The organism is Halomonas jincaotanensis, assembly GCF_018448785.1.
GTDB lineage: Bacteria > Pseudomonadota > Gammaproteobacteria > Pseudomonadales > Halomonadaceae > Halomonas > Halomonas jincaotanensis.
Map to the genome: position 1 here is coordinate 169,448 of NZ_JAHCLU010000006.1, position 55,075 is coordinate 224,522.

A 55,075-nucleotide genomic window follows, 5' to 3' on the forward strand; every position below is an offset into this window, starting at 1 on the left:
TGGCGTGGGCTTTCGCGTGGTGCCGGGCATCACCTCCGCCCAGGGCTGTGCCGCCTATGGCGGTTTCCCGCTGACGCATCGCGATCATGCCCAGAGCGTCACCTTCGTTACCGGTCACTGCAAGGGCGACGGCGACCTGGCTCTCAACTGGGCCGCCCTGGCGAGCCCTCACCAGACCGCGGTGTTCTACATGGGGCTGGCCAACGCCGCGCTGATCAGCCGGCAGCTACAGGACCACGGCCTGCCGGCCGAGCATCCGGTGGCGCTGGTGGAGCGTGGCACCACGCCCGAGCAGCGCCAGGTAATGACTTGTCTCGGTGAGCTGGCCGAGACCATTGCACGGGAAGGGCTCAAGCCGCCGACCCTGATCGTGGTGGGCGAGGTGGTACGCTTGGCCGACTCCCTGGCCCAGCCCGCCCCCAAGCTGGCAACCTTCGCCGAAGGCGAGACCCTGGCGCTGGCGCGGGAGCGAGTTGCCCTGTGAAGCGCGTCATTGCTTTTCCCAGATCCCTACTATCCCTGCAGGCACTGGCCGCGACGCTGCTGATCACGGCCATGGCGCCGGCCGGTGGCGACGATACCCGAGCGCTCTACCAGACCCACTGCGCTTCCTGTCACGGTGAGGATCGTCTGGGCGGCATCGGCCCGGCGCTGCTACCGGGAAACCTCTCGCGGCTCAAGCCTGAGGCTGCGGAGGCGGTGATCCGCGACGGGCGCGCGGCCAGCCAGATGCCGGGTTTCGCGCCCCAGCTCGATGAGGACGAGATCGCCTCGCTGGCCGAGTGGATCTACCGCGAGCCGGAGGTCGAGCCCGTCTGGGGGACGAAGGAGATCCTGGCCAGCCAGATCGTGCGACACCCCGCGGGCAGTCTGCCCGCTGCACCACGCTTCGACGCCGACCCGCTCAACCTCTTCATCGTGGTGGAGACCGGCGATCACCACGCCACCCTGCTCGACGGCGACAGCTTCGAGCCGATCCACCGCTTCGAGACCCGCTACGCCCTGCACGGTGGGCCCAAGTACACGCCTGACGGGCGCCATGTCTTCTTTGGCTCCCGGGACGGCTGGATCACCAAGTACGATATCTACAATATGGAGGTCGTGGCCGAGGTGCGTGCCGGCATCAACATGCGCAACATCGCCGTCTCCGGCGACGGCCGCTATGTGATGGCCGCTAATTACCTGCCTCACAGCCTGGTGCTGTTCGATGCCCACAACCTCGATCTGATGAAGGTCTATCCGGCGGTGGGCGAGGACGGTGCGAGCTCGCGGGTCAGCGCCGTCTATGCCGCACCGCCGCGGGGCAGCTTCATCGCTGCGCTTAAGGATATCGAGGAGGTGTGGGAGATCCCCTGGCCGCTGCCCACCGAGCCGGTGGTCTCCACCGGCCATATGGCGACACCCCTGGCGCCAACACGCAGCCACGATACCCCCAGCTTCCGGGTGCGGCGCATCCCGGTGCCGGACTACCTCGACGATTTCTTCTTCGACATGGAGTACGCCCACGTGATCGGCGCCTCCCGAGGTGGGGAGAGTGACGGCCAAGGCGGCATGGTGGTCAACCTGGACAGCGGCGACAAGGTCGCCGACCTGCCGCTGGAAGGCATGCCCCACCTCGGCTCCGGCATCACCTGGGAGCACGAGGGACGCCGCGTCATGGCCACGCCCCATCTGACTCGGGCGGCGGTGTCGATCATCGATATGAAGGACTGGACGGTAGTCAAGACCCTGGAGACCGACGGTCCCGGCTTCTTCATGCGCAGCCACGCCAACTCACCCTACGTCTGGGTGGATGTGTTCTTCGGCCCCCATCGCGACCGGGTCCACGTCATCGACAAGGCCAGCCTGGAGATCGTCGAGACGCTGATTCCCGAGCCCGGCAAGACCGCTGCCCACGTGGAGTTCGACCGCGACGGCGAGAAGCTGCTGCTCAGCCTCTGGGAAGAAGACGGCGCTGTGATCGTCTATGACGCCAAGACACTCGAGGAAGAAAAACGCATTCCCATGAGCAAGCCGTCGGGCAAGTACAACGTCTGGAACAAGACGCGCTATGAGGAGGGTACCAGTCACTAGCACGAGGGCCGTCACGCAAGCTGGCGGCCCGAATGACTGTAGGGAGACTGTAGGGATAAGTTTCTGCGCGAGAATCCACCCAGCTCACATTTATCTGGCTTACCTAATAAGTAAGGGGGAGAAGCCTCCAGCGCCTTGGGTATCGACAGGGTGGAGTGAATCCTGACCAACAGGAGTCAGCCCGAGTGGCTGGGATCAAAGTATGCCCAGGACTCTGCCAAGATGATCAGCCCGTCTCAGCATCAAGGAAGAGGACCCAGCCCCCACTCTGCCGGGACATCCGAAGTTTCCAGGCCCTCGAAGCGGTCGGTCACGTAGGTGCTGTGACACGCCACACAGGATTCGGTCATGCGCCCGAAGAGCTCCACCTGTCGGGGCGTGTCTTCCGCACGGCCAGCCTCGGCCAGTGATGCCGAGAGCTCGTGCAAATACGCATCCATCTGCAGGAACTCCGCTGGCACGGCGGTTTTCAAATCTTGACGATCTTCATCGGTCATGGACTGATCCAGGATGAAACTGTCGTGAATCGACTGCCCCTTCTCGGCGACCGTGGTGTGCCGCCCCTGCACGATGGCGCTAAAGACCTCTTGCATTGCCAGCTCGATCTGAATCATTTCCTCCATCAGCAAGCCCTGCAGCTTGGGCGTCAACCCAGGCCTGACGGGCTCCGCGGCCAGGCTGACAGCACTGACGCCCAGCGCCACCAGCGTGCCGAGGGTAATGGCAGCACGTCGGCCACGACCGCAATGGGTAGGTGTTGAACGTATCAAAATCGTATACAACATGACTGATCTCCCTTTTTGGTTCGTGTTCATGGCTCGGGCTTGGCCAACGTAGTTGCCACCAGTGGGGTCGCCTTGATACAGATTAGTCCAGATAGTCGCACCAGTAATCGGTAGTTGGGGAGTTCGTCGCCGGCCGCGATAAGCCACTGGCGGCCATTTCTGCCAGACGGGCGGCCCGGCCGGTCTGATACAGGCGATGCTGTTGTCGCGGGGAAGCTGAGCACTATTCAATCACCGATATTTTTGGAGAAGCGACATGGCTTTTCGACAGGTAAAGGATCTACTCGAATGGATTCACGATTTTCATGCTCGGCTGTCAGATCAATACACGACCCTGGCGGACCAGCAGCCGGACGAGCGTATGAAAATGGCACTCATATTCCTGGCTGGTCGCGAGCAGCGCATGCGCGACGCCATGGCCCGCTATCTCGAGGATGCCGACGAGGGATTGCTCACCACCTGGTTAATCGACCACCAGAATTTCGCGCATCCAAGCTTGCTGGAGCGCGTGCCCCTTTGTACGGGTTGTCACGATGTGCACGATATCCTGGCCAACGTCATGACCGCTCATCAACTTCTCAAGGATATGTACCTGCTGCGCGCCGAGTTGGCTGAGATGCCAGAGGAAGCTGAGCTCTTTCAGCAGTTAGCGACGCATCAGGATGCAGAAGCGCGCTTGCAGAGCCGAGATATCGCCCGGCTCGAGATCTACTGACTCTCTGATGACCTTGCGGAGGTGTCGTCGGTCGAGCATGAAGGCTGTGACATAAGAAGTATTCTTGATACTTGTCATGGAAGGAGCAACGAGAGTGGCGCACAATGGCCATATCCAAGCGTTCCAGTCGGGTATAGCGCCATGCCGTCATCTTCTTCCTCTTTCGTCCGCCTCTCCACCCTTACACGCTTGCCGGTGGCGCGTCTGGCCTTTCGCCCCTTCTTCCTGTTGGCTGCGCTGTTCGGCGTGCTCTCCCTGGGGGTGTGGTTCGCCTTCTGGCACGGCCTCATCCTGCTGCGTCCCTACGGTGGTCTGATGTTCTGGCATCAGCACGAGATGCTGTTCGGCTTCGCCGCCGCCGTGGTAGCGGGGTTTCTGCTCACCGCGGTGCAGAACTGGACCGGGCTGCCCAGCCTCAAGGGAGGATCGCTGCTGGCGCTGGTCGGGTTATGGTTGGCGGGGCGCCTGCTGATGGCCTTTCCCCTGGGCCTGCCGACCTGGCTGCCGGTGCTGGTCGACCTTGCTTTCCTGCCGGTAGTGGCGGGGGTCATGGCCATGCTGGTGATCGAGGCGAAGCGCTGGCGCAACCTGATCTTCCTGCCGGCCCTGGGTCTGCTGGCCATCGCCAACCTGGTCATGCACCTGGGGGTATCGAGCGGCGACGCCGAGTTGATCCGTCAGGCTTCCTATCTGGCGGTATTGCTGATCGCGCTGCTGATGGTGGTAGTCGGCGGCCGGGTGATCGCCATGTTCACCGCCAATCGCCTGGGGTTGACCCGCAAGCCCCCTATCCCGGCGCTGGAGTACGCGAGCCTCGGCAGCGTCGTGCTGGTGGTGTTGTGCCAGTTACTGGTGACGTTCGGGGTGTCGCTGCCCGGCGAACTGCTGACGACCCTGATGGGCCTGGCCGCCGTGGCCAATACCGTGCGCTTGTCGCGCTGGGGCGGGCTTTATAGCTGGCGCGAGCCGCTGCTCTGGGGCTTGCATGCGAGTTATGCCTTCATTCCGGTGGGCCTGGCCATGTGGGCCCTGGCGATGCTGGGCCTGTTCCGGGCCGAACTGGCGGTGCATGCCCTGACGATCGGCGGCATGAGCACCATGATGCTGGCGATGATGGCACGAGTCTCGCTGGGTCATACCGGGCGTGCGATCCGTACCTTGCCGGGTATCGGCGTGGCCCTCGGGCTGGTACTGGCGTCGGCCTTGCTGCGTGCTCCGTTGCTTGCCCTGTTACCGCAGCTGACTCACTGGACGTACAGCCTGACTATCGTTCTCTGGTGCCTGGCGTACCTGATCTTCCTGTTTCACTATACCGGGCCGTTACTGAGCCCACGCCCCGATGGCCAGGATGGATAGCCGTGCGCTACGTTTCTGCCCGAAGCCAAGGAGCAAGCCGTGCTGGAGTACTACCTGCCGATCAAGCACCTGCATGTCGCCGCCGCCATTCTGAGCATCCTCTTTTTCGTGCTGAGGGCCTGGTGGTCGGTGCGCGAGGCGCCGGTGCTGCAGCGGCGTTGGGTGAAGGTGGCACCCCACCTGATCGACACCCTCCTGCTGGTGCTGGGCGTCGTGTTGATGTTGATGCTCTCTTTCTGGCCCCACCAGCATCCGTGGCTGGGCGCCAAGCTGGTGGCCCTGTTGTTCTACATTGGCTTGGGCACCGTGGCGATCAAGCGCGGGCGCACGCCGACGACGAGAGCCATTGCCGCCCTGGCCGCGGTGGCTATCTTTATCTACATGCTGGGCACGGCGATCCGCCACAGCCCGCTTTCCTGGTTGGCCTAAGCTATGTGGCATGACGCATCTGCGTTGACCTTGAGAGACCGCCCTGAGTTTCGCGGTGCGACACTCTGTCCACTCCGACTTGATCTTCGTCAAGACATGAGTGATGAGAGTTCTGCTAGCATAAAGAGGCATAATATATACATCTTACTAATAAGGTTTTTCGGCATCGGCCGAAAATCAGACTAGAAGAGCAAGGGGGATGGCTCATGGCTGATGGTCTCAACAAGTCGGCGGCCCGCAATATCTTCTATGGCGGGTCGCTGTTCTTTTTTCTGCTGTTCGCCGCGCTGACGGCCCACAGTCACTGGTACATGGTTAACACCTCCACCGATAGCGAGGGGCTCACCGACTCTGTCAAGCACGGCAAGGAAGTGTGGGAAAAGAACATGTGCATCAATTGCCACACCATCTTGGGCGAGGGAGCTTACTTCGCCCCCGAGCTGGGCAATGTCTGGGAACGCTACGGCGGTCATGCCAATCCCGAGGCCGCACGCGCCGGTCTCGAGGCTTGGATCCGTGCCCAGCCACTGGGGTCCGAGGGACGCCGCCAGATGCCAGCCTACGACCTCAGCGACGCAGACATGCAAGCGCTGATCGACTTTCTCGAGTGGACCGACGGTATCGACGCCCAGGATTGGCCGCCGCACCCCTCCGGCTGAGCCGATGATTACCGTGAGCCTCGGTGGATGAATCAAGGAGAACGACAACGATGAAATACGAAACCCAGAAGGTCGCCCTGCCATTCTTCATGGTGGCCATGGCGCTATTCACGCTGCAGGTCGTCTTCGGGCTGCTGGCTGCCACCGTCTACGTCTGGCCTAACTTCATGGCCGAGATCATGCCTTTCCACATCATGCGCGTCAGCCATACCAACCTGCTGATCGTCTGGCTGCTGATCGGCTTCATGGGCTCCACCTACTATTTGATGCCGGAAGAGGCCGAGCGCGAGACTCACAGTCCTACCATCGCCTATATCCAGTTGGCGATCTTCGCCTTCGCCGGCGCCGCGGCGCTGGTCGGCTATCAGTTCGGTATCCACGAGGGGCGCGAGTTTCTGGAGCAGCCGTTCTGGGTCAAGGTGCTGATTACCATCTCCTTCCTGATGTTCCTGTTCAATACCAGCATGACCCTGCTCAAGGGTCGCAGGACCGCCATCAACCTGGTACTGATGCTGGGCCTGTGGCTGGCCGCGGTATTCTGGCTGTTCGCCTTCTATAACCCCTCCAACCTGGCGGTGGATAAGCTCTACTGGTGGTGGGTCGTGCACCTCTGGGTCGAGGGGGTCTGGGAGCTGATCATGGCCTCGCTGCTCGCCTATCTGCTGATCAAGATGACCGGTGTCGACCGCGAGGTGATCGAGAAGTGGCTCTACGTCATCGTCGGCCTGGCGCTGTTCTCGGGCCTGCTGGGCACCGGCCACCATTACTATTGGATCGGCGCGCCGAGCTATTGGCAGCCCATCGGCAGCATCTTCTCCACTCTAGAGGTGATCCCCTTCTTCGCCATGGTGGTGTTCGCCTTCACCATGTTCTGGAAGGGTAGCCGTAACCACCCCAACAAGGCCGCCATGCTGTGGTCCCTGGGTTGCCCGACCGTGGCCTTCTTCGGCGCCGGGGTATGGGGCTTCATGCACACCCTGCACTGGGTCAACTACTATAGCCACGGCACCCAGGTCACTGCCGCTCATGGCCACCTGGCCTTCTACGGGGCCTACGTGATGCTGCTCCTCGGTATCATCACCTTCGCCATGCCAGCGCTGCGCCGCGTCCAGCCCTACAACCAGATACTGAACATGTGGGGCTTCTGGATCATGACCAGCGCCATGTGCTTCATGACCTTTACGCTGACCTTCGCCGGCGTCGTCCAGACCCACCTGCAGCGTGTGCTGGGCATGAACTTCATGGAGGTGCAGAGCCAGCTCGGTCTTTTCTATGCGATGCGCCTGGGCGCCGGTATCGCGGTGGCCATCGGCGCAGCAATGCTGCTGTATGCCTTCTTTGGTCCGGCCCGCCAGCAGGTGCCGGCCGGTGGCACCCAATTGACCGCAGGCCCCGGACACGCCTGACCACCCGAGGGCCCCGACCGGGGGCCTCTTCCGTTCACCCTGACGAGAGTGACATTCATGCCCCTTTCCTCCGTGGTTGCCAACGCCAGCGAGCAAGAGACTCCCTACTACGAGAGCGTCGGCAACGAGTGCGCCATGTTCGAACAGGCGTTCCAGCAACGCTTGCCGCTGCTGCTCAAGGGGCCGACCGGCTGCGGCAAGACCCGCTTTGTCAGCCATATGGCGGCGAAACTCGGCAAGCCGCTGTTCACCGTTTCCTGCCACGATGACCTGACCGCCGCCGACCTCACCGGGCGCTACCTGCTGCAGGGCGGCGAGACCCGCTGGGTCGACGGCCCTCTGACCCGCGCTGTGCGCGAGGGCGGTATCTGCTACCTCGACGAGGTAGTAGAGGCGCGCAAGGACGTCACCGTGGTGATGCACCCGCTCACCGACGACCGGCGGCTGCTGCCGCTTGAGCGCACCGGTGAGCTGCTCGAGGCACCCGACGACTTCATGTTGGTGGTCTCGTATAACCCCGGCTACCAGCACATCCTCAAGTCCCTGAAGCCCAGTACACGTCAGCGCTTCGTGGCGATGTCCTTCGACTTCCCACCCCCCAGGGTGGAGCGCGAGATCGTGGCCCGCGAGAGCGGCTTGCCGGCCGACCAGTGTGCTGCCCTGGTCAACCTGGCGGCCAGCCTGCGCGACATGAAGGGCCAGGACCTGGAGGAAGGCGTCTCCACCCGCCTACTGGTCTACTGCGCCACCCTGGTCCAGGCCGGCATGCCGATTCTGGAAGCCGCTCGCGCGACGCTGGTAGAACCGCTCTCCGACGACGCGGATGTCCAGGAAGGACTCATGGAAGCCATTCGCGCCACCTTCGGCTGAGGTATCTCCCATGTCCATGCTCGATTTCCTCGAGGTCGAGGAGTTCGTCGGCCGCCACTGGCATCGCTGGGCTTCCGGCGCGGCGAGCTATCCGGACCATCCCGAGGCGGCGGTCAGCCTCGAGAGCCTGCGCCCCATGCTCGGCGTCTTCTTCCGCGCCGGCGGCGGCGAGGCGGGGGTCGAGGTGGCCGCCATCGCCCGGCGCGGTTCCGCCCATCGGCTGAGCCTGCGCCAGCGCCTGGGACTCGACGAGGAGGACCTCGACCTGGCCCGCCGCGACGAGGAGAACCTGCTGCTGCCGCCGCGGCTGGCGCTCTTTCCCGAGGCCGCCCTCAACCACGATCTCTATCTCTGGCTCACCGCCTTCCTGGCCGAGGCCCGGCCGGTGACGCGGCCCACGGACCCGCTGCAGGCCGATCTACAGCGCCTGCGTGAGGCACGTCGCACTGTAGGGGCCGCCCTGGCACGCTTCCTGGGGATGTCGGACCGCTACGTTCGCCTGTGCGGCGAGCTGCTGACCATTCGTCCCCGGCGCAAGCACCTGCCGCCCATGGAGGCGGCCCTGGAAACGGCCCTGTGCGCCGAGCTGGGCGCCCCCGATCCTGCCGAGCGATGGGGTCAGGCCATGCAGCGGGCCATCCGCGAGGCCACCTTCTCCCTGGACGACTTCCGCGCGCCGCGCGGCTATCGCCCACCGCTGCCGGTGCCGCTATGGGGACAGGCCGTGACCCTGGGCACCCGCGACGGCGCTCGCGAGGAGAGCGTGGACGACGAGGAAATGGCCAGCGCCGCCGCCTCGGTCGATGAGGACCAAGGCAAGCGCAAGGCCGACCGTCGCGAGCAGGACCAGGCCGACCGTGACGACCCGCTGATGCTCAACAATATGGAGAAGATGCTCTCCTGGGCCGAGATGGTGAACCTCAATCGCCATGTGGAAGACGAGGAAGAGGAGGACGCCAGGAAGGCCGCCGACCAGATCGACGAGATCGTGCTGTCGCCCAACCGTGAGAAGGCGGCCTCCCGTCTAAAGCTCGACCTCGACCTGGCCCCGGACGAGGCCACCGGCGGCCGGTTGAAGGGGCGCCATACCTACCCCGAGTGGAACCATCGCAAGCAGGTCTACCTGCCCGACCACTGCGTGGTGCTAAGCGACGTGCAGAGCGAGGAGGGGGAGCACTGGGCGCCCGACGAGGTGACGCGCCGACGCATCCGCCGGGTGCGCCGCGAGTTCGAGGCGCTGCGCCCGCGTCGCGAGATCCTGCGTGGCCAGATGGACGGGGGTGAGCTCGACATGGACGCGGTAATCCGTTCCCACTGCGACCTGGCCGCCACCGGCGAGTCCAGCGACCGGCTCTACCTGGCCAGCCGTACCCAGGCCCGCGACCTGGCGGTGTCGATCCTGGTGGACGTGTCGTTATCCACCGAGGCGTGGCTGGAGGATCGCCGGGTACTGGACGTCGCCAAGGAGGCGCTGCTGGTACTCGGCCATGGCCTGGCCGGTTGCGGCGACGACTACGCGATCCACAGCTTCACCTCCCAGCGGCGACACAAGGTGTGGGTCAATACCCTGAAGGACTTCGATGAACCCATGGGGGAGCGGGTCTCGCGGCGCATCGCCGCGCTCAAGCCGGGCAGCTATACCCGCATGGGGCCGGCGATTCGTCACCTGACCGGGCAGCTCGCCGAGCGGCCCAATCGCCATCGGTTGTTGCTGCTGCTCACCGATGGCAAGCCCAACGACAACGACTACTACGAGGGGCGCTACGGCATCGAGGACACCCGCAAGGCGGTACTCGAAGCACGTCGCAAGGAAGTGAAAGTGTTCGGTGTGACCATCGACCGCGAGGCGGGGCGCTACATCCCGCACCTTTTCGGCCGTGGCGGCTACGCCATCGTGCAGCGCCCCGAACACCTCTCCCTGGCGCTGCCGGGGATCTATCGCCAGATTATCGCTAGCTGAGCCATTGCGCATCAAGGAGGTATTGCACCATGTCCCCCCGCTCACGACTCCTGCTGGCCGTGGTGGCCTGGTGCCTGGCCGCCGTAGCGCTGATGCTGCCGCTAGCGTGGCTGATCAACAACCGCGACTGGGGCGTGGCGCTGATGCTGCTGGTGCCGTTCGCGGTGTATGGGCTGCTGCGCCTGGGTCGCCTCCTGGAAGGCTGGGCACGGGCAACGTCGCCGCCATCGGAACAGTGAGGCATCAAGCCTGTCTCAGCTCAGCCGCGCCGCCAGGTAACCGCCGGCGATCAGCGTCAGTGTCAGCAGTACCAACCCCACAAACGCGCCCTTCCAGGCCGGTGTGGCGGCGCGCAGGTTGAGATAGACCATCAGCAGCCGTTGGGCCTTGAAGCCGGTGGCGGCGATCACCAGGCCCGCCGACCACAGCGGCAACGCTTGCCAGTCGTCGGCATCGAGGCGCGCCGAGACCATCGACAGTACCGTCAGGGCCATCAGCAGGGCCCAGGTGGTCAGCAGGCGGCGGGTACCGGGCAGCGTCGTCATGGCATCTCCGATTCAGTGCCGTAGGGAGCCCTCAGCGCAACAGATAGTGAGCCTTCAGCGCAATAAATAGAGCAGCGGATAAAGCAGGATCCAGATCAGGTCGACCATGTGCCAGAAGGCGGCGGCGGTCTCCACGTTCTCGGTGGAAGTGCGCCAGGTCACCAGGGCCAGCAGCGCCAGGCCGAACAGCACATGGGCGAAATGAAAGGCAGTGAGCCCATAATAGAAGCCGAAGAAGGCGTTGGTCTCCGGGGTGATGCCGGCTTCGAACTTGCCGGCATACTCGACCCCCTTGATCACGCCGAACAGCACGCCCAACGCCATGGAAGCTCCCAGCCACTGGCGGGCACGGCGGATCCGCTCGGCGCTCACGGCCTCGACGGCGAGCGCGACGCAGAGCCCGCTGGTCAGCAGCACCAAGGTGTTGAGCCCGCCCATCAGCGGGTCGAGCTCGCGCTGGGAGGCGTCGAACAGCGCCGTCGACGCCACCCGTTCCACGGCGTACAGGGCAAAAAAGGCGCTGAAGACCAGCATCTCGCTTAAGATCAGCACCCACATCAGTGGGTTTCCGGGCAGCGCCGAGAGGGGCCCCCAGCCGGGATTGGGCAGATCGCGGGATGTCATTCGTCCAGCAGGGTCACCCGGGCTCCACCGAAGGCCAGGCTGCGCGGGTTGGTTACCGGCTGGTTGGAGGTCAGTCGGGTGATGCCCACGCCACAGCGACCCACCATCCAGATCAGACAGGCGGTGAAGTAGATATAGCCCAGCGCCCAGGGCGCCATGGGCGGTACGCCCACCAACCCCAGCAGCTGCCAGATAACGACGAAGAGGCCGCCACCCAGCACACCCAGCCAGAAGGTGCGGATCTGGAATTGCAGGTGGCTCTGCACCCAAGGCTCGGCGCGGCGGTGCTTGAGGTGGGCGATCAGCACGCCGACGGGGGCGGTGACCACGGCGAGCACGCTGCCCAGGAAGAGCATGTAGACGATGATGGCCGCACCGCGCCCGCTGGCGGCCTTGTCTAGTTGATCGGGAAACTGTTGGACCAGGGTGTTGGACATGGAAGTCACCTCGCATCCTTATGTCTGACGGGCACCTGAAACGTGGCCCGGTTATTTGATGCATTTCAGATGACACTATAGCGCGAGGTTGCACAGTTTTTCATGGTCTGGATCAAGACACGGCCGCTTTGCCGAGAGGCGTCTGGCCGCAAGTGAGCAACAATAAGAGCGGTTCCACTGCCTCTACTGCAGCGACATGATGTCTGCGTGCAGGCGGGCCAGGCGCCCTAGCAGCCGATTGCGTGGTCCAGGGGGAACGCCTTGATCGATCAGCGTCTGCTGCATGTGCTCGACCAAGGCGTTGAAGTGGGCGTCGGTGATGCCCATGTGCTGGTGGGCGCGATCCATGGGCGGTCCGCTGTAGACACAGGGACCGTCGCTGAGGTGACAGATCTGCTCTTCCAGCGAGGCGACGAAGCGGTCGATATTGGAGTTGGCGAAGAACACGACGACCTCGTCATCGCCTGCCAGACGATAGGTAAAATCCTCGACGATCGCCGCTACGCCCGCCTCGCCGCCCAATTGGGCGTACAGGGTCGGCGTTGGAGGAGTCGGCCGCTGCATGCAGCCGCTCAGCAGCAGGGCCAACAAGGCGATAACGATAAGGCGATGGACGAGGCTCATGAAGGACTCCTGTCTAGAAGGCGACCTGCAGCGACAGGTAGCCGCCGCGCTGCTGGTCCAGGCCGGCGATCGAGCCCAGGTCGAGCCAGGCACCGGTCAGCGACACATGCTTGTTGAAGAAATAGGCGCTGTAGAGATCCTGCCAGTCATCCTCGCGGGCGAAGTCGAGGTTGTCGGGCTTTTGTCGATACTCCACGCCCACCACCCAGTTCGGAGTCAGAAAGAGGCCCACGGAACCTTCGGCGACCAGCGAGCGGCTCGATTCCCGGTCGCCACCGAAGCCCAGCAGGCCGCCCTGGTTGGCCCGAGTCGAGCGCAGCGTGAGGTTGACCAGCAGGTTGCGGCCGGCCACGGCGTCGAACAGCAGCTTGCTGCCACTCAAGTAGATGTCGTTGCCCTGGGTCGACTCGGCGCCTACCGCGCGGGCCAGGCTGCCGTCATCCAGGCGCTTGTGCTGCACGCCAAGGCTCCAGACGCCCCAGGGATGATAGAGCACGTCGCCGAGTAGACGCAGCTTGAGGCCGTGGATGTCCTGTTGCAGCTCGCCGCCCAGGGTGTCCAGGCCCAGCCGTTGTCGGGCAAACGACACCTCGAGCCGGTCCTGCCAGTTGAGTGCGACCCCACTGGCCGTGAGCCGGTAGTCGTCGAGTCGTGCCTCGCTGCGGCTCGCGGTGATGGCCCATTCGCCCTCGCTGGCGGTGCCGGCCAGCACTCCCCATGGTGAGAGACCACCACCGGCGGCACCCTCGATCTGCGTCACGCCACCGGTACCCAGCAGTCGACTGCCGGCCCAGGCGGGGGAGGCGGCGATGGTCGCCCAGAGCAGCAGGCCTATCCACAATGCCATCCATAACCCTATCTTTCCCATAGCCTTCCACAACCCTATCTTCCCCATAGAGAGCGGGATGAAGAGAGGGGAGGTGAGCCGCGATGGGTGGGTCATGGGATCTGCTCCTCGGATGGGGAGGCCTGATGGTGGATGGCCCAGTCGACGATACGCTCGGCCGCCAGCGGCCTCGAGATCAGATAGCCTTGGAGAGTGTCGCAGCCGAGACGTTCGAGCAGCGACCGGGCGGCGGCGGTTTCCACGCCCTCGGCGACGATCTCGAGGCCCAGGTTGTGGCCGAGCTCGATGGTCGAGCGCACGATGATCTCGTCGTCGGCGCTTTCCTCGAGCTTGAGGATGAACGACTTGTCGATCTTGAGCTCCTGGACCGGCAGGCGTTTGAGCTGAGCCAGCGACGAGTAGCCGGTGCCGAAGTCGTCCACGGCGATACGCAGCCCGGCCCGGCGCAGCTCGTCGAGCTGCCGGCTGGCGTGTTCGGGGTCCTGCATGATGGCGCTTTCGGTGATTTCGAGTCGCAGGCGCTCAGGCCCGATGGCGTATTCTGCCAGGCAAGCGCACAGCCGTGCGGGCAGGCTGATATCGGCGACGTCCTTGGCCGAGAGATTGACGGCGGCCACCAGTGAACAGCCTTGTTGGTCCCAGGTGCGGAGCTGGCGGCAGACGGTGTCCAGCATCCAATGGGTCAGGCGGTGAATATGCCCCGATTGCTCGGCGAGTGAAATGAACTCGTCCGGCGGAATGAAGCCCAGAGTCGGGTGATGCCAGCGCATCAGTGCCTCGACGCCGGAAAGACGCCCGGTGCGGGCATCGAGCTGGGGTTGATAGACCAGGGTCAGCTGGCCGTGTGTGACGGCTTCCTGCAGGTCGCGTACCAGGGTCAGCTGACGCAGGTGCAGCTCGTCCTGCCCTTCCTGGTAGCCCTGATGCCATCGCCGGGCACGTCGGGCCATGTCGAGAGCGATTTCGGCACGCCGCAGTAACAACGTGGCATTGTCCCCGTGCACGGGATAGCGCACCTCGCCGATGGCGAGCGTCAGGCGAATCGGCGTGCCTTCCAGATCGATCGGCTGGGCCAGGCGCTCCTGCAGTGCCGCCAGCCAGTCGGGCTCGGCCTCGGGCGCTGCCAGGCGCAGCAGAAATTCGTCGCCGCTGAGGCGGTAGGCGTCGATCTGCGGCGGGGGCAGGCGGTCGAGGCGGTCGGCGAGGACCTTCAATACCTGATCACCGATGGCGTAGCCGAAGGTGTCGTTGATGGTGCGAAAATCGGTGATCGAGAGGCGCAGCAGGGTAAAAGCCTCGCCCTGGGCGATGGCGGCATCGATGTCCTGCAATGCCGAATGGCGGTTGGCCAGGTTGGTGAGCTGATCATGGCGCGACTGATGGCGCAGCGTGGTTTCGCGTCTGGCGATGTCCTCCTGCATGGTCAGCAGGGTATCGGCCAGCAGTCCGATCTCGCCTTTCGGCGATACCTTGATGTCGCGCAGATGCTCGCCGTGACCGATGCGGCGGGCGGCGTCGGCGAGAACGGCCAGCGGTCGCCCCATGCTGCGCGCGCTCAGCGCGGCGATCACGGCGGTCAACAGCAGCGTCAGGGTGAAGATGATCAGCAGCTGCCAGCGCAGCTCCGCATAGACGGCGAGCAGGTCGCTGCGCCGCTGCTGCGCCACCGCGTAGGCCTGTCCTTCACTGCCGGTGTAAAGCGGTTGGGTACGGGTCAGATAACGGTCGTCGGCGACCAGTGCCTCGTGCGCTTGCTCGTCGACGAAGCGGGTTTCCAAACGGGTCAGGGCGCCGATCTCGTCGGCGAGTTCGGCGTCGAGCAGAAACCCCATGCCGACCCAGCCGATCAGGCCCGGGGCGCGCACCGGCATCAGCACGAACTGATAGGGGCGCCCCTGGTGCATGACCACCTCGACGGCCTCGCCATCCTGGCGTGCCTGTTGCCAGAGCTCGGGAAAGGGCAGGGCGATGTCGGGTGAATGGTGGCTGCTGGCCAGCAGCCGGCCCTCGGGGTTGCCGAGCAGCACCATATCGGCATTGGCACGGTCGCCGTGATTGGCGAGCACACTGACCAAGGTATCGGTGTCCTGGGTGGCGACGGCGCTCTTGAAGCCGAAGTCCTCGGCGAGTATCGCGACGTTGTCGCGTAGCCGCCGGCCGCGTTCTTCAAGCAACTGAAGCGTGACATCCAGCCCCACGCCGAGTTCGCGCTCGCCGCGTGCCAGCGTGTCCTGCTGAAGCGTTCGCAGCGTGGCCCCGGCGGCCACCAGCTGCGCGACGACGGCCACGGCCAGCATCACCAGCAGAAGGCGGCGGCGAAACGACATTCACGACCCCTCGCGGTCTTGCAGTGCCTGCCTGAAACGCTCCTGCAGTGCCGAGGGCTCTGCGCGTACCGGCAGGCTGGCCTCGAGGTCGAGGGCCACGGTACGGGTTTCACCCCGGCTGATCTGTCCTTCCCACCACTGCTGATGCGTGTCCTCCAGACGAGGATGCCAGATGCGCAACGCATGGCGACCCGCCGGAAGACCGGGTAGGGCAACACGGCCGTCGGCGCCGGTCCTGGCGATGCGGGGGGCGTTGCTGACCACGATGAAGGCCCGCATGTGGTCGTGGATATTGCAGCCCAGCACCACCACGCCCGCCTGGTCGAAGGTCACCGGTGGCGGGGTTTCCTGTAGATAGAGTTCCAGGTCGAAGACCTTGGCCGGCGAAAAGGAAAAGACGTGATGGCGGGTGGTGTCGCGGTTGGGGAAGCTGACGCGGCTATCCACGGCCACCACCGAGACACGCGGGACGAAGGCGGCGTCGCGCTGCATGACCTCGCCCGCGTCACCGGCGGCCGAGGGAGTGCCGGGATGCAACACCTCGACCACGGCATCTGCCAGCGGCTCGCCGGTGCTGGCATCGGTTACCTGCAGCTGGGCGCCGCTCGCAGGAGACGCCAAGACGAGACTCAGGCACAGCCAGGCCAGGCCTCTGAGGAGGAGGGTATCGTGTCTCATCTAGATATCATCATAAGTGCCAGTCATCGTGGATGGTTAGAGTCATCCAGCCGATGCTAGCACGCCTCAACGTTGACGGGTTTCACAACATGGGTTTAGAGAGTTAGAGAGATGGTGGGACGCCGCGTGCTAGTTAACGCGATAGACGCACTTTCCCGCCACGAAAGTCTGTTGTGGCTGGAAGTCGCCATCGAGCAGCGTGATATCGGCATCGAAACCGACGGCCAGGCGGCCCTTGCCGGCGTGCAACCCCAATACGCGGGCGACATTGCCGGCAATCAGGCCGAGTGCCTGTTCGAGGGGTAGGACCTTCTCGTGTACGAGGCGTTGCCAGTCGGCGATCAGGGCGGTATTGCGGGCCACCCGCATGCCCAGATAGGTGCCCTTGGCGTCGAACTCGGGGAGGCTGCCGTTGCAGTCAGAACTCATGGTGATGCGCTCGGCGGGCACGCCGCGTGCGAGCAGGAACGACACCGCCTCGAAGGCGGAAATGTCCTCCTCGCCGACCTCGTCGAAGGCCGTGACGTCGACGCAGGCGTCGAACCTAAGCGCGTAGTCGGCGGCTTCCTCGAGGAGCGCGCGATGGCGATTGACGTGAGTGGGAATGACCTGGTCAGCGGGGATCTCGGTCTCAGCGAGCAACCGGCGCAGCGGCTCCAGGCCGCGTTTGCCATCGCCTAGGTGGAAGTGACAGATACCAAGCTTGCCGGCCAGCATGGCACCGACTCGTACCTCACTGACCAGTCGCTCGATCTCGTCCTGGCGCGGCTGGCTGGAGCGATGATCCGAGATCGCCAGCTCGCCCAGCCCGAGCACCTCGGGAATCCAGGCCAGGTCGCGCTGCACGTCGCCGGTAAGCGTCGGTGGCGGGAAGCGATAGGCGCCGGTGTACATGTAGGCGGCGATGCCCTCGGCACGCAGCCCGCGCACCTTGGCGAGAAGGTCCGCCGGGGAACGGCTGATGCTGTCGGTGCCCAGCACCCCCACCACCGTGGCGATGCCCATCGAGGCGATCTCCTCTGCGGTAATCTCCGGGCAGCGGTTGCCGCAGCCTCCTTCGCCGCCACCGCCCGTCACGTGGACGTGCTGATCGATGAAGGCGGGCACGGCAATCAGGTCGCGTGCCTCCACGACCCTGACCGGCCAATCCGTCGGGACCTCAATATCCTGCCCCAAAGCGGCGATGCGACCGTCGGCGATCAGGATGTCGGTGGCTGCAAGCGACTCAGGCGCCTGAATGCGCCCCACCCGCAGCAGTGTCAGCAGGGGCTCGTCCGTCACTTCCATCAAGTCGAATGCCATCAGATCGACTCGCCGGCGAATTCATGCGCCGGCGAGAAGCGCCTGCCTCGGAAGCGCTCGATAGCACCGGTGATGTCATCGATCAGCAGCACCAGCAGGTCGCCCTGGCTTGCCTCGTCGAAGGCCTTGTCGACGGCCTGGGCTTCCTCCATGATGATCTCCACCCGGCAGGTACCGCCCACTGATTCGGCGCCGTCACGCAGCAGGCCGGCGGCCTCGCCGGGCGTACGACCGCGGGAATCGGTCTCGTAGATGTAGACGATGTCATGCATCCGCGCGAGCAGGGTGCCCAGGCTGAACAGGTCCTCGTCGCGGCGATTCCCCGGAGCGCTGGCCACGCCGATACGCCGCCCGGCGGGGATCCGGTCGACCAGCCCACTGAGGGCCTCGAGGGCAGGCACGTTATGCCCGTAGTCGATGAGCACCTTGATACCGTCGGCTTCGATGAGGTTGGTGCGTCCGGGGTTCTGTCCCGGGGTGGGATGGAAGGTGCGCAGTCCCATCTGGATATCGGCGATCGAGAGCCCCAAGGCATAGGCCGCGGCACTCGCAGCCAGGGCGTTGGCGACGTTGAAGGTGGCGTGTCCCTCGAAGGTGATCGGCACGTCCACCACCGGGATCACCTCGGCCTCGACATGGCCCTGGCGCATCACGATGCGCTCGTTGTGGACGGTGAAGGCCACTCCGTGTTCGCGGACATGCTGTCGGACCGGCCGCGAGTCGGGATCCATGGTGAAGAAGACGACCTCGCCACGCGCCCATTCCTGGCCGGCCAGGACACGCGGATCGTCGGCATTGAGCACGGCGGTCCCGGTCTTGCAGACGGCATCGATCACCACGGTCTTGCAGCGTGCCAGTTCGTCCAGGGTACGGATATCGTGCTCGCCCAAGTGGTCGCTGGCGATGTTGAGCAGCACCCCCACGTCGCACTCGTCGAAGCCCAGACCGCGGCGCATGATGCCGCCGCGGGCGACCTCGAGGACGGCGTACTCGACCGTGGGTTCGCGCAGCACGATCGCTGCCGCCTGGGGGCCGCTGTAGTCGCCGCGCATGACGACGTGATTGTCGATCTCGATGGCCCCGGTACAGGCCATGCCCACGTTGCGTCCCGCCTGGCGCAACAGGTAGGAGATGAGGCGCACCGTGGTGGTCTTGCCGTTGGTGCCGGAGACCGCGACGATGGGAATGCGCGCGTTGCTCTCGGGGTCGGGGAACAGCATGTTGACGACATGGTGGCCGACATCGCGACCGGTGCCGTGGGTGGGCGAGATGTGCATGCGAAAGCCGGGGCCGGCATTCACCTCCACCACGCCGGCCGACTGATCCTCCAGGGGCCGGCTCAGGGTCTCGGCGAGCAGATCAATGCCGATGATGTCGAGGCCCACCAAGCGCGAGATGCGCTCCGCTGCGTGCTTCACCTCGGGATGGACATCATCGGTCACGTCGGTGGCCGTGCCCCCGGTGCTGAGGTTTGCCGTCGGCTTGAGGAAGACCATCTCGCCGGCCGGTATCACGCTCTGCAGGGTCAGGTTCTGCTGCTCGATCAGACGTAGAGATTGATCGTCGATCTGTATCTGGGTGAGCAGGTTCTCGTGGCCGATACCGCGCCGTGGGTCCTGGTTTTCCCTCTCCACCAGGGCCTGCAGGGTGGCAACCCCGTCGCCGACCACATGCGCCGGGCGTCGCCTGGCGGCGGCCACCAGCTTGCCGTCGATGACCAGCAGGCGATGGTCCTCGCCACGGACGTACTGCTCGACAATGACCGAGGGGTTGCGGTGGGCGGCGATATCGAAGGCCTCGCGCAGGGTGTGGTCGTCCTCGATGTTGGTGCTCACGCCACGGCCATGGTTGCCGATGACCGGCTTCACCGCGACGGGATAGCCGATGTCGCGAGCGGCGTCGAGGGCTTCGTCGAAGGAGCCGCACACTCTCCCCTGGGGTACCGGAATGCCGGCATCGCCGAGGATCTGCTTGGTCCAGTCCTTGTCATCGGCGATGCTGTAGCCGATCAGGTCGGTCTGGCAGGTTACCGTGGCCTGGATGCGCTTCTGGCGGCGGCCGTGCCCCAGCTGAATGTAGCTGCTCTCCTCGCTGAGTCGGGTATAGGGGATGCCGCGGCGCATGGCAGCCTCGACGATGGAGGCGGTGGAGGGACCGAGCATGTGGTGGTCGCGCACCTGCCTGAGGCGGTCGAGGATGCCCTCCAGGTCGATCTCACCGTCGTTGAACAGCTGCGTGACGAGATCCACTGCCTCGACCCCGGCCGCCAGGCCGCAGGCCTCGTCGCGGTAACGATAGATGACGTTGTAGATACCGGTGTCGTAGCTGTCGATGGTCTTGCCATAGCCCACCGAGAAGCCGATCAGGTTCTGCAGCTCGATCGCCACGTGCTCAACGACGTGTCCAGCCCAGGTGCCGCGCTCCAGGCGCTCCAGGAATCCGCCGGGCCGGCCCACCGAACAGCGGTGTTCCTGCAGGCTGGGTATCAGGGTGGTGAGGCGCCCGACAATGCCGGGAACGGTGTCGCTGGGACGCTCCTCCAACTCTCCGATGTCCAGGCGCATGAAGATAGCGCGATAGCGACTATAGTAATTCGGGCCGCGCAGCGCGCGATGCTCGAGGATCTGCATGATCAACTCTCCAATAGGGCTCTGAGCTCGCTTGGGACGAGATAGCGTCGTGCTTCGACATCGAAGCCGTGACCGCTGACCATGGCGTGCAGGATCATGTTTTCAACGGCCACCGCTTCGCCCATCCGTAGGTCAGCGATATTGGAACTCGCCAGGTCCTGGCTATCGATAAGAATGACGTGCCCGGGACCGACGGCTTCAAGAATCTGGTTCTGATGGATGATCACGGCGGCGTCTTCACCGAGGCCGACGCCAAGGTACTCCGGATTGGTCGCTCCGACTTCCATCAGGCGCGTGAACCGACCGCGCTCAAGGAAATGACTATCGATGATCAGGCCATCGACGAGGCCGAGCCCGAAGGTCATGTTTACCGCCCCCTTGCGAAGCGCGTCAGTTGCCGCCCCATTATAGATCATGGTGCCCGGCATGGCCGCTGCGCCGGCACTGGTGCCCGCGACCACGGCCCCCGACATCCAGCGTTCGCGGATAGCGGTCAGCACCGTTGAGCCGCCGAACACATTGGTCAAACGCAGCTGGTCACCGCCGGTGAAAAAGATCACCCCGCTCTGATTGATCAGCGCGACGTTCTCGGGGTCGGACGCCTGCTTACGATCCTCTATGTCGAGTTTGTGGATGCGGCTCGCCCCCAGGCGTTCGAAAGCCGCTTCGTAGGCAGGGAGTACTTGGTCGGGAATGCTGCTGGCTGTTGCGATCACCGAGACTTCGCCATTGCCCTCAGGCGCCAGCTCGAAAACCCGCTTGAGAATTTCAAGCTCGGATGTCTTGTCTTCGGCACCCCCTATGGCCACGATATGTCCATGTCGGGCGGAGAGTTCAGAGGCCATAATCCTTTCGTCGCCCAGCGACGCTTTTAGAGGAAATGCCGAAGCAATGTCCGTGCGAGTAATGTTGGCTTATCTAATGCCTGCTTCGACCTTTATAACAGCCATGCGAGTCTGTAGCACGCCCTTGCTGACTGGCACGAGATGCTAGACGCGCTCTCGCCACTGGGGGGTGGTATCAACCTGGTGTTGATACTGCTGTCGGTTGCAACGTCGGCATTGACAGCTGCCGTCGGGGTAGGTGGCGGCGTATTGATGATCATGGCGCTGGCACAGGTGATGCCCGCTGCAGCGTTGATTCCGGTGCACGGCATGGTGCAGTTGGGCTCCAATGCCGGGCGAGCCGCGATGACCTGGCGCCATGTGGACCGCGCTGTGCTCGCCGCCTTTGTCCCAGGTGCGATGTTGGGGGCGCTGGTCGCAGCCTGGCTGCTGGTGCGGCTGCCGGCCGGGATACTGGAGTTATGCATCGCCGCCTTCGTCCTCTACACCTGTTGGGGCTCGGGCTTGCCGAAACGCGCCCTGGGCCGCGTTGGGGTTTTCGTCGCTGGAGCCATCACTACCTTGCTGTCAAGCCTGGTCGGGGCGAGTGGGCCGCTGGTGGCCGCTTTCATCAAACAAGGTCAGGCGGGTCGTCTGGCAAGTGTCGCCACCTTCTCGGCATGCATGTTGCTTCAGCATCTCACCAAGGCGTTTGTGTTCGGGGTGGCCGGCTTCGTTTTTCGTGACTGGTTGGTGCTTATTTTGATCATGGTGGCGGCGGGGTTTGTCGGCACCTGGCTCGGGCTGCGGCTGCTTCACCGAGTGACCGACCATCGCTTCGATTTCCTCTTCAAGTGGGTACTGACCCTGCTTGCCGTGCGCTTGACCTGGCTGGGGGTTCAGAGGTTGCTGGCAGCCTGAGAGCCAGTGTTAGCGTGACCTTATACTATTGATTTAGGCAAATTGGGGGTAAAACCACGAAAATCGCATGGAAAGCATCGCTTCTGCCTGTACAGTCGGTAAAGTAGGTTCATGATAGTCGAACGTATGTGCCGAATGTACGCTACAACAGGGAATACGAGGGAACACCGATGGTGACCGCAACTAAAATGACAAAACGGCGCCATGGCATGACAGGGCTTATGCTGCTGATCAGCCTGGCCTTGTTCACGACCGCTCAAGCACAGGCAGGAAATCCCCGTTATGCCGGTATCGTCATCGACGCCGACAGTCAGGAGATCCTCTACGCCGATAATGCCGACAAGCTTCGCTATCCGGCCTCGCTGACCAAGATGATGACGTTGTATCTGCTTTTCGAGGCCCTCGAGGAGCGCAGCCTGAGTCTGAATCAGCCGCTGTCGGTCTCGCCTGCCGCTGCCGCCATGCCGGCCACCAAGCTGTGGCTCAAACCCGGCGACAGCATCCCGGTGGAAACGGCACTTCAAGCGCTGGTGGTGCGTTCGGCCAATGACGTCGCAGTGGTGGTAGCCGAGGCGCTGGGTGGTACTCACGTCAACTTCGCGCGAATGATGACTGACAAGGCTCGCCAGCTCGGCATGTACGAAACGGTTTTTCGTAACGCCTCGGGGTTGCCCGACGCCGGCCAGGTTACCACGGCCCGCGATATGGTCATTCTCGCTCGCCACCTGATGCAAGACTTTCCTCAGTACTACCCTTATTTTTCACGCCAGCAGTTCACCTGGCGGGGCAAGACACACACCGGCCACAATCGCTTGCTGAAGACCTTCCCGGGGGCCGATGGTCTCAAGACGGGTTTCATTCGTGCGTCGGGTTTCAATGTCGCCACCTCGGCGGTGCGTGACGGCCGGCGCTTGCTCACCGTGGTGATGGGCGGCTTTACCGCAGCCTCTCGCGACGAACATACGGCTGACCTGCTCAACCGTAGTTTCGTGCGTGCCGCGCTTGCCGATGGCAATAGCTGGTTAGCCAGTGCCGATATATCCGGTGGCAGGTTGACGTCAGACGCCCAAGGCGCACCATATATTCCAGCCGCTAATGAGGGGCAGCTAGCCAGCAACAGCGCCGCAGAGAGCGATCGTCTGCGTGAGGTGTCCAGCGCCTTCCCGCCCGCGCCAGTAGTCGCATCGGTCTCGACCCTTGATGAGTCCTCGCCCGGCGCCATCAAGGGTGATGCGCCGGCCTCAGTCTTCGCGTCACCGCCGCAGGAACAAGGATCGGCCGGTGACCCCATCCACCAACTGATGACGGATGTTGGAAATACCGAAGGTGTCGACATCCGGTCTGGCGGTACCTGGGGGGTGCAGGTCGGTGCCTTCAGCGATGCCAACCATGCTCGCACCCTGGCCTCCCGTGCTGCCGATCGGTTGGCCAGCCAGCTGGCCAATGCGCGGATCGCTGTGGCCAACGCAGGCGACAGTGGGGTGTACCGTGCACGCGTGGTAGATCTCAACGAAAGCCAGGCGCACGACGCCTGTCGTAGCCTGGTGCGCGAGGGCATGGACTGCATGGTGGTACAGGCAAGTCTCTAGTGTTTGCCGATTGCGCCTTTAACGACGACTAGCGTAGCCTCATCGATCCACCCCGCCGGCCAACAGGTCGGCGGGGTGGTGTTTTTGGATTCGGCGATGGGAGGATGCGTGGCATGACATCATCGTTCAAGGGCATCGGGTTCATGTGTATTGGCGTGCTCTGCCTGGCCATCGGCGATGCCATCGCCAAGTGGCTCGGCGAGGTGCACTCGCCGCTGCAGATCATCTTCTTCCGTACCCTGGTGTCGCTGCCCATGATCGCGGTGCTGGCCTATTTCGGCGGCGGCCTGCGCAAGCTGCGTACCCGCCGTCCCGGGGTCCATCTGCTGCGTGGGCTGATCTATACCGGCACCATGTTCTGCTTCGTGCTGGGCCTGACGCTGCTGCCGCTGGCCGAGGCCACTGCCATCGCCTTCGTGGCACCGCTGTTCGTTACCCTGCTCTCTGTGCCTCTGTTGGGCGAGCGCATCGAGGGACCGGTATTGGCGGCGTCGCTGGTGGGCTTCGTCGGGGTGCTGATCGTCGTGCGTCCCGGCGGTGATGCCTTCGACCCTGGCGCCCTGGCACTGATCGGGGCAGCGGTCTTCTATGCGCTGATGATGATCACTGCACGGCGCTGGGGTGGCACTGAGCACCTTTGGGCCATGGTCTTCTACATGACCCTGGTGCCCTTCGTCCTTACTGCCCTGGCGCTGCCCTGGGTGTGGCAGACGCCCCATCCCTGGCACTGGCTGGCCTTTGCAGGATCGGGCCTCTTCGGAGTGGGCGCCACAGCCTTTATCACTATGGCGTTCCGACATGCCCCGGCGGCTATCGCCGCCCCCTTCGACTACACCGCCATGTTGTGGGCGGTAGTGATGGGCTGGTGGTTCTGGGGCGAGATGCCGGACGCCTGGGTGTTCGTCGGCAGCGCCCTGATCATCGGCAGCGGCCTGGCGATTGCCTACCACGAGCGACGCACCACCCTGAAGCGTCGGCCTACTGCCTGACAAACCCCCTTGCGGCCGCCTCAGGGTCGGGCTGCCCGCAGATCGCCGAGATTACGGCAGCACCCTGGGCGCCGGCGGCACGCACAGCATCGGCATGCTCGGCCTTGAGACCACCAATGGCCACGGCCGGCAGGGGGCTTGCGGCGGCCAGAGAAGCGAGGCCTTCAAACCCAATCGGCTGGGCGTGATCACCCTTGCTGGGGGTGGCAAACACCGGCCCCAACCCAAGGTAATCCAGTCGGCTGTGATCAACGTGCGCCAGCTGCTCATGGGTCTGTACCGATAATCCGAGGATGGCGTTTGGACCCAGCGCCCGGCGCGCCTCGATCACATCGCCATCGTCCTGGCCAAGGTGCAGACCATCAGCGCCACTCTCTTCCGCCACGGCCAGGCGATCGTTGATCACCAATGGCACGCCGGTACCGGCCAGAGCCTCCTTAAGTCGACGCGCCTGGTCGATCAGCTCGCCATCCGATGCGTGCTTGTCTCGCAACTGGACGATTGTTACGCCGCCATGGACGGCGGCGACCACTGTCTCCACCAGGCCATGTTCGGCGCACAGATGTGGGTCGGTGATCAGGTACAGGGAAAGATTCAGACGCATCGTGACCTCCAGTATCAGATTGTGGGGTGCATGGCGCTAAGGGGTCAGGCGCGGATATAGGCCCAGCCTTCGGCCTGCCGCTCGGCCAGGGTGACCACGGCCGCCTCGACCTCGACGAGCTCGCGGGAATTATCGAGGCCCTGGGCCGCGAGCGAATTGCGACATAGCCGCAGCAGTGGGTCGGTCGCGTCAGGCGTGGCCAGAGCGGCGGCCACGGCGCCGGCATTGGCGATGATCAGCACCTCGGCGTCGGGCCGGGCGTTATGCAGATTGGCGGCGTTACGCCGGGCACGGCCCAAGGCCTCTGCCGTGGGCGCGTGAAGCAGCACGCGAAGGGGTGTCATGGCGATCTCCGAGAGTGATGCGTGGTCAATAATTGCCGATGATCGCTTCGACGCGCTGCACCAGCGGCGCGAAGTCGGGATGGTCGCGACGCTCGTCGAGTGGCAGGTCGACGCCCAGGGTCTCGACGACCCGTGCCGGCTGCCCCGTTTCCTGGTTGCCCAGTACCATCACTCGGTCGGCGAGCAATACCGCTTCCTCGATGTCATGGGTGACGAAGACGATGGCGGCCTCGGTGCGTCGGCGCAGGGCGATGAGTTCCTGTTGCAGGCGGCGACGGGTGATGGCGTCCAGCGCCGAGAAGGGCTCGTCCATGAACAGTACCCGGGGACGCACGGCAAGCGACCGCGCGATGCCGACGCGTTGCTGCTGGCCGCCCGAGAGCGTATGGGGCCAACGTTCAGCGAGCTCATCGAGCCCCACCAGCGCCAGCGGTTCCAAGGCGCGGCGTCGTCGCTCGGCCTTGCTGAGCGACAGGCCTTCCAGGCCCAGTTCCACATTGCCTCGAACCTTGCGCCAGGGAAAGAGCCTCGGGGCCTGGAAAACCATCGACCAGGCGCGGGTGTCTGATGTGTTAGCCGTGGGAATCTCCACTTGACCCGATTGTGGGGAAAGCAGGCCGGCCAAGGCCCGCAGCAGGGTCGACTTGCCGACCCCTGAGGCGCCTACGATGGCCACGAACTCCTGCGGATGCAGCGTCAGGTCGACGCCGGCCAGGATGGTGGTGTCGGTGAATCCCAGGCTCACGTTCCGGACGCTGAGTACCGGAGCGCTGTTCATGCCGCAAGCGGTCACGGCTGCCACCTCAACAGTCGGCGCTGAATCAGCATGAACAGGAAGTCGAAGGTCGCGTAAAGAGCGGCGATGGTCAGCATGTACACCACGACGATGTCAGTGGCCAGCAGGCTCGACGCCTCCATCATGCGCTGGCCGATGCCGGGGATGCCGAACAGCTCGGCGGCCACTACCGTCATCCAGCCCTGGCCAAGGCCGGAGCGCAGGCCACCGAGGATGCCCGGGGCCGCCGCCGGCAAGCTGACCTTGGTCAGCCTGGCCAGGAAACGCTGCTGCCCAAAGGCACGTGCCACTTCCTCGTAGCCGGGGTCCACCGAGTATACGGCGCTGTAGCTGGCGAAGTAATTGATCCAGAATACCCCTATGCTGATGATGAAGGCGGCCGCCGAGGGGTTGATACCGAACCAGATGATAGCGAAGGGGATCCACGCCAGAGGCGGAATCGGGCGCAGCAACCTGGCAAGCCAGGCATGCGCGGCGTTGAATCTTGGCAGCAACGCGGCCGACATGCCCACGATGATGCCCAGGCTCGAGCCCAGCAGCACGCCCACGCTATAGTGGCTGAGGCTTGAGCGCACCACATCGAACCAGATGCCATCAAGCACTTCCAGCCACAGCACGCCGGGGATCGTCGACGGCAGAGGCACCAGGCTGCCGGGCAGCAGGCCGCTGCGCAGCGAAAGTTCCCAGAACAGCAGGAATCCGATGAGACCCAGTGCACTGAAAAGGGTGCGCTGGGCGCGTGACAGGCCTGCGATCATGGGTCCTCGCGTTCCGCGACCACAGTGTCATACAGGGACGTATCGAACAGAGCGTCGAGGTCCACGGGCTTCTGCAGCGATCCCTGGTCGACCTGGAAGTCGTGCATCCGCCGAGTGCCCTCGCGGATGGCATGGGGATCGCTGCCGTAGTTGGACGCGGGGGAGGCGAGGGCCGCCTCCACGGTTTCGAGCGGAATCAGGCGTTTGCCGACGAATTCGCGCACATGCGGTGCGGCGCGATCGGGGTCCTCGACGAGCATCTCGGTGGCACGCAGGTGCAGTGCCATTAACGCCTGCATTGCCTCGGGATGTTCCGCCAGAGCGGCTTCGCGAGCGGCCAGCACGGCGCCAGGCTGGCCCGGCAGCATCGCATCGGCGCGAGCCACCACGCGGGCCCGATCGTCACGCTGCTGCACGGTGGTGAGAATCGGCTCAAGAATCGAGGCAGCATCGACGGCGCCGGCCAGCAGCGCCTGCTGAACGCGGTCGGCCCCCATGGCAACGATTTCCACAGCATCGATGCCGATGCCGAGTTCCTCGACCAGCCAATGGCGCAGCACGGTGTCCGGCACCGAACCCTGCGGGAAAGTGGCAATCTTGGGCTTGCGTCCCTCTGCGTCGGTGAAGCTGGCGATGGCCTTCGCACCATCATCGTCAGCGCGCTCGAAATGACCCGCCAGTTCGCCGCGCGCTACCAGACCGATCTGCTCGCTGATGCTGGCCGCCAGGACCTTGATTGGCACACCATTGGCACGTGCCACCATGGCGGGACCGATACCGAAGTACATGACGTCGAGCTCGCCGGAGGCCAGCGCCTGGACCATGGCCGGGCCGCTGGAAAAGCGGGTCAGCTCCAGATCCAGGCCCACCTCCTCGGTCCAGCCCTCGCCTTCCATCACAAACAGCTGGGCGACCGGCAGAATCGGCATGTAGCCGACTTCCAAGGTGGTGGTGGACTCGTCGGCCTGGCTCAGGCCGGAAAACGTCAGCAGACCGGCGAGCAGGGTCGCCAGAGGTGTGCGTAAGGACATGGCAGGGGGACTCCGTCAGAAAGCGTTGACGCCTAGTCTAGCGTCTTGCTTTATATAACTGAATGGCAACTTTACGATGATTTTTTATAATGATATTGACGAAGCGGGACTCTCGAGGCGAAACGGATCGCATCAGGGCGCCGGCCCTGCCGCGCCGAGGAAGCGCGTCTGCCAATAGTCCAGATCGATAGAGGTCGTCGTGACGTGTCGTCCACGGCCGGGCGCGTGGATCATTTGGCCATCACCCAGATAGATGCCCACATGGCTGGCCTTGCCGCCGCTTGAGGTGTCGAAGAACAACAGGTCGCCGGGTCTCGCCGCAGCAACTCTCGGTAGGCTCGCGAACTGCTGACGTGAGGTGCGTGGTACCGGAATCCCGGCCCGCGAATAACTCAACTGGACCAGCCCGGAGCAATCCAGCCCGTGTTCGCTTGTGCCGCCAAAACGGTAGGGCGTGCCGAGGGTGCGTTTCGCCTCGGCAAGGATCAGGGCGCGGTCGATGGAAAGCTCGCCCGGGTCGTCACGGGTAGCGAGTTCCCGTCCAGCACAGCCGGCGAGTAGCAGAACGACCAGACATAGCGGTAGTAGACGCATAAACGACCAAGGGCTGTTTGCCGGTGGAGATCGTCGGGCGGTGTGCGAAGTCGCGAAGATGTCGGGCATGGCCAGTCGGCTCAATCACTAGGGGCGATTTGGCTAACCTAGTCGGTTCGGCGCGTCAGCGATAGTTCGTGTCGGTGAAAGGCCGTGTCAGCGACATATCGTGTCAACGAAAGGCGATACGCGTGCCGTAGGCCAACATCTCGTCCGGTGACATGGCATGGCCCGTCACGCCGATCATTTCATCGCCGCACTGGTCAGCCCAGGTCAACACCCCATGCGTCAGCCCGATGCCACCCAAGCGGTCGCGAATCTCACCGGTCCCCAGGAAGGTGCAATTTCTGCCCTGCTCATCCGACAGGGTGGACACGCCATTGGCGTGATGCAGACGCACTGTGTAGATGCCATCCATCGACTCTACCTCCACGATGGGTGACAGGCCATTGTCTAGCGCCGTGGCGAGCTGCTTTAGGGTGATGTGGTCACCGAGTTGGTAGGCTGGTGAAGTCATGACGCCGTCTCGTGATGATTCATGTATAACTAGTGTAGAAGGCGCTGGCGCCGTGACAAGAACTTTTTGTTGCCTCACTCGAAGGCGTAGAGGTCCATGGCCAACACGCCGTGCTCTACGCTGTGGTGCAACCGCGTGGCTCTCCCTCCGGCGCCCATCGCCACCAATAGCGGCTGGAGGTGCTCAGGGGTGGGGTGGTTGCGGCGGGCCTGAGGCGCGCACTGCCAGTCGAGCAGGGCCGCCCGGTCATCGGCTTCCAGATGAGTATAGATCCAATCGGCAAATTCGCCGACCCAGGAAGGCATCGGCGCCTCCCGGGCCTGCAACGCTGCCAGGTTATGGGTCAGGCTGCCCGACCCGATCACCAGGATGTCTTCCTCGCGCAGTACGGCGAGCGTCTCGCCCAGGGCCACCAGCTCAGCATTCGACCATCCCACCGGCAGCGACAGCGAGACCACCGGGATATTGGCCTCGGGGTACATCAGCAACAGCGGTACCCAGGCGCCATGGTCCAGTCCACGCTCGACGGGCACGGCGTTGAGTTCCCGGGCCAGACGCATGGCGAGTGCAGGTTCGCCCGGGGCGGGGTACTGGCAATCGAAGAGCGCCTGGGGGAAGGCGCCGAAGTCGTGGATGGTTTCGGGCCGCGCGCTGCGGCTGATCAGCAGCTGGCGGCTTTCCCAGTGGGCGGAAACCACCACGATGGCTTTGGGCTGCCACTTGTCGCCCAGCTGGCGCAAAAAGTCGTGGGCCGGGCCGGGGGTCAGGGCCAGCATGGGCGAGCCATGGGAAATGAACAGGCTGGGAAGCATCTCGGTATTCCTCTGGTAACAGGCGTCGGCCTGTATGGGGCCGACGCGGTCGAAGCGGGTGAGGGATCAGGCGAAGCGGCGGTTGGCGGTCAGGCTGCCACTGCCCAGGCCGGCCTGCACCAGCAGGGCGAGGGCCCAGAACACCGGAAACTCCCAGCCGCCGCCTTCGTTGGAAAACACCCAGCCGTTGCCGAGGTGGACCCAGGCGGCGCCGAGCAGCACCGGTATCAGGGCCAGGCTCACCCAGCGGGTGAAGAGGCCGAGGATCAGCGCCAGGCCGCCGCCGACCTCGGCGAGGATGGTCAGGTAGGCGAGAAAGCCGGGCAGGCCGAGCGACTCGAAGTAACCCACAGTGCCGGGCACGGTGAAGAGGAAGACCTTCATCAGGCCGTGAGCCAGGGTCATGACGCCGAGCGCGATGCGCAGCAGGGCGATGGCGTGGGGCTGCAGGGTTTCGGTGCGGTTAAGCGCAGTGGCTTGCGTGGTCATGGTCGTCATCTCCGTCGGGGTTGGTGTTGGGTGATGACATCACTCTACTCGCGACCCATCAGGAGATAATCTGGCCTAAGCGAAAATCATTGTTGCGATATTGGCGACAATCCCAACTCCCGCTCCCAGACCGGTGGGTCGCCCCAGGCTGCGGCCAGGAAGTCGAGGAAACGCTCGATCTTGGCCGGCAGGTGACGGCGCGCCGGAAAGACGCCATGGATGCCCAGCGTTACCGGCGCCTCATCGGTCAGGATCGGCACCAGCCGTCCGCTGCGGATGCTCTCGGTGACCAGGAAGCTCGGCTGGTGGACGATGCCGAGCCCGGCCTCGGCGGCCAGGGTCAGGACATCGCCATTGTTGCTGTCCAGCGGCCCCTGCACCGCCAGGCGCCGCCCCCCGAGCTGCCACTCGGTGCCCGCGCCGGTGCGATAGCGCAGGCAGCGGTGCTTGGCCAGCGCCTCCAGGCTCTCGGGCTCGCCGTGCGCGGCCAGGTAGCCCGGCGAGGCGCACAGCAGTAGGCGGCAGCGCGCCAGCCGGCGTGCCACCAGGCTCGAGTCCGGCAGCACGCCGATACGGATCGCCAAGTCATAGCCCTCCTCGAGCAGGTCCACGCGACGGTCGTTGAGGTCCAAGCGCACGTCCAGGTCGGGATGCTCGACCATGAAGCGAACGACCTGGGGCGCCAGGTGTCGGGTGCCGAAACTCATGGGGCCGTTGAGCCGCAGGCGACCCTTCACCTCGGTACTGCCCGCGCCGACCTCGGCCTCGGCGTCCTCCAGCGCTTGCAGGATGCCCTGGGCGCGTGCCAGGTAGCGTTCCCCCGCCTCGGTCAGGTGCAGGCGCCGGGTGGTGCGCTGGATCAGGCGTACCTCAAGGTGGGCTTCCAGCTGCATGACCAGCCGCGACACCCGGGTCCGCGACAGCTCCAGGGCCTCCGCGGCCCGGGTGTAGCTGCCCAGCTCGGCGACCCGGACGAAGGCGGTGATGGCGTCCAGCAGTGGCATGGCGTTTCTCCCGACCGTCATCCGGCTCAGTAGCCGGTCATTTCAAGGTAGCCGACGCCGCGCGCGTTTCCGTTGGCGTGGTCGGTAACCTTCACCTCGCCCTCCCAGTAAGGCACCGAGGTGGGCATCCAGCGCTCGACATGGGGCGCCGCGATTTGCAGATCGATCGGCGAAACCCACCGGTTCGGCTTCCTCTTCTGCGCCGTGCGGCTTGCACCCTGCCATGCCTAGCAACACGAGCAGCAACACGAGTCGCAGCAGGGTCGGTAGAAAGACCCGCGCCAGCGTGAGTGGCCGAAAACGCCTCGACATCGGTGTCATGCCGCGTCCTCCTCGGCGAGTAGCGCCCGGGGCGGCGACCGCCACAGCGATAGCGCGGGCAGGGCCGCGGCCAGCAGCGCGACGACCACGGCGGTCGCCACCGTCAGCAGGATCTCACCGGGGAACAGATGCAGCGGCAAGCGCCAGCCGAAGGCGGCGACGTTGATCACCGCGACCAGCCCGGCCGTGACGGCGATACCCAACGGCATGGCCAGCAGGGCGGTAAGCAAGGACACGCCGCTCAGCTGGGCGAGCTGCACCGTGATCAACCGTATTCGAGGTACCCCCAGTGCCCAGAGCGGCGCCAGCCGGCGGCGTCGCTCGCGCGCCTGGGCCAGCAGGCTGGCGAGCAGCGCGAGGGCCGCGACGACCAGCGTCAGCGCACTCAGCGCACGAGTGATGGTGAAGGTGCGCTCGAAGATGCCGGTGGCGATGCGCTTGATCTCGCGCTGATCCTGCAAGGCGTCCCGGCCCAGGCCGAAGCGGGTGGTCAGTGCCTCGGCAAGCGCCGCTTCGTCGGCTCCTGGCGCCAGCACCAGGCCCAGCGAGCCGGGGGGTGCCTGGAAGCGTTGCGCCAGCTGCGAGGTGGCCAGCAGCACTTCGCCGCGGGGGTTGCCATAGTCGGGGTAGATGGCCACGACGTCGAACGACGTCTTGCCGGTCGGGGTGGTGAGCACGATCCGGTCGCCAGGGAACAGGCCTTGGGCGATGGCCAACTGTTCATTGACGAAGGCCTCGCCATCGCGGAAGGCCTGCCAGGCCGCCTCCCGCCCCGCCAGCGTCGACAGCAGCGGCCAGTTCGGCGTCAGGGCCTCCCCCGGCGTGATGCCGTAGACGCTCACGGGCAGATCGAGCGCGGCGGGCGTGCTGGAACCTTCTACCTCGCGATGGTCGATGTGGGTGAGCACCGCCTCGGCGTGGCGGGTGGCCAGGCGCGCGGCGACGTCCGTTTGGTCCGCTAACCAGGTGTCGATCTCGTCGAACTGCGCGGCGGGCGGACGCAGGTAGAGATCGGCAACCAAGCGCTGATCCAGCCAGTCGAGGAAAGTAAGGCGAAAGCCGCCGACCATGCTACTCACGCCCAGGTTGGCAGAGAGCGCGATCAGCAGCGCCATCATGGCAAGCGATAGCCTCGGCAACTGCAACTGCAGATCCGCTAGCCCCCACTGCACCAGCGGCCGGCCCCGGACGAGGCGGGCGAGCCCGGCCAGCAGCGCGGCCAAGATGGAGGGTAGCCAGAGCGCACTGGCCAGCAGCAGCGCGGCGAGTATCACGAAGCCGGCTACCAGCCCCTCGCCGGTGGGCTGGCGGGACAGCCAGACCCATAGCGCCAGCCCGCCGAAAGCCACCGGTACGCCTGCCAGCGCCATGCGTCGCAGCTGGCGGTGGTAGCCCGCCCGCCAGGCCTGCGCCTGGCCCAGGCCGAGCACGCTGAGCCTGGCGGCTCGCCACAGCACGCCGACCCCGGCCAGTAACAGCCCTCCCAGCGTTACGGCGATACCGCCCAGCCAGTAGTGCCAGGGCAAGCTGAGCTCAGCGCCCACGCCAGCACCGTAGAGGCTGCCCAGAGTGGCGGCCACGTCCGGCAGTAGCGCGCGCGCCAGCCAGACGCCGCTGACGATGCCGGCCAGGGCACCCAGGAGGCCCAGCAGTAACAGTTCGAGGGCCAGCAGTGCGACCAGACGCCGCCCCGGTACGCCGAGCGCCCGCAGGGTGCGCAGCATGCCCAGCCGCTGCTCCAGGGCCAGGCCCAGCGCGGCCTGCACGATGAACAGCCCTACTACCAGCGCCAGCAGCGCCATGGCGGTGAGATTGAGATGGAAGCTTTCGGTGAGCTGGCCCGGTGAGATTCGCGACTCGGCCCGCGTCAGCACCATGCCTTCAGGCGCCTCGGCCAGCGTATCGGGTGCGGCGACCAGCCGCGAGAGCGTCTCACCGCTTTCCATCAGCTGAGCAGCCGCGGCGACGTCCATCACCAGGGTGTTCGGGGGCAGCGCCGGGGTGATGACCATCGGCGGCAGCCGCTGATTCTCGGCCAAGCGCGGCGCGGTGCCCTCGGCCTGCTCAGCATTGGAGTCGACCCCCAGGGTGGTCAAGGTGTCTGGCGACAGCCGCGTCTGCCATGGCGGCGTCAGAAAGCCAACGAGATCTCCGTCATTGCCGGACGTGGCAAAGGTGCTGTCGCCGGGCAGGGTAAGCGCGTCAATACCGATGACCGTCAGCCGGGTGCCATCGCTCGCCTCAAGCTCGCCTTCCAGCAGCGGCGAGACCGGCAAACCCGCGCGGCGCAGGCGCACGAAGTCTTCCCGGGTCAGCGCCTCGCCGTCCCGGCGCTCCAGACGGTCAAGTCCGGTGGTGAACAGCGCCTCGGCCCGGGCGTAGCTGTCGCGGGCCGAGGTGTTGATCGCCTGTACCCCGCTCCACAGGGCGCTGGCCACCCACAGGCCGAGCAGTAGCATGGCCAGCTGGCCGGGGTGGCGCCGATAGTGAGAGAGCAGCGTCGCCAGGGCGGTAAGCATCAGGCGCATGCATGCTGCCCCGACACCCGGTCATGCGACAGCCTCAGATGGCCGGCTAGGGGCGCCTGCAGGCGCAGGTTGTCGAGTACCGAGAGGCTCGGGTCGACCCTCGCCAGCACCTTGAGCGGCCCCTGTGGGGTCGAATAGGCCTTGTGGACCTGGCGAAACTCGAGCATGGCGGCCTTCCTGGCGTTTGATAGCCCAGTGATGGTCGCACAGCCGATGGCTCAGGCGAACAGGTGCTCAGGTTCTTGTTGCGCAGATGCGGCGTTTTGGGCGGGATCAGGGCGGGTGCGCTATGTTGGAAGTTCACTTGCTGTACGCTTCAGGAGGTACATGATGGGTATCTGTGCGACTTGCGGTAATGAATACGGCAACACGTTCACGATCACCAAGGACGGCCGGAGCTTCGATTTCGATTCCTTCGAGTGCGCCATTCACAAGCTAGCGCCCTCGTGTGCGCATTGCGATTGCCGGGTGGTCGGACATGGTGTCCAGCAGGGTGATACGGTCTATTGCTGCGCCCACTGTGCCCAGCAGGCCGGGGACTCCGGGCTGGTCGACCACAACTGAGCGGACGTCTCCTGTACAGGGCGCTGGACACGCACAGGCCGAGCACGTCTCATGGCGTGCGGCAAGCCACTAGCTGCGGGGTGTCTCTTGGTGCGTGTCCAGATGCAGCCAGCGGGCCAGTCGCGAATGGCGCCGTCGGCTCAGGTACCAGGGCAGGAGGGTCATGATGGTGAGGATCACCACAGCGGCAAGGATCGAGAGCAGCGGATGCAACTCGAAGGTCTGCCCCAGGCTGGCGAACACCAGGCTCATGGGCAGCATGCCGATCAACGTTCCCGCGGTGTAGCGTCCCACGCTAATGGCGGTGACCCCGGCGGCGTAACTGACCAGGGCGAACGAGAAGATAGGGACCAAACGCGTGACCATTACCGTCAGGAACAACAGACGCTGCGAGCCCTGGTGACCGAACAGCGGATTGGTCGGCAGCTTGGCACGCAGTGCCTCGCGGCCCAGCAAGCGGGAGAGATAGAAAGCGATCAGCGCACCCACCATCGCGCCGGCTATCGACAGCAGCACCCCCTGAGCCAGACCGAAGGCCAGCCCAGCGGCAGCCGTCACTGGCAGGGTGGGAATCGGGCCAACCACCACGGCCAGTACCATCAACAGCAGGAGCAGCATGGGTCCGAGGCTACCCTGGCTGTTGAGCCAGGCGGCGATGCCCGTCGGCGACAGGCTCATGGGCAGGCCGAGCCCCTGCAACAGCCACCAGATACCGGACATGATCGCCATCACCGTGGCGATGAGTACGACCCGGAAGCCCCAGACTGACTGTCCTGTCACGTGGGTGGCATCCTCTCGAGATGGCCATGGGACAGATGAAGAGAGCGAGCGAGCGGCGCAGCCACCCGAGGACTATGGGTGACCACCAGCAGCGCACTGCCGGTGTCGCGAACCAGTTCCAGTAGCAGGGCGAGCACCGCATCGGCAGTCGTCTCGTCCAGATTGCCGGTGGGCTCGTCGGCAAGCAGCAGGGCGGGGCGCGTCGCCAGAGCGCGACCGATAGCCAGGCGCTGTTGCTGACCGCCGGAGAGCTGCTCCGGATAACGCTTCTCGAGTGCGTCGAGGCCAAGCCGCTGCAACAACCGCGCCGACCAGGCGGTATCGTGGCGCCCGGCGAGCCTTGCCTGAAGGCACAGGTTGTCGACCACGTTCAGGCTCGGCACCAGATGAAATTGCTGAAAGACCAGGCCCAGGGTCTCGCGGCGCAGCCTGGCGCGGCCGGTATCATCCAGCGAGGAGATCGCCTGGCCGGCGACGCGCACCTCGCCACGGTCGGGCAGGTCGAGACCGGCGGCCAGATGTAGCAGCGTCGACTTGCCGCAGCCCGACTCGCCCATCAGTGCCAGGCTCTCGCCCGCTTCCAGGGTCAGTTCGATACCGTCGAGCACGCCAAGCGGGCCCTGGGGCGTGGCATAGGCCTTGTGCACCTGACGTAACTCAAGCATGAGTGGTTTCCATCGCAACGAGAGTCAGATGGTCCCACAAAACCAGCGCCAACCGAAGGAGGCTGCGCATGACCGCGACCCGTTCCCTGATGATCCTGCTCGGCTGGCTGGCCCTGGTGGCGCTGACCGCACTCAGTGGTATCGCCACCCCGCCCGGCGACTGGTACGCAGGCCTGGACAAGCCGCCGCTCACTCCGCCCGACCTGGCCTTCCCCATCGCCTGGAGCACTCTCTACCTGCTCATGGCGGTGGCCGCCTGGCGCGCCACCCTGGCTGTCCCGCCTGGTGCACGCTGGCGGACCCTCTGGCCCTTCGTCGCCCAGCTTGCCGCCAACGCGCTCTGGTCGATCCTGTTCTTCGCCCTGCACTGGATGGCCCTGGCGCTGCTCGACCTGCTGCTGCTGTGGGGGCTGATCGTACTCACCATCCGGCGCTTCGCCGGGGTCTCGCGTCTCGCCGCCTGGCTGCTCGTGCCCTACTTGGCCTGGGTGAGCTTCGCCGCCTATCTCAACGCCGCCATCTGGTGGCTCAATGGCGGCGGCTAGGGGCGGCTAGGGGCGGCTAGGGGGCACGGCTTTCTTACTCGGCTTCTGTCCGTTCACCTTTCTCGATCATCTCCCCGTCGGGCGACAGCAGGTACCACTCGGCGTCCATGTGCAGCACATCCTGACCAAGGGCGTCGCCCGCGGCCTTGTCACCGCTGAAGTAATAAAGTGGCCAGCCGTCGTAGGTCACTTGCTGGCTGCCGTCCTCACGTTCGAAGGTGCCCAGCTTGTCGCCATCGACGTGCTCACCGGCTTCTGGCGGTTGCTCGGTGATATAGGGCGGCCAGGCAATGGCACAGCTCTGGTAGCAGGTGCTGTAGTCGGAACCTGGTTCGTCCTTTTCGAACAGATACAGGCTCATACCGTCGACGTCGGTGAGGTAGCGCCCATAGGGAGACTGCTCGCGGATTTCAAGCCGGGCCTGGGCGACCGGTTCGGGCGTGCTGTCGAGATCCTTCGACGCCTCCTCGGCCTGCTGGCCTGGCACCGCTTGATCCTCGCCGCTGCCGTCCGCGTTGTCCGCGGCAGCCAGCGGCAGGGCGCCGGCCGAAAGAATGACCAAGGTGCCTGCCGCCAGGCCGATGGCATGCCTAGATGTCTTCATATTCGCCGCTCCATGGTGAAAATGAACGCTTTCACTTTAGGTAGGCCTTTCACTTTAGGTAGGAGCGGCGAGAAATGCCAAGACCGGGCCATTCGGCGCCTCTTGCGGGGGTTGCCCTGGCAGTCGGTGATGGAGATGCTCAGTGGTCATGGTCATCATCGCCATGTGCGTGGTCGTCGTTGGGAGAATGACCAGGAGCCGCCAGGGCCTCGTGAAGTACCTCGGCATTGTGACGCATCATGCCCAGCCAGGTGCTGGCGTCGCCTTCGCTGGCCAGCGCGTCGGCATAGAGCGTGCCGGCGATGGGCAGGCCGGTCTCTTCGGCGAGCTGCTCGATCATGGCGGGGCTGGTCATATTCTCATGGAACAGCGCCCCGACATTTTCCTCGCGGATCACGTCGATTAACCGAGCCATGTCCGCAGCTGAGGCATCGCCCTCGGTGGAAAGCCCTACCGGCGATAAAAAGCGCAGCCCGTAGGCATTGGCGAAATAGCCGAAGGAATCGTGACCGGTGATCACGCTCGTGTCGGGGGGGATCTCGGTCAGCCGCTCGCGAATCTCGGCATGGGTGGCCTCGATCGCCTGGAGATAACGCTCGGCATTTTCTGTGTAGGCGTCGCTGTTGTCGGGGTCGGCTTCCATCAGCCCGTCGCGAATATTGACCACATAGACCTTGCCCATGGCCAAATCTTGCCAGGCGTGGGGATCATCGTCGCCATGATCGTCATGCGACGCGTGCTCGTCGTGTCCATGCTCGTCGTCATGGGAATGGTCATCGTCGTGAGCATGATCGTCATGCGCCTGGCCGCGCGACAGACGCTCGACCCCCTCGGTGGCAATGACCAGGAGGCCGTCATGGTCGCTGGCGTCGATCAGCCGCTCCATCCAGCCCTCGAATTGCAGGCCGTTGAAGACCACCAGGTCGGCCTCGGCCACGGCCTGGGCATCACGCGGACTGGGCGAATACACGTGAGTGTCGCCGTCGGCACCGACCAGCGAGGTGACGGCGACGTGATCGCCACCGACGTTCTCGACCATGTCGGCCAGGATGCTGAAGCTGGTGACGACCTGCACGCGCTCGGCGGCGATGGCGGCGGGCAGGGCCAGCAGGCTGGCCACACCGAGGAGGGCCGCGGAATAGGTAACAAGACGCATCGATCAATGCTCCGTTCGTGGGGTATCGTCGTGGCTTTCAGGGGGAATCGGTGGCGGCCAACGGGGCGGCGCGTCGGCGCAGCCGGGCCGTCAGGCTGTGATGTCGGCCGAAGAGGGCGGAGAGCACATAGGCCAGGCCGGCCAGCAGAATGATCGCCGGACCGGAAGGCAGACTGAAATGGTAGGAGAGCAGCAACCCGCCGGTGCTGGCGATCATCGCCAGCACCACGGCGATGCCGATCAGTCCTTCCAGGCGTTGGCTCCAGAAACGCGCGGTGGTCGCCGGCAGCATCATCAGGCCGACCGCCATCAGGGTGCCCAGGGTCTGGAACCCAGCAGTCAGGTTGAGCACCACCAGCCCCAGGAAGACGCCATGTACCAGGCTGCCGTGGACGCCCTGGCCGCGCAGGAACAGCGGGTCCAGGCACTCGACGACTAGGGCGCGGAAGATTACCGCCAGCGCGACCACGATCAGGCTGGCGATGCCGGCGATCAGTATCAGGGCGGTGCCGTTCACCGCGAGTATCGAGCCGAACAGCACATGGGTGAGATCGACACTGCTGCCGCCCAGCGACACCAGCATGACCCCGGCGGCCAGCGAGATCAGAAAGAAACTGGCCATGGCCGAGTCTTCGCGGTGGCCGGTCATCTGCGACACGCTGCCCGCCAGCACCGCGATCAGCAGGCCCGAGAGCACGCCGCCGAGGCTCATCATCGGCAGCGAGAAGCCGGCCATCAGAAAGCCCAGGGCGACCCCGGGCAGGATGGCATGCGCCATGGCATCGCCGATCAGGCTCATGCCGCGCAGCATCAGGAACACGCCCAGCGGCGGGGCGGCCAGCGACAGTGCCAGGCCCGCCACGACGGCGCGGCGCATGAAACCATACTCGAAGGGAGCGAGCAGCCAGGCGTCAAGCAGTGCCAGCATGAAAGGTATCCGGGAAAGTCAGGGGAAGGCGTGGCGCCTTGGGCGGTTGGCCCGCATAACGCTCGAGCAGCGCCTCGGGGCTGGCCCAGCGGCCATGGCCGCCGGACAGGATCAGCACGTCGTCGGCCAGGCGCGAGAGCTGCTCCATGTCGTGCAGCACCACGATCAGGGTGGCGCCGTTGTCAGCCATCTCGCGCAGCACGTTCATCAGCACGTCGACCGTCTCGGCATCAACGTTGGCAAATGGCTCGTCCAGCAGCAGCAGTTTGGCTTCCTGCATCAGGGTGCGGCCGAGCAGGGCGCGCTGCCGTTGGCCGCCGGAGAGCTCGCCGAGTGGGCGGTGCGCGAGGTGCGAGATGCCCAGTCGCGCCATGATGTCGCGGCCACGCCGATAGTGGGCGGCGCAGTAGCCGGTGAAGGCGCCATGGCTGGGCCAGCTGCCGGTCATGATCAGCTCTTCCACGCTCATCGGGAAGGTCAGATCCAGCGCCAGCTGCTGGGGCAGCCAGGCGCGGCGCTCCTTGGGTACCTCGCAGTGCACCTTGCCCGCCACAGGGCGCAACATCCCCATCATCGCCTGGATCAGGGTGCTCTTGCCGGCACCGTTGGCACCGATCAACGCCGTGATGGCACCGTCCATAAAGCGCCCATTGAGGTGCTCAAGCACCGTCTGTCCGCCACGGGCGAGTTGCAGATCCTCGAGTTGTAGCCGCGTCATCAGAGCCACCACTCCGCCGCCCAGGCGACGGCCAGCCACAAAGCGGCCAGCGGTGCGGCCACCAGCGTCAGACGACGCGCTGTCGACAGCGACATCAGGGAAAAATGGCAGGGCCCTTCGGGGTCATGCCGGTGCGTGCGATGTGCCATGGAGGCTCCTGGGGAAATCTCGCGAAAGTTATAACATAACAATAGCGTGCCGAGCCAATGAAAATCATCGACTCGGCAGCAGGAGAGCTTCTTAGTTTGCGATCAACGCTCGAGAACGTAACCGCCGGGCGCCTCCTGAAGAGGAGGATAGCCCTTGTCCGCATTGCCCATGGTCGGCGGGTCGACGATACCGCTGGAGTGTTCGCTTAGCCAAGCCTCCCATTCCGGCCACCAGGAGCCCTCGCGCTCGGGAACCTCGGCTCGCCAGGTTTCGGCATTGGTGGGGTGGGCCTCCCTCGGCTTGTCAGCGATCTGATAGACCCGCTTGCGATGACCTGGCTCGCTCACCACGCCGGCATTGTGACCGCCACTGGTGAGGACGAAGGTGATATTGCCATGGAGATACAGCTGGTTGCGGTAGACCGAGCGCCAAGGGGAAATATGATCCTTGCGTGTGGCGACGATGAAGGCGGGTAACTTGATGTCGCTGAGCCGCACCGGATGGTCGTCCACTCGGTAGCGTCCCAGGGCCAGTTCGTTGCCGAGATAGAGGTGGCGCAAGTACTGCGAGTGCATGCGATAGGGCATGCGGGTGCCATCGGTGCTCCAGGCCATCAGGTCGAAGGTGGGCAGGCGTTCGCCCATGAGGTATTCAGACACCATGCGCGACCAGATGAGATCCTCCGACTGAAGTAACTGGAAGACGCCCTTCATCTGCCAGTCTTCCAGATACCCTTGCTGGCGCATGGCGTCCTCCAGGAAGTGCACTTGGCTGTCATCGATGAAGAGTTCCAGTTCGCCGGGCTTGGCAAAGTCGGTGATGCTCGCCAGCAGGGTCAGGGACGCCAGGCGGTTGTCGCGGGCACGTGCCATGGCCGCGGCGGCGATGGATAGCAGGGTACCGCCAAGACAGTAGCCGATGGCATGGATCCGCTGTGAGGGAACGATTGCCTCGACTGCCTCCAGGGCCTCCATGATGCCGAGCTTCCGGTACTCTTCCAGTCCGAGGTCGCGCTCCTCCTTTCCTGGGTTCTTCCAGGAAATGATGAATACCGTGTGGCCCTGCTCGACGAGCCAGCGCACCAGAGAATTGTGCGAGGAAAGATCGAGAATGTAGTACTTCATGATCCAGGCCGGCACAATCAGCAGGGGCTCTGCCTGGACCTTGTCCGTAGTTGGGCTGTACTGGATCAGCTCCATGAGCTGGTTACGGTAGACGACCTTGCCGGGGGTTATCGCCACCGTCTTGCCGGGAAGGTATTGCTCTGCCCCGGCAGGAGGGCGATGCGAGGCGATACGCGCGGCATCCTCCAAGGCGTGGATGGCGCCGTCAACCAGGTTTTGGCCACCCTGCTTCACGGTTTGCTCTAATACCCGCGGGTTGGTCAGCGGACTGTTGGCCGGGGAGACAATATCGAGCATTTGGCGAGTGACGAAATCGGCCACTTGCTCGTGGTGCTTGTTGACCCCGGGGACGCCGGTCATGGCGTCGGCCCACCACTGCTGGTTGAGCAGAAAGCTCTGATGCAGCAGATTGAACGGCCACTGCCGCCACTCCGGATGATCGAAACGCTGATCCTGCTCGAGCGGCTCGATACAGAGCCCGCCCTCGTGTTCCAGCATGGCGTTCGGCAGGTAGGCGGCCAAGCGAGCCAGTTGGTGCTGCCCCTCGTAAAAAAGTTCTGCCTGCTTGCCCGGTGAGAGCATCAGGTGCAACCACCAGTCGCCGTAGGCCTGCAGGATCGAGGCGGGCGAAATGCCGGCTGTCAGCTGGGCGAGGGCCGCATGGGCTCGCTGGTCCCAGATAGCGAACGGGCTCGATTCAGGGGAGTCTGGGACTGTCTCGTCGATGATCGCGCCCGGTTCGGGCTCCTCGTCCCGGATAGTCGACACGACAGGGGCGAGGGGCCGCTTGCCGACAGAATGTCCGGCATCGCTTGAAACGTCCCGGAGAGTCTGGGGTGAAAGGGGGGTCGATTCGCTCTGCGCCATGGGGTCCTCCCGGATTTGCTCAGCGTTATTCCTAGGACTCCTGCCGTGTTATCTGATGGTGCCACGTCTGGCCTGCCGGATGATCAGGCAGGGTAGCGTCACGACAAGAGACCGCTCAGGTGCAAGTTACTGATCAGGTTAGCTGACTTACGGGGCTCTTTCCGCCTCGATATCTTTCAAGGCAGGAGTGTTGAAATAACGGATACTTCTAGAGTTGTTGCATTGCAATGCTCACAAGTATTTTCGGTGATGAATCGATACAGTCTCGGGTATTTCCTTTCAATGGCGATTGGTACCGCCAACACCTTCAGTCACCTAACAAGCAAAGGATAATGTCATGACTGACAACGCATCATCTTCGGATAGTCAGCTGTTACGCGTGCTGGCGCGCAAGGATATTCTTGCACTCGCTTTTGGGGCCATGATCGGTTGGGGTTGGATCGTGATGACCGGCAGCTGGATCCAGTCGGCCGGTAGCCTCGGCGCGATCACCGCCTTCGTGTTCGGTGGCCTCGCCATCGTGTTGGTCGGCCTCACCTATGCCGAGCTGGCGTCGGCGATGCCCCAGGTAGGCGGCGAACACGTCTACAGCTATCGTGCCCTGGGGCATTTCTCCTCCTTCCTGTGCACCTGGGCGATCGCACTGGGGTACGTGAGTGTGGTGGCCTTCGAGGCGGTGGCCTTGCCTACGGTGGTTGAGCACCTGTTTCCGGGTTACTCGGTCGGGCACATGTGGACCATCGCCGGCTGGGAAGTAAACGCCACCTGGGTGGCCGTGGGAGTCATCGGGTCGCTGATCATGATGTGGGTCAATTACCGCGGTATTCGCACCGTCGCGCTGGTGCAGAAGATCGTGACCCTATTGATCATGGTGGTGGGTGTCATGTTCATCACTGGCGCGCTCTTCGAGGGCGAGCGGGCCACCATGGAGCCGTTGTTCAACACCTCGGAAGGCGTCATGGGCGGCATTATGATGGTCATCATCATGGTGCCCTTCATGTTCGTTGGCTTCGACGTGATTCCCCAGGCCGCCGAGGAGATCAATCTGCCCTTCAAGGAGATCGGCAAGATCTTGATGGTGTCGGTCGTCCTGGCGGTGTTCTGGTATGCGCTGATCATTCTGGGCACCTCGCTGATGCTCAACCCCGAGGCGCTGGGCGAAAGCTCCCTGGCCGTACCCGACGCCATGCAGGCGGTGTTCCAGGCGCCCTGGGCGGGCAACTTGATGGTGCTGGCGGGTATCGCGGGCATCGTGACCAGTTGGAACGCCTTCTATGTCGGGGGCTCACGGGCCATCTACGCCTTGGCCCATTCGGGCATGCTGCCGGCGTTTCTCGGCAAGCTGCACCCGACCCACAAGACCCCCACCAATGCGGTCTTCCTGATGGGTATCTGTTCCTGCATCGCGCCCTTCCTCGGCCGGCCTGCGTTGGTCTGGCTGGTGGTCGCCGGTGGGCTGGGCATCGTGATCGCCTACTTGTTCGTGGCGCTGTCGTTTCTGGTGCTGCGCCATCGCGAGCCGGACATGCCGCGCCCCTTCAAGGTCTACAACGGCAAGCTGGTGGGCGTGGTCGCAGTGATCCTCTCGATCGGTATGCTGGGCCTCTACATGCCGGGAAGCCCGTCGGCGCTGGCACCAGTGGAATGGGCCCTCTTCGCCGGCTGGATGCTGCTCGGCCTGGCCATGTACGCCTGGTCCCGAGCGAAGTATGGCGTCGCCTACAGCGACCGCATGATGAACCGGGAGCTGGCGCAAGCCAGGGCCAATGCCCCGTCTACCGAAGCCCCAGCGCGCGGCGCATCATGAACTGTTTGGCCGGGCCGAGCCGCTCAGCCACCGCCAGGCCGGCGGCACCGGCGTTGCGCAGCGTGGCATTGCCGGTGAAGACGCTATGGAAGGCCTCGGTAGCGGCGATCATCGCCAGGGTCTGCGGGCGGCGCTGCCAGGCGTAGCGGCGCAGCGGCCCGGGTGCCCCGAGGTCCTGATGCGCGTGGTTGGCGTTGGTGAGCAGATCGGCAAGGGCAGTCACGTCCTGCAGGCCGAGGTTCAGGCCTTGGCCGGCCAGGGGATGGATCACATGGGCCGCATCGCCGACCAGGGCCAGCCTGGACGCCGTATAGTGGCGGGCGTGCTGGCGCCGGATGGGAAAGCTGGCGCGGCCCGTCACCCGTTTCAGCCCCCCTAGGCGGGCGGGAAACTCGCGCTCGATCACCTCACGCAGCGCCGCGTCGCTCAAGGCTTCCCGCTCGCGGGTCGCCTCGGGCTCGCCATACCACACCAGCGAGGCATGCGGGCCGGGAAGCGGCAGCATGGCCTGAGGCCCTTGGGGGGTGAAGCGCTGCCAGCTGACGTCCTGCTGGGGAAGCTGTGTGACCACGTTGACGATCAAGGCCCGCTGGCCATAGTCCCGCGTATCGACTTCGATACCGGCCAATTCGCGGATCGTCGAGCGGGCGCCATCCGCCCCCACGACCAGCGAGCCGCTGAGCATCTGGCCGTTGTCCAGCTCCACGAGTACCCGTTCGGTGCCGGTGAGCAATGCTAGCGGTCGCGCACCGAAGATGGGCTCCACGCCGGGCAGCGCTGCCAGCGACTGCCATAGCGCCTTACGAATCACCCGGTTCTCGACGAAGCTACCGAAATCATCGAGCTGTAGCGCCTCGGCATCGAAGTGGGTCTCGCCGTGGCCGCTGATGTCCCAGGCATGGATATGCCGGAAGGTGCAGCGGCGCTCCGCGGGGATATGCGACCACGCGCCCACCGACTCGAGCAGTCGCTGGGCCGCCAGGTTCAACGACGACACCCGCAGGTCGAAGCTATCGTCCTCGATGGCGCTCGGCTCGCTGCCGCTCTCCACCAACGCCACGCTGAACCCGCCCTGGCCCAGGGCGGCGGCCAGCGCCGAGCCCACCATACCGCCGCCGACAATGATTGCATCGAAGTGTTGGTTCATGGCCTTTTGCATCCTTGCGGGTCGTTGACAGGGGAGACATGCACCAGTGGGCACCCTGGCATGATGGCACTCTTATGGCCATCAGGTGTGCCTTGCTTTGTGAGACTGATGCAGATAGTACGGGTTAACCAAGACCACAGGCGAACAAGGCGATAGTCGAGGTCTTCACCAATCTTGCCGCTCAGCTCAGGAGGGTTGGCGCAGAGAAAGGGTGAACACTAAGCCGGAATTTCCCATGAAAGAGATAGGTCCAGCGATTGCAGATCGACAGGCCATCCCAGTTAGTAGCCCTGAAAGCCGTCGCATGGCGTAGGGAAATGACATGTGACCGTTGGGGGCCAGCTGAAACTGGTACACCATGCCCGGCAATCGGGAGACGATCTTGTTGAAACGATCCTCAAGTCGCCTGGCCCTTTCACTGATGCTTCGGCGACTTTGTCTAACGTGTCGAGTCGAAATCGAAATATCACATTGATGGTAGAAATCACCAGGATGAAGACGCTGGCAATGACCGCCAGCATTGCGATGAGCGTTTCATCCAGCCTCTGAGTTGGCATCGCGCTAGGCGCCTCACTCAGCGGCAGGAAAGCGGTCGAGGCCATGGCCACATAATGCAGGCTGGATATGGCGAGCCCCATCAGCGAAGCGCTTAGGAGCTTGAACAAGAGACGATTACTGCGGATTTGGCTCGCTGGTTTGAGAACCGCCATCAGCCTAGGTATCGAGAGGGCGGCACTCGACATGGCAACGGCGACGATAAGGGAGAGTACAAAAAGTCCGGGCTGATAGAGCATGCGCGCCTCGACACGCATGCCGCTCATCCCGAGGTAATGCATGGCACCAATGCCAAGCCCCATCAGGGCGCCTCCAGAGAGGGTGGCAACAACGCTGGGAGTCGGGTTTTGGAGGACAGCCAAGGCGATATAGCCGGCGATTATCGCCGGCAGCACCGACAGCACGGTTATTGTGGGGTCGAAATACATCGCCTCCAGTGGTAACCGAAACGCCACCATGCCAACGAAGTGCATGGTCCAGACCCCTGCCCCCATCGCCACTGCGCCAATCAAATGCCAGCGCAGGCGCACCGATGAGGAATGGGTCGAGCGCATGAGTTCCACGTGGCTGATGCTGGCGAAGGCAGCCAGCGTGGCAATGAGCAAAGAAAGGGTGACCAGCGGTACTGAATAGCTGCCGGTGTAGGCCAGCTCGAAGGGAGGCGGCAACCCATGCCAACGACATGTTACCAGATACCACCTTTTCTCATGGCTTGTCTCATCACATCTTGAGTCGATGCGTGGGTGTAGAGGATCGTCTTCCTGGACTCGCTGTGCCGGCTCATGCGGCCAAGCTGTCAATGGAGCCGCGCAGCTCGGCCGCTTGGTAGAAGATAGAGCACAGCGTGTGAGATAAGCGCTATAGAAGCGTGCGCATTCTCTTACATGAATCATAGCTAAATCTAAGATGAGAAAAGGTAGCAAAGGAAGCTTAGGGGTGGTTAGCTATTAGTAAATAAGCATTAAGTGAGGTGGCAGGGAAAATGCATTTTGCTCACTCATCTGCTGATCCAGAAAAATCAGACTGGCAAACCCTTGAAAACCATCTGAAGGCCGTTGCTGGCCTCGCTGCTGAACGGGCTTGTCGCTTTGGGGCTGGACCATGGGGCGAAGCCGCTGGGCTACTGCATGATCTCGGCAAGTATACCATTCCCTTTCAGAGACGCCTGGAGGGCTCACCGGAACGAGTGGATCATTCCACGGCTGGCGCCCATATTGCCATCGAGAAGTACCCTCAACTTGGCTATTTGCTTGCCTACTTAATAGCCGGACACCACGCGGGCCTGGCCAATGGTCGCGACGTCGGGGAACGTTCGCCGCTGAAGAACCGTTTGGAAGCGGATCTGCCTCAGCTCGATCCAGAGTGGCAGCATGAGATCACCCTGCCCGACGCGCTGGTGCCACCCTCACATTTCCATCCGCGTCGCGACAGGGGTTATTTTCAATATGCCTTCCTTGTACGGATGTTGTTTTCCTGTCTGGTCGATGCCGATTTTATCGATACCGAGTCTTTCTATGCAGTGCATGAAAAAGGCGTGCCCCATGCGCGTGGTGGCGGTCCGCCGTTGGACGTGTTGCGTGATGCCCTCGATAAGCGCTTGGCCACCTTCAAGGCAGACAGCGACGTCAATCGCCTGCGTGGTGAGATCCTCTCCCACGTTCGCGCTCAAGCCGAGCTCCCGCCTGGCAGGTTTTCGCTGACGGTACCGACCGGTGGGGGCAAGACGCTGGCCTCGCTGGCTTTCGCTCTCGATCATGCCATTGCTCACGGGATGGATCGGGTGATCTACGTGATTCCTTTCACCAGTATCGTCGAGCAGAACGCCGCGGTGTTTCGCGATGCCTTAGGGGAGTATGGCGAGGCGTCAGTGCTGGAGCACCACAGCGCCTTCGATGCCGGCAATCAGCGCGACCGCCATAGCGTCGACAAGCTGCGCCGCGACAGCGAGAACTGGGATGCGCCGATCATTGTCACCACGGCGGTGCAGTTCTTTGAAAGCCTGTTTGCCGCTAAGACTTCGCGTTGCCGCAAGCTGCACAACATTGCAGGCAGCGTGGTGATTCTCGACGAGGCGCAAACCATGCCTTTGCCGTTGCTGCGACCCAGTGTGGCAGCTTTGGATGAGTTGGCGTTGAACTATCGCACCAGCGTCGTTCTGTGCACGGCGACCCAGCCGGCGCTGGCCGAAACCGACGTTCCCGAGCGCAGCTTTCAGGGTGGCTTTCGGGACATGCGCGAACTTGCGAAATGCCCCAAAAAGCTTTATCGCGTCCTTAAGCGCGTCTCCGTGCGCCATATCGGTTCGCTTGACGATGGGGAGTTGCGTGACGAACTGCTCGCGACTGATCAGGTGCTTTGCATCGTCAATAACCGTCGTCATGCTCGGGCGCTGTTCGAGTCGATAGCCGATCATCCTGGCGTCTATCACCTCACCACCTCGATGTACGCCGTACATCGGCGCCGGGTACTGGTCGAGATACGCCAAGCTCTCAAGGCTGGCCAGCCTTGTCGGGTAATATCGACATCGCTAATAGAGGCTGGCGTCGATGTCGACTTCCCCCGTGTCTTGCGTGCTGAGGCTGGGCTGGACTCCATTGCCCAGGCGGCCGGGCGCTGCAATCGAGAGGGGATGCGCTCTGCGGCGGATAGCGACGTGGCGATGTTTGCTACCGCGAATGATGAGTGGGCACCTCCGCCTGAGCTCAAGAAGTTTGCGCAGGTGACTCGGGAAGTGCTCAGGCACCACAGCGACGACCCCCTATCGTTGGAGGCGATAGAGGCCTATTTCAGATTGCTGTATTGGCAACAAGGTGCTCAGCAGCTGGATAAACATGGCTTGCTGAAGCTGGTAGAAGACGGCCGCATCGAAGGATTGCCCTTCGATACCCTCGAACAGAAATTCCGCATGATTGAGAACAGCCAGCGTGCAGTGATCATTCCCGTTGATGAAGACGGTATTGCTAGCGGTGCTCTGAGAGAGCTGGCGTATGCCGAGGGGGTCGGGGGTATCGCCCGCAAGTTGCAGCCCTATACGGTTCAGGTTCCGCAGCAAGGCTTCGTAGCGCTGGAGCGGGTTGGTGCCATCGCGGCTGTTGAGCCCGATAAGTTCGGTGACCAATTTATGGTGCTGGTTAATGAGGATCTCTATGACAAGCGAGTGGGGCTGAACTGGAGCAATCCGACATTTCGTTCAGGCGAATCTAATATTTGGTAAAGCCAATACTAATTATCCGAGAACAAGGAGCACCAGATGGCATATGGGGTTCGTCTGCATATCTGGGGGGAGCGGGCTTGCTTTACGCGGCCTGAGATGAAGGTAGAGAGGGTGTCCTACGACGTGATTACCCCGTCGGCGGCACGAGGCATTCTGGAGGCTATCCACTGGAAACCAGCAATTCGCTGGTGTGTGGATCGCATTCATGTGCTTAAACCGATCCGCTTCGAATCGCTGCGGCGTAATGAAGTCGCGGGCAAGCTGCCCGCTTCGACCGTTACCAAGGCCATGAAGGCAGGTCGTGTCGACGATGTGGCCTACTACGTCGACAAGAATCGTCAGCAGCGCGCTGCTACGATCCTGCGTGACGTCGGTTATGTCATCGAGGCGCACTTCGAATTCACCTCGCGTGCCGACGAGAGCGATACGCCTGGCAAACATCTTGATATCTTCAACCGCCGCTCCCGTCAGGGGCAGTGCTTCCATATGCCGTGCCTGGGTAACCGGGAATTTCCGGCTGCATTTGAGCTCATCGAAACGGAAGATGAATTACCGCTGGCCGATAGCCAGCTACGCGGTGAACGTGACCTCGGCTATATGCTGCACGATATCGACTTCGCCAACGGCAAGACGCCACACTTTTTTCGGGCCACGATGCAGGATGGCGTGATTAAGGTGCCGCCTTTCGAGGAGACGTTGGCATGATCCTTACAGCTCTCAATGACTACTACCAGCGGCTGGCAGACGACGACAAGGTGCCACTGCCAGGCTTCAGCAGTGAGAAAGTTAGTTTCTGCCTGATTTTTTCCCAAGAGGGGAAGCCGCTACAGATCGATGATCTACGCGATACCACCGGCAAGAAGCCACGGCCGAGCTCTTGTCAGGTGCCTGTGGACAAGCGGCGCACCTCGGGCATCCATGCCTATCCGCTGTGGGATAAGACCGCCTATGCCCTTGGTTTCTCTGACGGTGAAGGCAAGCGTCTGGTGGATGAGCATGAGGCGTTCACAGCGCGTCAGTTTGCACTATTCGGTGAGAGCGATGATCCCGATCTGATGGCCTTTCTGAGGCTACTCGATCAGTGGAGGCCGGAGCAGCTCGTCGAACTTCCTGGTTACAGCGAAGAGGTATTGGATACCAATGTCATATTCCGGCTCGATGGCCAGCGGCAGTATCTGCATGAAAACCGAGAAGCATGTCGGCTATGGGGCGCTGCGCTGGAAAGTAGCGAAGGGGAGTCGGGGCAGTGCCTGATCACCGGCAAGATTGCCCCGTTGGGCACCGACCACCCTGCAATTCGGGGTGTCAGGGACGCGCAGTCGTCTGGTGCATCGCTCGTTTCATTTAATAGCGATGCCTATGAGTCCTACGGCTACAGCAAGAATCAAAACGCCTCGATATCCAAGGCGGCTATCTTCGGCTATTCGACGGGGCTGAATCATTTGCTTCGGGGCGATGCCGATAACCGCCAGCGCCTCCAGATTGGCGATGCCACGGTGGTATTCTGGGCCAAAGCCAGGGACACGGCACATGCCGAGGCCGCCGAAGGCTTTTTTGCCATGCTCAACGAACCGCCCAGCGATGAACAGGAGGCTGCCAAGCTTGGCACCCTACTGGCGCAGGTTGCCGAAGGGCGCCCTCTGGCAGAGCTGGACCCAATGCTGGAACCGGCCACCCAGTTCTTTGTGCTGGGTTTGGCGCCTAACGCGGCACGCCTATCGGTGCGTTTCTGGCATATCGATAGCCTGGAGAACTTGGCTCAGCACTATGCCCACCACCACCAAGACATGTCACTAGAGCCCTCCCCTTGGAAGGGAATGACGCCGGGCACGTGGCGGCTTGCACTCCAGACAGCACCCATTCATGGCGATAGGGCGAAAGCTGAGGATTTGCTTCCACAGCTCGCTGGTGAGTTGATGCGCTCCATTCTTACCGGCTCTCGTTATCCACGTTCACTTCTCACCAACATCGTCATGCGATTTCGCAATGACGGCAAAATCAGCGGCATTCGAGTCGCACTCTGCAAGGCCGTGCTCGCGCGCGAGGCCCGCCACGCAGTGCATTCGAACTCAACCACTCAGGAGGTGCCCGTGGGTCTCGATCCTCATTCCACTCATCCAGGCTATTTGTTGGGCAGGCTATTTGCCGAATTAGAAAATGCACAGCGTGGTGCTCTCGGTAACGAGGTGAATGCCACCATTCGTGATCGCTATTACGGCGCCGCCTCGGCAACGCCGGCCAGCGTCTTCCCCATGCTGTTGCGTAATGTTCAGCATCATTTGTCGAACATGCGAAAGAAGGATAAGGGAGGGCTCGCGCATAAGATTGAGGGCGAGATAGGCTCCATCATCGACGGCTTGGGCGACAGGTTTCCTAGGAGCTTTCGCATTGAAGACCAGGGGCGTTTTGCGATTGGTTATTACCATCAGTCTCAAGCCCGCTTTGCCAAGAAAGATAGCGCCGCTAAAAATGCAGAAGATGAGCAGGGAGAGTCAGAATGAGTGCCATCACTAACCGCTACGAATTTGTGCTGCTGTTCGACGTCACTAACGGCAATCCCAATGGTGACCCGGATGCCGGCAACCTGCCCAGGCTGGACCCAGAGACCAACCAAGGTCTAGTGACCGATGTCTGCCTCAAGCGCAAGATCCGCAACTACGTCGCTCTGGAGAAGGAAGAAGACGCCGGCTACGCCATCTATATGCAGGAGAAAGCTGTACTCAACCAGCAGCATAAAAAAGCATATGACGCTATTGGTGTTGAGGTAGAAAAAGGAAAGCTACCTAAAGACGAGGCCAAAGCGCGTGAGTTGACTGCTTGGATGTGTCGGAACTTCTTCGACGTGCGTACCTTTGGTGCTGTGATGACGACTGGAGTCAACTCGGGTCAGGTGCGTGGCCCAGTGCAGATGGCCTTCGCAAGTTCTATCGACCCAGTTGTGCCTATGGAAATTTCTATCACACGAATGGCAGTAACTACTGACGCTGAAGCTGAAAAGCAGCGCGGGGATAATCGTACCATGGGCCGCAAGCACATTATTCCCTATGGGCTCTATCGGGCACATGGTTACATATCGGCCAAACTCGCCGAGCGAACCGGTTTTTCGGATGATGATCTCGATCTGATATGGCGATCGCTGATTAATATGTTCGAGCATGACCGTTCCGCTGCCCGGGGCGAGATGTCATCACGCAAGCTGATCGTCTTCAAACATGATCATCCAATGGGCAATGCCCCGGCGCATGTCTTGTTCGATAGCGTGAAAGTCGAACGTGTCGAAGGCGAGGAGGATACACCGGCTCGTCACTATAGCGACTATCGCGTCTCTGTCGATGCAGAGGCTTTGCCGGCCGGCGTCAGCGTCGAAGAGAAGCTATAGGCGATTGGAATGGAGGATGACGTTCGCCTAATCCCGATCTCGGCGCTGCAGCACTTGCTGTTCTGCCCACGCCAGTGCGCACTGATCCACCTGGAGCAGCAGTGGGCGGAAAATCGCTACACAGCGGAGGGACGTATCCTCCATGAGCGTGCCGACCACCTAGGCCATGAGCGTCGAAGGGGCATTCATACCGCCATGGCACTTCCGCTGGTCAGTGAGGCGCTGGGTTTGACCGGGGTTGCCGATGTTGTCGAGTTCGATGAGTCACAGCAAACTGCTGTGATCCGACCTATTGAGTACAAGCGTGGTCGGCCCAAGACCCATCGCGCCGATGAAGTGCAGCTCTGTGCACAGGCGCTGTGTCTGGAAGAAATGCTAAACGTCGGGATCGAGCAAGGCGCGCTCTACTATGGCAAGACGCGACGACGCAAAGTCGTCGTGTTCGATGATGAGTTACGAGAATTGACCCAGGGCGTCATCGCTGACACCCGAGATCTCTTCGATGTCAACTGCACACCACCTGCCACTTATGAGCCTAAGCGTTGCGACCGCTGTTCATTGATCGATATCTGCCAACCGCAAGTAATGGGGAAGCAGCGCTCGGCGAGCCGTTGGCTGGCAAATCAATTGCAATCCTTGGATGAGTGAACCGCATGCGCCGTCAACTCAACTCGCTCTATATATCTACAGAAGGTGCTTGGCTAAAGAAAGATGGCGCTAATATTGTCATGCAGGTTGAAGGCAAGGAGCGTGCTCGACTGCCAATTCACATGCTTGAATCGTTAGTCTGCTTTGGGCGCGTGTTGATCTCTCCGCCGCTAATGGGTTTCTGTGCCGAGCAGGGCGTGACCATCACCCATTTATCACCCAATGGAAAGTTTCTTGCACGTATCGAAGGGCCGGTATCCGGTAATGTGTTGCTACGGCGAACTCAGTATCGTGTGAGCGATAATGACGTCAGCTGTGCAGCAGTTGTGCGCAGTGTACTAATAGGTAAAGTGCATAATCAGCGCGCTGTGTTAGCAAGAGGATTGCGTGATTATGGCGCGAAGCTTTCTGAAGCGGATCGTCTAAGACTCGAGCAAGCCCGTACGAGGATGACGCGTATCGCACGCAATTTATTGAGCACCGAGACGACCAACGAACTGCGTGGACTGGAAGGCGAGGCCGCGCAAGTCCACTTTAGTATTTTCGATCAGCTGATTCGTCATGAGGGTGAGGGCTTCCGATTCAGTGGTCGCAACCGACGCCCACCGCGGGATCGTATAAATGCTCTTCTATCATTTCTTTACACGCTGCTAACTCACGACTGCCGCTCCGCGTTAGAAAGCGTCGGGCTGGACCCTGCCGTGGGCTTTTTGCATCGCGATAGGCCTGGCAGGCCCAGCCTGGCATTAGACCTTGCCGAGGAATTTCGCCCGCTATTGGGGGACCGCTTGGCGTTGTCATTGGTCAATCGTCGTCAATTAAGGGAAAAGGACTTCGTTATCGCAGAAAGCGGTGGGGTAGTCCTGGCGGATGAGGCACGTAAAATCGTGCTAACAGCCTACCAGGAGCGGAAGCGTGAAGAACTTCAACATGCCTTTATCGATGAGAAGGCGCCGATTGGACTATTGCCTCTATTACAAGCCCAACTGCTTGCGCGCCATTTGCGTGGAGACTTGGATGCATACCCACCCTTCCTGTGGAAATAGGTTGTCGATAAGGAGTTAGAGGCAATGATGGTTCTGGTCAGCTACGACGTTAGCACTTCTTCTGATGGTGGTGAGGGGCGGTTGCGTCGTGTCGCGAAGGCCTGTCGTGATGTGGGGCAGCGCGTACAATTCTCGGTTTTCGAGATCGAAGTTGATCCCGATCAATGGGTGCGTGTTCGTCAAAGGCTGATCGACCTGATAGATGATGATGTCGATAGCTTGCGTTTCTATTTTCTCGGTAGGAATTGGAAGAGTCGCATCGAACATATTGGTGCCAAGCCCTCCCTCGATATGAACGGGCCCCTCGTTTTCTGACTTCCCGGCGCGCTTGCGAACCACAAGTGTCCGGTATTTTACGGGCAGGTTCGCGGCTCTTTAACAATATGTTTTTATTGTCTTTTCCTCTGACATTGTGATTAGCAGTACTCCTATGCCTATAAAACGTGTGGGTTCGCTAGGTGATGATGATTTCGCCTAAGCTATCAATGAGTTATAAAGAAGCAGTCGCGGCCCGCACGGGTCGCGCGGATAGAAACTGCTCGAACAGCTCGCCGCGCTGGCCGGGGCCGGGTCGCGGCCCGCACGGGTCGCGCGGATAGAAACGTCATCGACGCTTACCACCACGTCGATGCGGTAGTGTCGCGGCCCGCACGGGTCGCGCGGATAGAAACAGCAGGTACGCCAGTATCCTCGTCACCGGACGGCAGTCGCGGCCCGCACGGGTCGCGCGGATAGAAACGCCTTGGACGCGCTACGAGCTTGAGCTACATTCGTCGCGGCCCGCACGGGT

56 protein-coding genes, 1 pseudogene and 1 CRISPR repeat array (2 of these 58 cut by a window edge) are annotated in these 55,075 nt (G+C 63.2%); of the genes and pseudogenes, 23 read left to right on the forward strand and 34 right to left on the reverse strand.

Annotated features, from left to right (window positions below):
- Positions 1-484, forward strand: partial view of a uroporphyrinogen-III C-methyltransferase gene (cobA, locus tag KG088_RS07390; RefSeq protein ID WP_213824852.1) — the 3' portion only. 365 nt of this gene lie to the left of the window's left edge; the window shows 484 of its 849 coding nt (coding positions 366-849); its start codon lies beyond the left edge, outside the window; its stop codon occupies positions 482-484.
- Entirely contained in the window at positions 481-2,073 is a 1,593-nt protein-coding gene (locus KG088_RS07395; RefSeq protein WP_319941401.1) for a cytochrome D1 domain-containing protein, read from the forward strand. Before cobA ends, KG088_RS07395 begins: the two co-directional genes overlap by 4 nt.
- 242 nt (positions 2,074-2,315) lie before the next feature.
- On the opposite strand, the gene KG088_RS07400 is transcribed toward KG088_RS07395, so the two are convergent.
- On the reverse strand, positions 2,316-2,858 hold the full coding sequence (locus KG088_RS07400) for a cytochrome c (protein ID WP_213824853.1): 543 nt from the start codon (positions 2,856-2,858) through the stop codon (positions 2,316-2,318).
- 256 nt (positions 2,859-3,114) lie between these two features.
- Between KG088_RS07400 and KG088_RS07405 the strand changes: the two genes are divergently transcribed.
- The 8 genes from KG088_RS07405 to KG088_RS07440 all read left to right on the forward strand — a co-directional run bounded on the left by KG088_RS07405 (position 3,115) and on the right by KG088_RS07440 (position 10,492).
- Complete coding sequence (locus KG088_RS07405) at positions 3,115-3,573, forward strand: 2-hydroxyacyl-CoA dehydratase (RefSeq protein WP_213824854.1); 459 nt, start codon at positions 3,115-3,117, stop codon at positions 3,571-3,573.
- Between the two features lie 141 nt (positions 3,574-3,714).
- Entirely contained in the window at positions 3,715-4,929 is a 1,215-nt protein-coding gene (locus KG088_RS07410; protein WP_213824855.1) for an NnrS family protein, read from the forward strand.
- Positions 4,930-4,971: 42 nt separating this feature from the next.
- Complete coding sequence (locus KG088_RS07415; protein WP_213824921.1) at positions 4,972-5,358, forward strand: SirB2 family protein; 387 nt, start codon at positions 4,972-4,974, stop codon at positions 5,356-5,358.
- 206 nt (positions 5,359-5,564) lie between these two features.
- A complete protein-coding gene (locus KG088_RS07420; protein WP_213824856.1) occupies positions 5,565-6,017 on the forward strand; it encodes a c-type cytochrome in 453 nt (150 codons plus the stop codon).
- 50 nt (positions 6,018-6,067) lie between these two features.
- Positions 6,068-7,423: a cbb3-type cytochrome c oxidase subunit I gene (locus KG088_RS07425; protein WP_213824857.1), complete on the forward strand. Its 1,356-nt coding sequence runs from the start codon at positions 6,068-6,070 to the stop codon at positions 7,421-7,423.
- 57 nt (positions 7,424-7,480) lie between these two features.
- Complete coding sequence (locus tag KG088_RS07430) at positions 7,481-8,293, forward strand: CbbQ/NirQ/NorQ/GpvN family protein (RefSeq protein ID WP_213824858.1); 813 nt, start codon at positions 7,481-7,483, stop codon at positions 8,291-8,293.
- 10 nt (positions 8,294-8,303) lie between these two features.
- Positions 8,304-10,253, forward strand: a complete 1,950-nt coding sequence (locus KG088_RS07435; RefSeq protein WP_250148121.1) for a nitric oxide reductase activation protein NorD — start codon at positions 8,304-8,306, stop codon at positions 10,251-10,253.
- A 29-nt stretch (positions 10,254-10,282) separates the two neighbouring features.
- Positions 10,283-10,492: a hypothetical protein gene (locus KG088_RS07440; protein WP_213824859.1), complete on the forward strand. Its 210-nt coding sequence runs from the start codon at positions 10,283-10,285 to the stop codon at positions 10,490-10,492.
- 15 nt (positions 10,493-10,507) lie between these two features.
- Here KG088_RS07440 and KG088_RS07445 read toward each other — a convergent pair whose 3' ends face one another.
- The 10 genes from KG088_RS07445 to KG088_RS07490 all read right to left on the reverse strand — a co-directional run bounded on the left by KG088_RS07445 (position 10,508) and on the right by KG088_RS07490 (position 21,112).
- Complete coding sequence (locus KG088_RS07445) at positions 10,508-10,798, reverse strand: cytochrome C oxidase subunit IV family protein (RefSeq protein ID WP_213824860.1); 291 nt, start codon at positions 10,796-10,798, stop codon at positions 10,508-10,510.
- A gap of 54 nt (positions 10,799-10,852) precedes the next feature.
- A complete protein-coding gene (locus KG088_RS07450; RefSeq protein ID WP_213824861.1) occupies positions 10,853-11,422 on the reverse strand; it encodes a cytochrome c oxidase subunit 3 family protein in 570 nt (189 codons plus the stop codon).
- On the reverse strand, positions 11,419-11,859 hold the full coding sequence (locus tag KG088_RS07455) for a DUF4870 family protein (protein ID WP_213824862.1): 441 nt from the start codon (positions 11,857-11,859) through the stop codon (positions 11,419-11,421). The genes KG088_RS07450 and KG088_RS07455 overlap by 4 nt, the downstream gene beginning before the upstream one ends.
- Before the next feature lie 183 nt (positions 11,860-12,042).
- A complete protein-coding gene (locus tag KG088_RS07460; protein WP_213824863.1) occupies positions 12,043-12,483 on the reverse strand; it encodes a group I truncated hemoglobin in 441 nt (146 codons plus the stop codon).
- Between the two features lie 13 nt (positions 12,484-12,496).
- A complete protein-coding gene (locus tag KG088_RS07465; protein WP_250148122.1) occupies positions 12,497-13,426 on the reverse strand; it encodes a DUF3034 family protein in 930 nt (309 codons plus the stop codon).
- Entirely contained in the window at positions 13,423-15,657 is a 2,235-nt protein-coding gene (locus tag KG088_RS07470) for a putative bifunctional diguanylate cyclase/phosphodiesterase (RefSeq protein WP_213824864.1), read from the reverse strand. The genes KG088_RS07465 and KG088_RS07470 overlap by 4 nt, the downstream gene beginning before the upstream one ends.
- Positions 15,658-16,335, reverse strand: coding sequence for a methylamine utilization protein (locus KG088_RS07475; protein WP_213824865.1), 678 nt, complete (start codon positions 16,333-16,335; stop codon positions 15,658-15,660).
- Between the two features lie 129 nt (positions 16,336-16,464).
- Entirely contained in the window at positions 16,465-17,637 is a 1,173-nt protein-coding gene (iadA, locus tag KG088_RS07480) for a beta-aspartyl-peptidase (protein WP_250148123.1), read from the reverse strand.
- Positions 17,637-20,267, reverse strand: a complete 2,631-nt coding sequence (cphA, locus tag KG088_RS07485) for a cyanophycin synthetase (protein WP_213824866.1) — start codon at positions 20,265-20,267, stop codon at positions 17,637-17,639. Before cphA ends, iadA begins: the two co-directional genes overlap by 1 nt.
- A 2-nt stretch (positions 20,268-20,269) precedes the next feature.
- Positions 20,270-21,112, reverse strand: coding sequence for a cyanophycinase (locus KG088_RS07490; RefSeq protein WP_213824867.1), 843 nt, complete (start codon positions 21,110-21,112; stop codon positions 20,270-20,272).
- Positions 21,113-21,253: 141 nt separating this feature from the next.
- Here KG088_RS07490 and KG088_RS07495 point away from each other — a divergent pair, with 141 nt between their 5' ends.
- The 3 genes from KG088_RS07495 (at position 21,254) to KG088_RS07505 (ending at position 24,590) form a co-directional block, all read left to right on the forward strand.
- Positions 21,254-22,012, forward strand: coding sequence for a sulfite exporter TauE/SafE family protein (locus KG088_RS07495; RefSeq protein WP_213824868.1), 759 nt, complete (start codon positions 21,254-21,256; stop codon positions 22,010-22,012).
- A 209-nt stretch (positions 22,013-22,221) separates the two neighbouring features.
- The gene (locus KG088_RS07500; protein WP_213824869.1) at positions 22,222-23,601 is read left to right on the forward strand and encodes an SPOR domain-containing protein; all 1,380 of its coding nucleotides are present in this window, start codon (positions 22,222-22,224) and stop codon (positions 23,599-23,601) included.
- A 113-nt stretch (positions 23,602-23,714) separates the two neighbouring features.
- The gene (locus tag KG088_RS07505; protein ID WP_213824870.1) at positions 23,715-24,590 is read left to right on the forward strand and encodes a DMT family transporter; all 876 of its coding nucleotides are present in this window, start codon (positions 23,715-23,717) and stop codon (positions 24,588-24,590) included.
- Here KG088_RS07505 and thiE read toward each other — a convergent pair.
- The 13 genes and pseudogenes from thiE to KG088_RS07570 all read right to left on the reverse strand — a co-directional run bounded on the left by thiE (position 24,580) and on the right by KG088_RS07570 (position 34,555).
- A complete protein-coding gene (gene thiE / locus KG088_RS07510) occupies positions 24,580-25,194 on the reverse strand; it encodes a thiamine phosphate synthase (protein WP_213824871.1) in 615 nt (204 codons plus the stop codon). The two genes, KG088_RS07505 and thiE, sit on opposite strands and share 11 nt — an antisense overlap.
- Positions 25,195-25,238: 44 nt before the next feature.
- Positions 25,239-25,538, reverse strand: coding sequence for a DsrE family protein (locus KG088_RS07515; RefSeq protein WP_213824872.1), 300 nt, complete (start codon positions 25,536-25,538; stop codon positions 25,239-25,241).
- A 25-nt stretch (positions 25,539-25,563) separates the two neighbouring features.
- Positions 25,564-26,331 carry an ABC transporter ATP-binding protein gene (locus KG088_RS07520; protein WP_319941402.1) on the reverse strand — a complete coding sequence of 256 codons (768 nt, stop codon included), beginning with the start codon at positions 26,329-26,331 and terminating at the stop codon, positions 25,564-25,566.
- Positions 26,328-27,092, reverse strand: coding sequence for an ABC transporter permease (locus tag KG088_RS07525; RefSeq protein ID WP_213824873.1), 765 nt, complete (start codon positions 27,090-27,092; stop codon positions 26,328-26,330). The genes KG088_RS07520 and KG088_RS07525 overlap by 4 nt, the downstream gene beginning before the upstream one ends.
- Positions 27,089-28,123 carry an ABC transporter substrate-binding protein gene (locus KG088_RS07530; protein ID WP_213824874.1) on the reverse strand — a complete coding sequence of 345 codons (1,035 nt, stop codon included), beginning with the start codon at positions 28,121-28,123 and terminating at the stop codon, positions 27,089-27,091. The genes KG088_RS07525 and KG088_RS07530 overlap by 4 nt, the downstream gene beginning before the upstream one ends.
- Positions 28,124-28,255: 132 nt before the next feature.
- Complete coding sequence (locus KG088_RS07535) at positions 28,256-28,717, reverse strand: C40 family peptidase (protein ID WP_213824875.1); 462 nt, start codon at positions 28,715-28,717, stop codon at positions 28,256-28,258.
- Positions 28,718-28,889: 172 nt separating this feature from the next.
- On the reverse strand, positions 28,890-29,234 hold the full coding sequence (locus tag KG088_RS07540; RefSeq protein WP_213824876.1) for a hypothetical protein: 345 nt from the start codon (positions 29,232-29,234) through the stop codon (positions 28,890-28,892).
- A 74-nt stretch (positions 29,235-29,308) separates the two neighbouring features.
- Positions 29,309-30,046 (reverse strand): DODA-type extradiol aromatic ring-opening family dioxygenase, encoded by a 738-nt coding sequence (locus KG088_RS07545; RefSeq protein ID WP_213824877.1) that lies wholly within the window; start codon positions 30,044-30,046, stop codon positions 29,309-29,311.
- 66 nt (positions 30,047-30,112) lie between these two features.
- Positions 30,113-30,535, reverse strand: a complete 423-nt coding sequence (locus KG088_RS07550; protein ID WP_406565595.1) for a DoxX family protein — start codon at positions 30,533-30,535, stop codon at positions 30,113-30,115.
- Positions 30,536-30,621: 86 nt separating this feature from the next.
- On the reverse strand, positions 30,622-31,539 hold the full coding sequence (locus KG088_RS07555; RefSeq protein WP_213824879.1) for a LysR family transcriptional regulator: 918 nt from the start codon (positions 31,537-31,539) through the stop codon (positions 30,622-30,624).
- 26 nt (positions 31,540-31,565) lie between these two features.
- Positions 31,566-31,739 (reverse strand): annotated as a pseudogene (locus KG088_RS07560) (lipocalin family protein); the annotation flags it as partial.
- A gap of 117 nt (positions 31,740-31,856) precedes the next feature.
- Complete coding sequence (locus tag KG088_RS07565; RefSeq protein WP_250148124.1) at positions 31,857-34,388, reverse strand: ABC transporter permease; 2,532 nt, start codon at positions 34,386-34,388, stop codon at positions 31,857-31,859.
- Complete coding sequence (locus KG088_RS07570) at positions 34,379-34,555, reverse strand: hypothetical protein (protein ID WP_213824880.1); 177 nt, start codon at positions 34,553-34,555, stop codon at positions 34,379-34,381. Before KG088_RS07570 ends, KG088_RS07565 begins: the two co-directional genes overlap by 10 nt.
- Before the next feature lie 160 nt (positions 34,556-34,715).
- Here KG088_RS07570 and KG088_RS07575 point away from each other — a divergent pair, with 160 nt between their 5' ends.
- Complete coding sequence (locus tag KG088_RS07575) at positions 34,716-34,952, forward strand: hypothetical protein (RefSeq protein WP_213824881.1); 237 nt, start codon at positions 34,716-34,718, stop codon at positions 34,950-34,952.
- Between the two features lie 69 nt (positions 34,953-35,021).
- Here the strand turns inward: KG088_RS07575 and KG088_RS07580 are convergent, their stop codons facing one another.
- Positions 35,022-35,732 carry a TVP38/TMEM64 family protein gene (locus KG088_RS07580; RefSeq protein WP_213824882.1) on the reverse strand — a complete coding sequence of 237 codons (711 nt, stop codon included), beginning with the start codon at positions 35,730-35,732 and terminating at the stop codon, positions 35,022-35,024.
- Positions 35,729-36,397 carry an ABC transporter ATP-binding protein gene (locus KG088_RS07585; protein ID WP_213824883.1) on the reverse strand — a complete coding sequence of 223 codons (669 nt, stop codon included), beginning with the start codon at positions 36,395-36,397 and terminating at the stop codon, positions 35,729-35,731. The genes KG088_RS07580 and KG088_RS07585 overlap by 4 nt, the downstream gene beginning before the upstream one ends.
- 68 nt (positions 36,398-36,465) lie before the next feature.
- On the opposite strand from KG088_RS07585, the gene KG088_RS07590 reads away from it, so the two are divergent.
- Positions 36,466-36,942 (forward strand): TspO/MBR family protein, encoded by a 477-nt coding sequence (locus KG088_RS07590; RefSeq protein ID WP_213824884.1) that lies wholly within the window; start codon positions 36,466-36,468, stop codon positions 36,940-36,942.
- A gap of 34 nt (positions 36,943-36,976) precedes the next feature.
- On the opposite strand, the gene KG088_RS07595 is transcribed toward KG088_RS07590, so the two are convergent.
- From KG088_RS07595 to KG088_RS07620, 6 genes are all read right to left on the reverse strand, one after another.
- A complete protein-coding gene (locus KG088_RS07595; protein ID WP_213824885.1) occupies positions 36,977-37,546 on the reverse strand; it encodes a COG4315 family predicted lipoprotein in 570 nt (189 codons plus the stop codon).
- 139 nt (positions 37,547-37,685) lie between these two features.
- Positions 37,686-38,702: a metal ABC transporter solute-binding protein, Zn/Mn family gene (locus KG088_RS07600; protein WP_213824886.1), complete on the reverse strand. Its 1,017-nt coding sequence runs from the start codon at positions 38,700-38,702 to the stop codon at positions 37,686-37,688.
- A 37-nt stretch (positions 38,703-38,739) separates the two neighbouring features.
- Positions 38,740-39,630, reverse strand: coding sequence for a metal ABC transporter permease (locus tag KG088_RS07605; protein WP_213824887.1), 891 nt, complete (start codon positions 39,628-39,630; stop codon positions 38,740-38,742).
- Positions 39,614-40,348, reverse strand: coding sequence for a metal ABC transporter ATP-binding protein (locus KG088_RS07610; protein WP_213824888.1), 735 nt, complete (start codon positions 40,346-40,348; stop codon positions 39,614-39,616). Before KG088_RS07610 ends, KG088_RS07605 begins: the two co-directional genes overlap by 17 nt.
- Complete coding sequence (locus tag KG088_RS07615) at positions 40,348-40,497, reverse strand: hypothetical protein (RefSeq protein ID WP_213824889.1); 150 nt, start codon at positions 40,495-40,497, stop codon at positions 40,348-40,350. The genes KG088_RS07610 and KG088_RS07615 overlap by 1 nt, the downstream gene beginning before the upstream one ends.
- A 102-nt stretch (positions 40,498-40,599) precedes the next feature.
- A complete protein-coding gene (locus KG088_RS07620; protein ID WP_213824890.1) occupies positions 40,600-42,489 on the reverse strand; it encodes a PHA/PHB synthase family protein in 1,890 nt (629 codons plus the stop codon).
- A gap of 337 nt (positions 42,490-42,826) precedes the next feature.
- Here KG088_RS07620 and KG088_RS07625 point away from each other — a divergent pair, with 337 nt between their 5' ends.
- The gene (locus KG088_RS07625) at positions 42,827-44,296 is read left to right on the forward strand and encodes an APC family permease (RefSeq protein WP_213824891.1); all 1,470 of its coding nucleotides are present in this window, start codon (positions 42,827-42,829) and stop codon (positions 44,294-44,296) included.
- Here KG088_RS07625 and KG088_RS07630 read toward each other — a convergent pair.
- Positions 44,265-45,443, reverse strand: coding sequence for a UbiH/UbiF/VisC/COQ6 family ubiquinone biosynthesis hydroxylase (locus tag KG088_RS07630; protein ID WP_213824892.1), 1,179 nt, complete (start codon positions 45,441-45,443; stop codon positions 44,265-44,267). The two genes, KG088_RS07625 and KG088_RS07630, sit on opposite strands and share 32 nt — an antisense overlap.
- A 281-nt stretch (positions 45,444-45,724) precedes the next feature.
- Entirely contained in the window at positions 45,725-46,666 is a 942-nt protein-coding gene (locus KG088_RS07635) for an MHYT domain-containing protein (protein WP_213824893.1), read from the reverse strand.
- 314 nt (positions 46,667-46,980) lie between these two features.
- Here KG088_RS07635 and KG088_RS07640 point away from each other — a divergent pair, with 314 nt between their 5' ends.
- The 7 genes from KG088_RS07640 to cas2 are packed head-to-tail and all read left to right on the forward strand — an operon-like array spanning position 46,981 to position 54,600.
- Positions 46,981-49,212 (forward strand): CRISPR-associated endonuclease Cas3'', encoded by a 2,232-nt coding sequence (locus tag KG088_RS07640; RefSeq protein WP_213824894.1) that lies wholly within the window; start codon positions 46,981-46,983, stop codon positions 49,210-49,212.
- Positions 49,213-49,248: 36 nt separating this feature from the next.
- On the forward strand, positions 49,249-49,917 hold the full coding sequence (gene cas5c / locus KG088_RS07645) for a type I-C CRISPR-associated protein Cas5c (RefSeq protein WP_213824895.1): 669 nt from the start codon (positions 49,249-49,251) through the stop codon (positions 49,915-49,917).
- Positions 49,914-51,713, forward strand: a complete 1,800-nt coding sequence (gene cas8c, locus KG088_RS07650) for a type I-C CRISPR-associated protein Cas8c/Csd1 (protein WP_213824896.1) — start codon at positions 49,914-49,916, stop codon at positions 51,711-51,713. Before cas5c ends, cas8c begins: the two co-directional genes overlap by 4 nt.
- Positions 51,710-52,591 carry a type I-C CRISPR-associated protein Cas7/Csd2 gene (gene cas7c, locus KG088_RS07655; RefSeq protein ID WP_213824897.1) on the forward strand — a complete coding sequence of 294 codons (882 nt, stop codon included), beginning with the start codon at positions 51,710-51,712 and terminating at the stop codon, positions 52,589-52,591. Before cas8c ends, cas7c begins: the two co-directional genes overlap by 4 nt.
- Before the next feature lie 9 nt (positions 52,592-52,600).
- Positions 52,601-53,239: a CRISPR-associated protein Cas4 gene (cas4, locus tag KG088_RS07660; RefSeq protein ID WP_213824898.1), complete on the forward strand. Its 639-nt coding sequence runs from the start codon at positions 52,601-52,603 to the stop codon at positions 53,237-53,239.
- Positions 53,240-53,244: 5 nt separating this feature from the next.
- Entirely contained in the window at positions 53,245-54,285 is a 1,041-nt protein-coding gene (gene cas1c, locus KG088_RS07665; RefSeq protein WP_213824899.1) for a type I-C CRISPR-associated endonuclease Cas1c, read from the forward strand.
- A 24-nt stretch (positions 54,286-54,309) separates the two neighbouring features.
- Positions 54,310-54,600: a CRISPR-associated endonuclease Cas2 gene (gene cas2 / locus KG088_RS07670; RefSeq protein WP_213824900.1), complete on the forward strand. Its 291-nt coding sequence runs from the start codon at positions 54,310-54,312 to the stop codon at positions 54,598-54,600.
- 188 nt (positions 54,601-54,788) lie between these two features.
- Positions 54,789-55,075: a CRISPR direct-repeat array (repeat unit 33 nt; unit sequence GTCGCGGCCCGCACGGGTCGCGCGGATAGAAAC) (it continues 892 nt past the right edge of the window).

What these genes read in the sequence shown, in the direction of transcription:
- KG088_RS07400 (WP_213824853.1), bottom strand. Translation starts at nt 2,858, where the DNA reads ATGTTGTATACGATTTTGATACGTTCAACACCTACCCATTGCGGTCGT.
- KG088_RS07405 (WP_213824854.1), top strand. Translation starts at nt 3,115, where the DNA reads ATGGCTTTTCGACAGGTAAAGGATCTACTCGAATGGATTCACGATTTT.
- KG088_RS07410 (WP_213824855.1), top strand. Translation starts at nt 3,715, where the DNA reads ATGCCGTCATCTTCTTCCTCTTTCGTCCGCCTCTCCACCCTTACACGC.
- KG088_RS07420 (WP_213824856.1), top strand. Translation starts at nt 5,565, where the DNA reads ATGGCTGATGGTCTCAACAAGTCGGCGGCCCGCAATATCTTCTATGGC.
- KG088_RS07425 (WP_213824857.1), top strand. Translation starts at nt 6,068, where the DNA reads ATGAAATACGAAACCCAGAAGGTCGCCCTGCCATTCTTCATGGTGGCC.
- KG088_RS07430 (WP_213824858.1), top strand. Translation starts at nt 7,481, where the DNA reads ATGCCCCTTTCCTCCGTGGTTGCCAACGCCAGCGAGCAAGAGACTCCC.
- KG088_RS07435 (WP_250148121.1), top strand. Translation starts at nt 8,304, where the DNA reads ATGTCCATGCTCGATTTCCTCGAGGTCGAGGAGTTCGTCGGCCGCCAC.
- KG088_RS07440 (WP_213824859.1), top strand. Translation starts at nt 10,283, where the DNA reads ATGTCCCCCCGCTCACGACTCCTGCTGGCCGTGGTGGCCTGGTGCCTG.
- KG088_RS07445 (WP_213824860.1), bottom strand. Translation starts at nt 10,798, where the DNA reads ATGACGACGCTGCCCGGTACCCGCCGCCTGCTGACCACCTGGGCCCTG.
- KG088_RS07450 (WP_213824861.1), bottom strand. Translation starts at nt 11,422, where the DNA reads ATGACATCCCGCGATCTGCCCAATCCCGGCTGGGGGCCCCTCTCGGCG.
- KG088_RS07455 (WP_213824862.1), bottom strand. Translation starts at nt 11,859, where the DNA reads ATGTCCAACACCCTGGTCCAACAGTTTCCCGATCAACTAGACAAGGCC.
- KG088_RS07460 (WP_213824863.1), bottom strand. Translation starts at nt 12,483, where the DNA reads ATGAGCCTCGTCCATCGCCTTATCGTTATCGCCTTGTTGGCCCTGCTG.
- KG088_RS07465 (WP_250148122.1), bottom strand. Translation starts at nt 13,426, where the DNA reads ATGACCCACCCATCGCGGCTCACCTCCCCTCTCTTCATCCCGCTCTCT.
- KG088_RS07470 (WP_213824864.1), bottom strand. Translation starts at nt 15,657, where the DNA reads ATGTCGTTTCGCCGCCGCCTTCTGCTGGTGATGCTGGCCGTGGCCGTC.
- KG088_RS07475 (WP_213824865.1), bottom strand. Translation starts at nt 16,335, where the DNA reads ATGAGACACGATACCCTCCTCCTCAGAGGCCTGGCCTGGCTGTGCCTG.
- iadA (WP_250148123.1), bottom strand. Translation starts at nt 17,637, where the DNA reads ATGGCATTCGACTTGATGGAAGTGACGGACGAGCCCCTGCTGACACTG.
- cphA (WP_213824866.1), bottom strand. Translation starts at nt 20,267, where the DNA reads ATGCAGATCCTCGAGCATCGCGCGCTGCGCGGCCCGAATTACTATAGT.
- KG088_RS07490 (WP_213824867.1), bottom strand. Translation starts at nt 21,112, where the DNA reads ATGGCCTCTGAACTCTCCGCCCGACATGGACATATCGTGGCCATAGGG.
- KG088_RS07495 (WP_213824868.1), top strand. Translation starts at nt 21,254, where the DNA reads ATGCTAGACGCGCTCTCGCCACTGGGGGGTGGTATCAACCTGGTGTTG.
- KG088_RS07500 (WP_213824869.1), top strand. Translation starts at nt 22,222, where the DNA reads ATGACAGGGCTTATGCTGCTGATCAGCCTGGCCTTGTTCACGACCGCT.
- KG088_RS07505 (WP_213824870.1), top strand. Translation starts at nt 23,715, where the DNA reads ATGACATCATCGTTCAAGGGCATCGGGTTCATGTGTATTGGCGTGCTC.
- thiE (WP_213824871.1), bottom strand. Translation starts at nt 25,194, where the DNA reads ATGCGTCTGAATCTTTCCCTGTACCTGATCACCGACCCACATCTGTGC.
- KG088_RS07515 (WP_213824872.1), bottom strand. Translation starts at nt 25,538, where the DNA reads ATGACACCCCTTCGCGTGCTGCTTCACGCGCCCACGGCAGAGGCCTTG.
- KG088_RS07525 (WP_213824873.1), bottom strand. Translation starts at nt 27,092, where the DNA reads ATGATCGCAGGCCTGTCACGCGCCCAGCGCACCCTTTTCAGTGCACTG.
- KG088_RS07530 (WP_213824874.1), bottom strand. Translation starts at nt 28,123, where the DNA reads ATGTCCTTACGCACACCTCTGGCGACCCTGCTCGCCGGTCTGCTGACG.
- KG088_RS07535 (WP_213824875.1), bottom strand. Translation starts at nt 28,717, where the DNA reads ATGCGTCTACTACCGCTATGTCTGGTCGTTCTGCTACTCGCCGGCTGT.
- KG088_RS07540 (WP_213824876.1), bottom strand. Translation starts at nt 29,234, where the DNA reads ATGACTTCACCAGCCTACCAACTCGGTGACCACATCACCCTAAAGCAG.
- KG088_RS07545 (WP_213824877.1), bottom strand. Translation starts at nt 30,046, where the DNA reads ATGCTTCCCAGCCTGTTCATTTCCCATGGCTCGCCCATGCTGGCCCTG.
- KG088_RS07550 (WP_406565595.1), bottom strand. Translation starts at nt 30,535, where the DNA reads ATGACCACGCAAGCCACTGCGCTTAACCGCACCGAAACCCTGCAGCCC.
- KG088_RS07555 (WP_213824879.1), bottom strand. Translation starts at nt 31,539, where the DNA reads ATGCCACTGCTGGACGCCATCACCGCCTTCGTCCGGGTCGCCGAGCTG.
- KG088_RS07565 (WP_250148124.1), bottom strand. Translation starts at nt 34,388, where the DNA reads ATGCGCCTGATGCTTACCGCCCTGGCGACGCTGCTCTCTCACTATCGG.
- KG088_RS07570 (WP_213824880.1), bottom strand. Translation starts at nt 34,555, where the DNA reads ATGCTCGAGTTTCGCCAGGTCCACAAGGCCTATTCGACCCCACAGGGG.
- KG088_RS07575 (WP_213824881.1), top strand. Translation starts at nt 34,716, where the DNA reads ATGATGGGTATCTGTGCGACTTGCGGTAATGAATACGGCAACACGTTC.
- KG088_RS07585 (WP_213824883.1), bottom strand. Translation starts at nt 36,397, where the DNA reads ATGCTTGAGTTACGTCAGGTGCACAAGGCCTATGCCACGCCCCAGGGC.
- KG088_RS07590 (WP_213824884.1), top strand. Translation starts at nt 36,466, where the DNA reads ATGACCGCGACCCGTTCCCTGATGATCCTGCTCGGCTGGCTGGCCCTG.
- KG088_RS07595 (WP_213824885.1), bottom strand. Translation starts at nt 37,546, where the DNA reads ATGAAGACATCTAGGCATGCCATCGGCCTGGCGGCAGGCACCTTGGTC.
- KG088_RS07600 (WP_213824886.1), bottom strand. Translation starts at nt 38,702, where the DNA reads ATGCGTCTTGTTACCTATTCCGCGGCCCTCCTCGGTGTGGCCAGCCTG.
- KG088_RS07605 (WP_213824887.1), bottom strand. Translation starts at nt 39,630, where the DNA reads ATGCTGGCACTGCTTGACGCCTGGCTGCTCGCTCCCTTCGAGTATGGT.
- KG088_RS07610 (WP_213824888.1), bottom strand. Translation starts at nt 40,348, where the DNA reads ATGACGCGGCTACAACTCGAGGATCTGCAACTCGCCCGTGGCGGACAG.
- KG088_RS07615 (WP_213824889.1), bottom strand. Translation starts at nt 40,497, where the DNA reads ATGGCACATCGCACGCACCGGCATGACCCCGAAGGGCCCTGCCATTTT.
- KG088_RS07620 (WP_213824890.1), bottom strand. Translation starts at nt 42,489, where the DNA reads ATGGCGCAGAGCGAATCGACCCCCCTTTCACCCCAGACTCTCCGGGAC.
- KG088_RS07625 (WP_213824891.1), top strand. Translation starts at nt 42,827, where the DNA reads ATGACTGACAACGCATCATCTTCGGATAGTCAGCTGTTACGCGTGCTG.
- KG088_RS07630 (WP_213824892.1), bottom strand. Translation starts at nt 45,443, where the DNA reads ATGAACCAACACTTCGATGCAATCATTGTCGGCGGCGGTATGGTGGGC.
- KG088_RS07640 (WP_213824894.1), top strand. Translation starts at nt 46,981, where the DNA reads ATGCATTTTGCTCACTCATCTGCTGATCCAGAAAAATCAGACTGGCAA.
- cas5c (WP_213824895.1), top strand. Translation starts at nt 49,249, where the DNA reads ATGGCATATGGGGTTCGTCTGCATATCTGGGGGGAGCGGGCTTGCTTT.
- cas8c (WP_213824896.1), top strand. Translation starts at nt 49,914, where the DNA reads ATGATCCTTACAGCTCTCAATGACTACTACCAGCGGCTGGCAGACGAC.
- cas7c (WP_213824897.1), top strand. Translation starts at nt 51,710, where the DNA reads ATGAGTGCCATCACTAACCGCTACGAATTTGTGCTGCTGTTCGACGTC.
- cas4 (WP_213824898.1), top strand. Translation starts at nt 52,601, where the DNA reads ATGGAGGATGACGTTCGCCTAATCCCGATCTCGGCGCTGCAGCACTTG.
- cas1c (WP_213824899.1), top strand. Translation starts at nt 53,245, where the DNA reads ATGCGCCGTCAACTCAACTCGCTCTATATATCTACAGAAGGTGCTTGG.
- cas2 (WP_213824900.1), top strand. Translation starts at nt 54,310, where the DNA reads ATGATGGTTCTGGTCAGCTACGACGTTAGCACTTCTTCTGATGGTGGT.